This is a genomic window from Stenotrophomonas maltophilia (assembly GCF_047497515.2).
Lineage (GTDB): Bacteria > Pseudomonadota > Gammaproteobacteria > Xanthomonadales > Xanthomonadaceae > Stenotrophomonas.
Genome location: NZ_JAXAXL020000006.1, coordinates 1 through 56732, shown reverse-complemented (window position 1 = coordinate 56732; position 56732 = coordinate 1). Strand labels below are relative to the sequence as shown.

Annotated in this window: 47 protein-coding genes; 38 read left to right on the top strand and 9 right to left on the bottom strand. The window is 67.3% G+C overall.

The annotated features are described in order from the left end of the window. Window positions 1-70 precede the first annotated feature (70 nt). The 4 genes from ubiE (at window position 71) to ACMZPQ_RS10860 (ending at window position 4563) form a co-directional block, all read left to right on the top strand. Complete coding sequence (gene ubiE, locus ACMZPQ_RS10875; RefSeq protein WP_197583893.1) at window positions 71-832, top strand: bifunctional demethylmenaquinone methyltransferase/2-methoxy-6-polyprenyl-1,4-benzoquinol methylase UbiE; 762 nt, start codon at window positions 71-73, stop codon at window positions 830-832. 320 nt (window positions 833-1152) lie between these two features. Next, window positions 1153-3081, top strand: a complete 1929-nt coding sequence (locus ACMZPQ_RS10870) for a leukotriene A4 hydrolase C-terminal domain-containing protein (protein ID WP_197583892.1) — start codon at window positions 1153-1155, stop codon at window positions 3079-3081. Between the two features lie 127 nt (window positions 3082-3208). Next, window positions 3209-3940 carry a hypothetical protein gene (locus tag ACMZPQ_RS10865; protein ID WP_197583891.1) on the top strand — a complete coding sequence of 244 codons (732 nt, stop codon included), beginning with the start codon at window positions 3209-3211 and terminating at the stop codon, window positions 3938-3940. After that, window positions 3940-4563, top strand: coding sequence for an HAD family hydrolase (locus ACMZPQ_RS10860; protein ID WP_197583896.1), 624 nt, complete (start codon window positions 3940-3942; stop codon window positions 4561-4563). Before ACMZPQ_RS10865 ends, ACMZPQ_RS10860 begins: the two co-directional genes overlap by 1 nt. 103 nt (window positions 4564-4666) lie before the next feature. Here the strand turns inward: ACMZPQ_RS10860 and ACMZPQ_RS10855 are convergent, their stop codons facing one another. Further along, window positions 4667-5605, bottom strand: coding sequence for a PfkB family carbohydrate kinase (locus ACMZPQ_RS10855; RefSeq protein ID WP_197583890.1), 939 nt, complete (start codon window positions 5603-5605; stop codon window positions 4667-4669). Between the two features lie 283 nt (window positions 5606-5888). On the opposite strand from ACMZPQ_RS10855, the gene ACMZPQ_RS10850 reads away from it, so the two are divergent. From ACMZPQ_RS10850 to ACMZPQ_RS10810, 9 genes are all read left to right on the top strand, one after another. Beyond that, the gene (locus ACMZPQ_RS10850) at window positions 5889-6935 is read left to right on the top strand and encodes a rod shape-determining protein (protein ID WP_005419402.1); all 1047 of its coding nucleotides are present in this window, start codon (window positions 5889-5891) and stop codon (window positions 6933-6935) included. A 121-nt stretch (window positions 6936-7056) separates the two neighbouring features. Then, window positions 7057-8154 (top strand): rod shape-determining protein MreC, encoded by a 1098-nt coding sequence (gene mreC / locus ACMZPQ_RS10845; protein WP_197583687.1) that lies wholly within the window; start codon window positions 7057-7059, stop codon window positions 8152-8154. Beyond that, window positions 8151-8636: a rod shape-determining protein MreD gene (gene mreD / locus ACMZPQ_RS10840; RefSeq protein WP_197583688.1), complete on the top strand. Its 486-nt coding sequence runs from the start codon at window positions 8151-8153 to the stop codon at window positions 8634-8636. Before mreC ends, mreD begins: the two co-directional genes overlap by 4 nt. Before the next feature lie 3 nt (window positions 8637-8639). Next, complete coding sequence (gene mrdA / locus ACMZPQ_RS10835; RefSeq protein ID WP_197583689.1) at window positions 8640-10715, top strand: penicillin-binding protein 2; 2076 nt, start codon at window positions 8640-8642, stop codon at window positions 10713-10715. Next, entirely contained in the window at window positions 10712-11824 is a 1113-nt protein-coding gene (gene rodA, locus ACMZPQ_RS10830) for a rod shape-determining protein RodA (protein WP_197583690.1), read from the top strand. The genes mrdA and rodA (ACMZPQ_RS10830) overlap by 4 nt, the downstream gene beginning before the upstream one ends. Before the next feature lie 88 nt (window positions 11825-11912). Continuing rightward, complete coding sequence (gene rodA, locus ACMZPQ_RS10825; protein ID WP_414485971.1) at window positions 11913-13061, top strand: rod shape-determining protein RodA; 1149 nt, start codon at window positions 11913-11915, stop codon at window positions 13059-13061. A 947-nt stretch (window positions 13062-14008) separates the two neighbouring features. Then, window positions 14009-15154 (top strand): lytic murein transglycosylase B, encoded by a 1146-nt coding sequence (gene mltB / locus ACMZPQ_RS10820; protein WP_197583691.1) that lies wholly within the window; start codon window positions 14009-14011, stop codon window positions 15152-15154. Beyond that, a complete protein-coding gene (locus tag ACMZPQ_RS10815; RefSeq protein ID WP_197583692.1) occupies window positions 15151-16419 on the top strand; it encodes a septal ring lytic transglycosylase RlpA family protein in 1269 nt (422 codons plus the stop codon). The genes mltB and ACMZPQ_RS10815 overlap by 4 nt, the downstream gene beginning before the upstream one ends. A 100-nt stretch (window positions 16420-16519) precedes the next feature. Further along, a complete protein-coding gene (locus tag ACMZPQ_RS10810; RefSeq protein WP_049447834.1) occupies window positions 16520-17740 on the top strand; it encodes a D-alanyl-D-alanine carboxypeptidase family protein in 1221 nt (406 codons plus the stop codon). Window positions 17741-17980: 240 nt separating this feature from the next. Here ACMZPQ_RS10810 and ACMZPQ_RS10805 read toward each other — a convergent pair whose 3' ends face one another. Beyond that, window positions 17981-19054 carry a lipid A deacylase LpxR family protein gene (locus ACMZPQ_RS10805; protein ID WP_197583353.1) on the bottom strand — a complete coding sequence of 358 codons (1074 nt, stop codon included), beginning with the start codon at window positions 19052-19054 and terminating at the stop codon, window positions 17981-17983. Between the two features lie 337 nt (window positions 19055-19391). Here ACMZPQ_RS10805 and ACMZPQ_RS10800 point away from each other — a divergent pair, with 337 nt between their 5' ends. From ACMZPQ_RS10800 to gnd, 8 genes are all read left to right on the top strand, one after another. Next, window positions 19392-20384 carry a CsgG/HfaB family protein gene (locus tag ACMZPQ_RS10800; protein ID WP_197583351.1) on the top strand — a complete coding sequence of 331 codons (993 nt, stop codon included), beginning with the start codon at window positions 19392-19394 and terminating at the stop codon, window positions 20382-20384. 169 nt (window positions 20385-20553) lie between these two features. Further along, complete coding sequence (locus ACMZPQ_RS10795; RefSeq protein WP_197583350.1) at window positions 20554-20832, top strand: YbeD family protein; 279 nt, start codon at window positions 20554-20556, stop codon at window positions 20830-20832. Continuing rightward, entirely contained in the window at window positions 20820-21530 is a 711-nt protein-coding gene (gene lipB, locus ACMZPQ_RS10790; protein WP_197583349.1) for a lipoyl(octanoyl) transferase LipB, read from the top strand. The genes ACMZPQ_RS10795 and lipB overlap by 13 nt, the downstream gene beginning before the upstream one ends. A gap of 18 nt (window positions 21531-21548) precedes the next feature. Then, on the top strand, window positions 21549-22559 hold the full coding sequence (gene lipA / locus ACMZPQ_RS10785) for a lipoyl synthase (protein WP_133935589.1): 1011 nt from the start codon (window positions 21549-21551) through the stop codon (window positions 22557-22559). 255 nt (window positions 22560-22814) lie between these two features. Next, entirely contained in the window at window positions 22815-24992 is a 2178-nt protein-coding gene (locus ACMZPQ_RS10780) for a carboxy terminal-processing peptidase (protein ID WP_197583348.1), read from the top strand. Window positions 24993-25142: 150 nt separating this feature from the next. Further along, window positions 25143-25733 (top strand): DUF2242 domain-containing protein, encoded by a 591-nt coding sequence (locus ACMZPQ_RS10775; RefSeq protein WP_197583347.1) that lies wholly within the window; start codon window positions 25143-25145, stop codon window positions 25731-25733. Beyond that, window positions 25730-26989, top strand: coding sequence for a hypothetical protein (locus ACMZPQ_RS10770; protein ID WP_197583346.1), 1260 nt, complete (start codon window positions 25730-25732; stop codon window positions 26987-26989). Before ACMZPQ_RS10775 ends, ACMZPQ_RS10770 begins: the two co-directional genes overlap by 4 nt. Window positions 26990-26999: 10 nt before the next feature. Beyond that, window positions 27000-27905 carry a phosphogluconate dehydrogenase (NAD(+)-dependent, decarboxylating) gene (gnd, locus tag ACMZPQ_RS10765; RefSeq protein WP_197583344.1) on the top strand — a complete coding sequence of 302 codons (906 nt, stop codon included), beginning with the start codon at window positions 27000-27002 and terminating at the stop codon, window positions 27903-27905. 106 nt (window positions 27906-28011) lie between these two features. Here the strand turns inward: gnd and ACMZPQ_RS10760 are convergent, their stop codons facing one another. Then, a complete protein-coding gene (locus ACMZPQ_RS10760; protein ID WP_414486231.1) occupies window positions 28012-29055 on the bottom strand; it encodes an oxidoreductase in 1044 nt (347 codons plus the stop codon). A gap of 180 nt (window positions 29056-29235) precedes the next feature. Here ACMZPQ_RS10760 and ACMZPQ_RS10755 point away from each other — a divergent pair, with 180 nt between their 5' ends. The 4 genes from ACMZPQ_RS10755 (at window position 29236) to ACMZPQ_RS10740 (ending at window position 33626) form a co-directional block, all read left to right on the top strand. Then, a complete protein-coding gene (locus ACMZPQ_RS10755; RefSeq protein WP_049447825.1) occupies window positions 29236-29619 on the top strand; it encodes a BON domain-containing protein in 384 nt (127 codons plus the stop codon). A 236-nt stretch (window positions 29620-29855) separates the two neighbouring features. Continuing rightward, window positions 29856-31673, top strand: a complete 1818-nt coding sequence (locus tag ACMZPQ_RS10750) for a sensor histidine kinase (protein ID WP_197583341.1) — start codon at window positions 29856-29858, stop codon at window positions 31671-31673. After that, the gene (locus ACMZPQ_RS10745) at window positions 31670-32110 is read left to right on the top strand and encodes a response regulator (protein ID WP_197583340.1); all 441 of its coding nucleotides are present in this window, start codon (window positions 31670-31672) and stop codon (window positions 32108-32110) included. The genes ACMZPQ_RS10750 and ACMZPQ_RS10745 overlap by 4 nt, the downstream gene beginning before the upstream one ends. A gap of 4 nt (window positions 32111-32114) precedes the next feature. Beyond that, the gene (locus ACMZPQ_RS10740; RefSeq protein ID WP_197583338.1) at window positions 32115-33626 is read left to right on the top strand and encodes an ATP-binding protein; all 1512 of its coding nucleotides are present in this window, start codon (window positions 32115-32117) and stop codon (window positions 33624-33626) included. A gap of 74 nt (window positions 33627-33700) precedes the next feature. On the opposite strand, the gene ACMZPQ_RS10735 is transcribed toward ACMZPQ_RS10740, so the two are convergent. Further along, complete coding sequence (locus ACMZPQ_RS10735; RefSeq protein ID WP_312647277.1) at window positions 33701-34444, bottom strand: proteasome-type protease; 744 nt, start codon at window positions 34442-34444, stop codon at window positions 33701-33703. A 90-nt stretch (window positions 34445-34534) separates the two neighbouring features. Here ACMZPQ_RS10735 and folK point away from each other — a divergent pair, with 90 nt between their 5' ends. Beyond that, entirely contained in the window at window positions 34535-35020 is a 486-nt protein-coding gene (gene folK / locus ACMZPQ_RS10730) for a 2-amino-4-hydroxy-6-hydroxymethyldihydropteridine diphosphokinase (RefSeq protein ID WP_197582771.1), read from the top strand. 60 nt (window positions 35021-35080) lie between these two features. On the opposite strand, the gene ACMZPQ_RS10725 is transcribed toward folK, so the two are convergent. Then, a complete protein-coding gene (locus ACMZPQ_RS10725) occupies window positions 35081-35818 on the bottom strand; it encodes a pteridine reductase (RefSeq protein ID WP_197582772.1) in 738 nt (245 codons plus the stop codon). Between the two features lie 58 nt (window positions 35819-35876). Between ACMZPQ_RS10725 and ACMZPQ_RS10720 the strand changes: the two genes are divergently transcribed. Together ACMZPQ_RS10720 and ACMZPQ_RS10715 are read left to right on the top strand one after the other, a co-directional pair. Beyond that, window positions 35877-37061 (top strand): class I SAM-dependent methyltransferase, encoded by a 1185-nt coding sequence (locus ACMZPQ_RS10720; RefSeq protein WP_197582774.1) that lies wholly within the window; start codon window positions 35877-35879, stop codon window positions 37059-37061. After that, window positions 37058-37450 carry a VanZ family protein gene (locus ACMZPQ_RS10715; RefSeq protein ID WP_197582775.1) on the top strand — a complete coding sequence of 131 codons (393 nt, stop codon included), beginning with the start codon at window positions 37058-37060 and terminating at the stop codon, window positions 37448-37450. Before ACMZPQ_RS10720 ends, ACMZPQ_RS10715 begins: the two co-directional genes overlap by 4 nt. Window positions 37451-37555: 105 nt before the next feature. On the opposite strand, the gene ACMZPQ_RS10710 is transcribed toward ACMZPQ_RS10715, so the two are convergent. The 3 genes from ACMZPQ_RS10710 to ACMZPQ_RS10700 all read right to left on the bottom strand — a co-directional run bounded on the left by ACMZPQ_RS10710 (window position 37556) and on the right by ACMZPQ_RS10700 (window position 43884). After that, window positions 37556-39913 carry a beta-N-acetylhexosaminidase gene (locus tag ACMZPQ_RS10710; protein WP_197582776.1) on the bottom strand — a complete coding sequence of 786 codons (2358 nt, stop codon included), beginning with the start codon at window positions 39911-39913 and terminating at the stop codon, window positions 37556-37558. 111 nt (window positions 39914-40024) lie between these two features. Further along, on the bottom strand, window positions 40025-42724 hold the full coding sequence (locus ACMZPQ_RS10705; RefSeq protein ID WP_197582777.1) for a TonB-dependent receptor: 2700 nt from the start codon (window positions 42722-42724) through the stop codon (window positions 40025-40027). 143 nt (window positions 42725-42867) lie between these two features. Then, window positions 42868-43884 (bottom strand): glucokinase family protein, encoded by a 1017-nt coding sequence (locus ACMZPQ_RS10700; RefSeq protein ID WP_049458852.1) that lies wholly within the window; start codon window positions 43882-43884, stop codon window positions 42868-42870. 377 nt (window positions 43885-44261) lie between these two features. Here ACMZPQ_RS10700 and ACMZPQ_RS10695 point away from each other — a divergent pair, with 377 nt between their 5' ends. From ACMZPQ_RS10695 to ACMZPQ_RS10670, 6 genes are all read left to right on the top strand, one after another. Further along, window positions 44262-45551: a sugar MFS transporter gene (locus ACMZPQ_RS10695; protein WP_197582778.1), complete on the top strand. Its 1290-nt coding sequence runs from the start codon at window positions 44262-44264 to the stop codon at window positions 45549-45551. A gap of 39 nt (window positions 45552-45590) precedes the next feature. Further along, complete coding sequence (locus ACMZPQ_RS10690) at window positions 45591-46658, top strand: LacI family DNA-binding transcriptional regulator (RefSeq protein ID WP_006391719.1); 1068 nt, start codon at window positions 45591-45593, stop codon at window positions 46656-46658. A 7-nt stretch (window positions 46659-46665) separates the two neighbouring features. Beyond that, a complete protein-coding gene (locus tag ACMZPQ_RS10685) occupies window positions 46666-47694 on the top strand; it encodes an SIS domain-containing protein (protein ID WP_197582779.1) in 1029 nt (342 codons plus the stop codon). Beyond that, window positions 47694-48842 (top strand): N-acetylglucosamine-6-phosphate deacetylase, encoded by a 1149-nt coding sequence (gene nagA, locus ACMZPQ_RS10680; protein WP_197582780.1) that lies wholly within the window; start codon window positions 47694-47696, stop codon window positions 48840-48842. Before ACMZPQ_RS10685 ends, nagA begins: the two co-directional genes overlap by 1 nt. Before the next feature lie 23 nt (window positions 48843-48865). Then, the gene (locus ACMZPQ_RS10675; protein WP_197582781.1) at window positions 48866-49924 is read left to right on the top strand and encodes an acyltransferase family protein; all 1059 of its coding nucleotides are present in this window, start codon (window positions 48866-48868) and stop codon (window positions 49922-49924) included. A 374-nt stretch (window positions 49925-50298) separates the two neighbouring features. Then, window positions 50299-53325 (top strand): autotransporter family protein, encoded by a 3027-nt coding sequence (locus ACMZPQ_RS10670; RefSeq protein ID WP_197582782.1) that lies wholly within the window; start codon window positions 50299-50301, stop codon window positions 53323-53325. A gap of 135 nt (window positions 53326-53460) precedes the next feature. On the opposite strand, the gene ACMZPQ_RS10665 is transcribed toward ACMZPQ_RS10670, so the two are convergent. After that, on the bottom strand, window positions 53461-53892 hold the full coding sequence (locus tag ACMZPQ_RS10665) for a hypothetical protein (RefSeq protein WP_197582783.1): 432 nt from the start codon (window positions 53890-53892) through the stop codon (window positions 53461-53463). Window positions 53893-54266: 374 nt separating this feature from the next. Between ACMZPQ_RS10665 and ACMZPQ_RS10660 the strand changes: the two genes are divergently transcribed. The 4 genes from ACMZPQ_RS10660 to ACMZPQ_RS10645 all read left to right on the top strand — a co-directional run. Next, window positions 54267-55301, top strand: coding sequence for a S41 family peptidase (locus ACMZPQ_RS10660; RefSeq protein ID WP_197582784.1), 1035 nt, complete (start codon window positions 54267-54269; stop codon window positions 55299-55301). Between the two features lie 3 nt (window positions 55302-55304). Continuing rightward, on the top strand, window positions 55305-55640 hold the full coding sequence (locus ACMZPQ_RS10655; RefSeq protein WP_197582786.1) for a hypothetical protein: 336 nt from the start codon (window positions 55305-55307) through the stop codon (window positions 55638-55640). A gap of 49 nt (window positions 55641-55689) precedes the next feature. Next, window positions 55690-56124: an SseB family protein gene (locus ACMZPQ_RS10650; protein WP_197582787.1), complete on the top strand. Its 435-nt coding sequence runs from the start codon at window positions 55690-55692 to the stop codon at window positions 56122-56124. A gap of 307 nt (window positions 56125-56431) precedes the next feature. Further along, window positions 56432-56732: contractile injection system protein, VgrG/Pvc8 family (locus ACMZPQ_RS10645; RefSeq protein WP_495495833.1), on the top strand; the 301-nt coding region annotated here is incomplete at its 3' end.

Sequence of the window (56732 nt, the reverse complement as noted above, 5' to 3'; positions counted from 1 at the left end):
GGTAAGTCGTGGCCCGCCATGATACGGGCAGGGGGTGCCGCTGGCCGCCGGCGGTGCGATAATCGGGGCCATGAGCGAATCCCCCTACAAAGCCGGTACCACCCATTTCGGGTTCCGCGACGTCGCCGCCAAGGACAAGCAGAAGCTGGTCGGCCAGGTGTTCACCTCGGTCGCGCGCAACTACGACCTGATGAACGACCTCATGAGCCTGGGTGTGCACCGGGCGTGGAAGCGCTACTACGTGGCGACCGCGCAGGTGAAGCCGGGCGACCGCGTACTCGACCTGGCCGGCGGCACCGGCGATATCGCCGCCCTGCTGAAGGAGCGCGTTGGCGCCGAGGGTTCGGTGGTGCTGGGCGACATCAACGCCGGCATGCTGTCGGTCGGTCGTGACCGCCTGACCAACCGCGGCCTCGTGCTCGGCCTGGACTACGTGCAGTGCAACGCCGAAGCCCTGCCGTTCCCGGACAACAGCTTCGATCTGGTCACCATCGCCTTCGGCCTGCGCAACGTGACCGACAAGGACGCCGGCCTGCGTGAGATGTACCGCGTGCTGAAGGTGGGCGGCCAGGCCCGCGTGCTGGAGTTCTCCGAAGTCACCGCGGACTGGTTCAAGCCGATCTACGATTTCCACTCGTTCCGGATCCTGCCGAAGCTGGGCAAGCTGTTCGCCAACGATTCGGACAGCTACCAGTACCTGGCCGAGAGCATCCGCAAGCACCCGCCGCAGGAAGAACTGAAGGCGATGATGGGGGAGGCCGGTTTCGAGCGCTGCCACTACAAGAACCTGACCGGCGGCATCGTCTCGATCCATTCCGGCTACAAGCTGTAAGCCCTGCCTTGGTAGATGCCAACCTTGGTTGGCACGCCCAGGCCGCGGTCATCCGCTCTGGTGGGTGCCGACCTTGGTCGTCACCGGCCTGCCGCGAGCGATGAAAGATCCGTGCCAACCAAGGTTGGCACCCACCTGTAGATGCCAACCAGAGTGGGCACCTACCTGTAGGTGCCAATCAGAGTGGTAGATGCCAACCTTGGTTGGCATGCGCCGGAGGCACAGGATCGGCCTTGGTCGCCATTACCCCGCACCGCGCAACGCCTGCGGGGCCGGAGGGAGGTACCATTGGGGTTTGATCCCCGTAACGGTCCCGATTCATGCGCAATCCGCTGATGCTCCTTCCGCTGGCCGTGGCCCTGGCCGCCGGCTGCTCCCAGGAGGCGGCCGCGCCCGCCGCCGCCCCGACTGCCGCAAAGGCCCCTGCCGCCCCCGTGAACGCCGAGAACCGCAGCCACGACGAAAGCTCGTATGCCGAGCCGGACAAGGTCGTCATCAAGGACATCGCGCTGGATCTGAAGCTGGACTTCGACCAGAAGCAGATCGGCGGCACCGCCACCTACACCCTGGAATGGAAGCAGAAGGACGCCAAGCAGCTGGTGCTCGACACCCGCGAGCTGACCGTGTCCAAGGTCGAGGCCGTCGCCGCCGATGGCGCGCGCAGCCCGCTGAAGTTCGAGCTGGCCGCCGCTGACAAGGTGTTCGGCAGCAAGCTGACCATCGAAGCCCCGGAGCAGCCGGCCAAGGTGGAAGTGACCTACCACACCGCACCGACCGCCTCGGGCCTGCAGTGGCTGGCGCCGTCGATGACCGAGGGCAAGAAGCTGCCCTTCATGTTCAGCCAGTCGCAGGCCATCCACGCCCGTTCCTGGGTGCCGTTGCAGGACACCCCGAGCGTGCGCTTCACCTACAGCGCGCATGTGGTCTCGCGCCCGGACGTGATGGTGCTGATGAGCGCCGACAACGATCCGAAGGCCGCGCGTGATGGTGACTACACCTTCAAGATGCCGCAGCCGATTCCGTCCTACCTGCTGGCCATCGCCGCCGGCGACCTGGTGTTCGAGCCGATTTCGGGCCGCTCGGGTGTCTGGGCCGAACCGACCATGGTCAACAAGGCCGCCAAGGAATTCGAAGACACCGAGAAGATGATCGGTGCCGCCGAGAAGCTGTACGGCGAATACCGCTGGGGCCGATACGACATGCTGGTGCTGCCGCCGTCGTTCCCGTTCGGTGGCATGGAAAACCCGCGCCTGACGTTTGCAACCCCGACCGTGATCGTCGGCGACAAGTCGCTGGTGTCGCTGGTCGCCCACGAACTGGCGCACAGCTGGTCGGGCAACCTGGTGACCAACGCCAGCTGGAAGGACATCTGGCTCAATGAGGGCTTCACCACCTACGTCCAGGGCCGCATCACCGAAGCCCTGTACGGCAAGGAGATGGCCGAGATGGAGAAGCAGATCGACCAGACCGACCTGCTGGCCGAAGTGAAGGACATGAGCCCGGCCGACCAGGCGCTGGCGCTGCCGCCGCTGAACGAGCGTGACCCCGACGAAGCCCTCAGCCAGGTCGCCTACGTCAAGGGTTCGTGGTTCCTGGAGTTCCTGGAACAGCGCTTCGGCCGCGAGACCTTCGACCCGTTCCTGCGTGGCTGGTTCGATGACCATGCCTTCCAGAGCGCGAACACCGACCAGTTCGTCGAGTACCTGAAGAAGAACCTGCTGCCGAAGAACCCGTCGGCGGTGACCGAGGCCGAACTGAAGGCGTGGCTGGACGAGCCGGGCATCCCGGCGTTCGCGGTCAAGGCGCAGTCGCGCAACTTCAGCAGCGTCGATACCGCGCGCATCGCCTTTGCCAGCGCCGGCACCGTGCCGAGCAGCCAGGTCATCGCCGACTGGAGCACGCAGGAATGGGTGCGCTTCATCGACGGCCTGGGCACGACCCAGCCGCTGGACAAGCTGGCCACGCTGGACAAGGCGTTCCACTTCACCGGCACCCCCAATGGCGAGATCGCCATGCGCTGGTATCCGCTGGCGATCCGCAGCGGCTACGAGCAGGCCAACGAAGCGGCGGCGGCATTCATCGAGCGCGTCGGTCGCCGCAAGCTGATCATGCCGATCTACGCCGAACTGGTGAAGACGCCGAAGGGGCTGGAGCTGGCCAAGCAGGCCTTCGAGAAGGCCAAGCCGGGCTACCACCCGATCACCACCGCCTCGGTGCAGGACATGCTGGCCAAGGCCGAAGCCAAGTAAGCGGTAGTGCCGGCCGCTGGCCGGCAACCGGTCACTGCTTCACCACCAACGGCGGGGAAACCCGCCGTTGGTGTATCCGCTTTTCGCTGCCGATAGAATCGGGATGCACTCGCATAGGACCTCTGCCATGAAACGACTGATCCTGCTCACCGCCTGCACCCTGGCCCTGGCTGCCTGCAGCAACCCGGAGGAAGAGCGCAAGGCGCAGGAAGCCGCCGCGGCCGCCGTGCAGGCGCAGAAGGAAGCCAAGGCCGAGGACGTCGCCAAGCAGTACGACATGGCCGTGGCCGCGCAGGACTGGGAGCGCGCACGCCTGCATGGCGCTTCGCTGCTGGACCAGTACAAGGACACCACCGCCGCCGAGCGCATCGCCGCCGGCTTCGATGAGGTCAAGGCCAAGGGCGACGCCGCGCGCGACCTGCGCCGCATGCAGGCGCTGTGGCAGTACAACCAGATTCCGGTGGGCAGCAAGGGCAACCAGGTCTCCGCACAGATCTACAGCAAGGAACGGGTGGACGTAGATGGCAGCGGTGCCAAGCCGGTGCAGCTGGTGTTCCGCGATCATCCGGAGTGGAAGCGCCACGCTTACCTGGTGCTGCAGGCCGGCGATTTCCGCTGCCCGCAGTGCACGGTGAAGGTGACCGTGGACGACGGCAAGCCGGTGTCGATGGCCGCCTGGCGCCCGAAGACCGATGAAGCCATTGCGATGTTCATCACCGATCAGAAGGCGCTGTGGAAGCTGGCGCGCAAGGGCAAGTCGATCAGCATCGAGTTCCCGGTCAAGGCCGGTGGTACGCGTACCGCCGTGTTCGAGACCGGCGGTGTCGACGCCAGCCGCATGCCGCAGTGGTGGCAGTGATGGTTGCGACGGGCAGCGCAGTGCACGCGTTGTCCGCGATCCGGCACTGGGTGTTCGACATGGACGGCACGCTGACGGTGGCCGTGCATGATTTCGCCGCGATCCGCCGTGCACTGCAGATCGCGGCCGAGGAAGACATCCTCGACCATATCGCGGCGCTGCCGGACGCACCGGCGCAGGCCAAGCGTGAGTGGCTGCTGGATCACGAACGCGCGCTGGCCGAGGACGCGCTGCCGGCGCCGGGTGCCGTGAAACTGCTGCGTGCGTTGGCCGGCGACGGTTGCCGGCTGGGCATCCTGACCCGCAACGACCACGCGCTGGCGAAGCTGACGCTGGAGGCGATCGGGGCCGGGGAACTGTTCGACGATGCCGACATCGTCGGCCGCGATGAAGCGGTGCCCAAGCCTTCACCGGATGGCCTGCAGCAGCACCTGCGGCGCTGGGGCATTCCCGCCGGGGAGGCGGTGATGGTCGGTGACCACGCCTACGATCTGGAATGCGGTCGCGCGGCGGGCACCCACACCGTGCTGGTCAACCTGCCGGAGAACCCGTGGCCGGGCCGCGCCGATTGGCATTTCGCCGATTGCCGCGACCTGTTGGCCGCCTGGCAGCAGAAGGGGTAGTCCCGGCCGCTGGCCGGCAGTGTCGACCGAGGTCGACACCTACCAGGGCATAGCGTGTCGACCGAGGTTGACACCCACCGAACAGATGCGCGGGCAGTTCGGTTTACGCGCTCAGCGCGTAACCGAACTGCTGCTTGAACTGCTCGTTGAACTCATCGAAGGTGAAGCGCTGGTTCTGCGTGCCGGGGTGTTCGACCTTCAGCGCGCCCATCAGGTTGCCCATGCGGCCGATGGTCAGCCAGTCATAGCCCTTCTGGATGCCGTAGATCAGGCCGGCGCGGAAGGCGTCGCCACAACCGGTCGGGTCGACCACGCGGCGCTCGTGCGCCGGCGGGATGTCGTAGCTCTTTTCCGGGGTGTGGATGACCGCGCCCTTCGGGCCACGGGTGGTGATGTAGGCCTTGACCCGGCTGACGATCTCTTTCTCATCCCAGCCGGTGCGCTCCTGCAGCAGGTTCGACTCGTAGTCGTTGACCACCACGTAGTCGGCCTGCTCGATGAACGCGCGCAGCTCCGGGCCGTTGAACAGCGGCATCGCCTGGCCCGGGTCGAAGATGAACGGGATGCCGTCTTCGTGGAATTCCAGCGCGTTCTGGATCATGCCCTCGCGGCCGTCCGGACCGACCAGGCCCAGGGTCACGCCCGGCACGCCACGCACATGGTTCTCGTAGGAACGCATCATCGCGCCCGGGTGGAAGGCGGTGATCTGGTTGTTGTCGTGATCGGTGGTGATGAACGCCTGCGGGGTGAACAGCTCATCGATCACGCGCACGCGGGTCAGGTCGATGCCCAGGCCTTCGAAGTATTCGCGGTACGGGCCGAAGTCCGAGCCGACGGTGCCCATCGGGATCGGCTGGCCGCCCAGCAGGTGCAGGTTGTAGGCGATGTTGCCGGCGCAGCCGCCGAACTCGCGGCGCATGCGCGGGACCAGGAAGGACACGTTCAGGATGTGCACCTTGTCCGGCAGGATGTGATTCTTGAACTGGTCCGGAAACACCATGATGGTGTCGAAGGCAAGAGAACCACAGATCAGAGCGGACATCGATGTAAGCCTATGCGGTGAATTTTGGGGTGGGCCAGCCCGGCTCGGCGGGCAAGCAAACGGCGCCCTTGGGCGCCCGACGGCGCAAAGGTTACCCGCTGGTGCCGCTCAGGGCCAGAACCGGGTAATGCCCGATCAGGCCGAAAGCCTGTGAAGACGCGGGTTCAGCTAGTTTTTTCCTTGCTCGGCGGCAGGCGGGTTGCTAGGCTTGTCGGCCTCGATTTCTGCCCATTTTTTCGCCATCCCGCGTTGGGCGCGACACCCCTCAGGACTCCTTCCTCAGATGTTCAAGAAACTCCGCGGCATGTTCTCCAACGACCTGTCCATCGACCTGGGCACGGCCAACACCCTCATCTACGTGCGCGGGCAGGGGATCGTGCTGAACGAGCCGTCGGTCGTGGCCGTGCGCCAGGACCGTGCCATCGGTGGCACCCGCTCGGTGGCAGCCGTAGGCGCCGAAGCCAAGCAGATGCTCGGCCGTACCCCGGGCCACATCACCACCATCCGCCCGATGAAGGACGGCGTCATCGCCGACTTCACCTATACCGAGGCGATGCTCAAGCACTTCATCAAGAAGGTGCACAAGTCGCGCGTGCTGCGCCCGAGCCCGCGCGTGCTGGTCTGCGTGCCGGCCGGTTCGACCCAGGTCGAGCGCCGCGCGATCAAGGAATCGGCCGAGGAAGCCGGTGCCCGCGACGTGTTCCTGATTGAAGAGCCGATGGCCGCAGCAATCGGCGCCGGCATGCCGGTCACCGAGGCGCGTGGCTCGATGGTCATCGACATCGGCGGCGGCACCACCGAAGTGGCGGTGATCTCGCTCAACGGCATCGTCTATTCGGCGTCGGTCCGCATCGGCGGCGACCGCTTCGACGAGTCGATCACCAATTACGTTCGCCGCAACCACGGCATGCTGATTGGTGAAGCCACCGCCGAGCGCATCAAGGTCGAGCTGGGCTGTGCCTACCCGCAGGCAGAAGTGATCGAGATGGAGATCTCCGGCCGCAACCTCGCCGAGGGCGTGCCGAAGATGATCAAGATCAGCTCCAACGAGGTGCTCGAAGCCCTGCATGAACCGCTGTCGGGCATCGTCAGCGCGGTCAAGCTGGCGCTGGAGCAGACCCCGCCGGAACTGTGCGCCGACGTCGCCGAGCGCGGCATCGTGCTGACCGGTGGTGGTGCCCTGCTGCGCGACCTGGACCGCCTGATCTCCGAGGAAACCGGCCTGCACGTGCAGGTGGCCGACGATCCGCTGACCTGCGTGGCCCGCGGTGGCGGTCGTGCGCTGGAGCTGGTGGACATGCACGGCAACGAGTTCTTTGCGCCGGAATAAGCCGTCCCGGCCGTTCCTGCCCGCCGCGCCCTTCCGGGGTGCGGCCCGCCGCAATGGCGGGCCGACACCGGCAGGGCGTCTGCGTGTTTCCCCTCCGCCTTCTGCCAGTTGAATCGTTGCCGTGCCGCCCTACGCCGGTCCTCCCGTCGCCTCCCGATCCGGTGATGCCGCCAGCCCCCTGCGGTTGCTGGCCTACCTCGCGCTGGCCATCACCCTGATCGTGCTCGACGACCAGGCCGGTTGGCTTGCGCGTCTGCGTGAGCAGGCCAACAGCCTGGTGCAGCCGGTCTGGGCGCTGGCCGGCCTGCCCGGCAAGCTGGGCAACCAGGTCAAGGATTCGGCCGCCAGCCACGGCCAGCTGGTCACCGAGAACCGCGAACTGCGCAACCAGCTGCTGCTGGCCAACGCGCGCCTGACCCGCCTGCAGACCGCCGCGCTGGACAACGCCCAGCTGCGCGAACTGCTGAACGTGGCCGAGCGCAGTGGCCTGGACGTGCAGCTGGCCCCGATCCTGGACATCGACCTGGACCCGGTGAAGCAGCGCCTGGTGCTCGACGCCGGCAGCCGCGAAGGCGTGCACGTCGGCCAGGCGGTGATCGATGCCGGTGGCCTGATGGGGCAGGTGATCAGCGTCACCGGCGGCACTTCCACCGTGCTGCTGCTGACCGATCCCGATCACGCGGTACCAGTGACCGTCGCCCGCAACGGCGTGCGCCTGATTGTCTACGGCCGCGGCGACACGCTGGAACTGCGCGACATCCCACTCAGCGCCGGCGTGGAAGTCGGCGATGAGATCGTGACCTCGGGTCTCGGGGGGCGCTTCCCGGCCGGCTTCCCGGTCGGCACCATCACCGGCCTGCGTCCGGACGATACCCATGCCTTCCTGGTCGGCGAACTGAAGCCGGCGGCCCAGCTCGACCGCGGCCGCGACGTACTGCTGCTGCGCCCGGGCGCGGCGATCCGGATTCCGGCGGAGCTGCGCCTGCAGCTGGACGCGTCCGCGCCAGGCGGCCCGGCCAGCGCCGCTGCCGCGCCGACGGGAGCCGTGCCTGCTGCAACCACGCCGGCGCCGGCCAGTGCTCCGGTAGTGCCGGCCGCTGGCCGGCAACAGCCCTCGTCGCAAACGAGGACTGTTGCCCCCGCATCCTCCCTTGATCCTGCTGCTCCGGTAGTGCCGGCCGCTGGCCGGCAACCGACCACGCCGGAGGCGCAGCGATGAGCCGCCTGCGCGACAACCCGTGGGTGCTGCCGGCCAGCCTGGTGGTGGCGCTGCTGCTGGGCTTGCTGCCGCTGCCGGCGCTGCTGCAGCCGCTGCGCCCGTACTGGCTGGCGCTGGTGGTGGCCTACTGGGTGATCGAAGCGCCCGAGCGCGTCGGCCTGGGCATCGCGTTCGCCAGTGGTGTGATTGCCGACCTGTTGTACGGCGGGGTGCTCGGCGAACAGGCGCTGCGGCTGGTGATGCTGGCCTTCATCCTGCAGCGCTTCCGTGCCCGCATCCGCTTCTTCCCGATGTCGCAGCAGATGCTGGCCATCGGTGGCCTGCTGTTCAACGATCGCATCGTCAGCGCGCTGGTCCATATCCTGGTGGGTGAACCGACGCTGCCGTGGTCGTACTGGTGGGCGCCGCTGCTGGGCATGGGCCTGTGGCCGCTGGTGTTCGTGCTGCTGGACGCGGTGCGCTTCGGCAAGCGCGGGCGCTGAGCCATGATCCCGCGCCGCCAGGTCAAGAACCCGCACGCCGAAGCCGAACAGTTCCGCCGCCGCGCGGCGCTGGGTTTCCTCGGCGTGCTGGTCTGCCTGCTGGGCCTGGGCGGCTGGTACTTCAAGCTGCAGGTGCTGGACCACGACGTCTACGCCACGCGCTCGGAGGCCAACCGCATCAAGCCGCGGCCGGTGGTGCCCGGGCGCGGCATGATCTACGACCGCAACGGCCGCCTGTTGGCCGAGAACGTGCCAGCGTTCCGCCTGGACGTGACCCCGGACAAGGTCAAGGACATGGATGCCACCCTGGAAGGGTTGGCGAAGATCATCAGCATCAGCCCGGAAGAGCTGGAAGCGTTCAACAAGTCGCGCAAGGCCCGCCGCAAGTTCCTGCCGGTCACGCTGAAGCTGCGCATGAACGACGAGGAGATGGCGCGTTTTGCGGTCGACCGCTGGCGCTTTCCCGGCGTCGAGCTGGAGCCCTACCTGACCCGGCGTTACCCGTACGGCGACCTGTTCGCCCACATCATCGGCTACGTCGGCCGCGTCGATGACAAGGACCTGGAGATCCTCGGTGAAGGCAATGCGGCGCTGACCCACATCGGCAAGTCCGGCCTGGAGCGTTATTACGAGCAGCAGTTGCGTGGCAAGGTCGGCTACGAGCAGGTCGAGACCAACGTGCAGGGCCGTGCGATCCGTACCATCGGCCGCGTCGCCGCGCAGTCCGGTGCCGACCTGCGCCTGTCGATCGACGCCGACCTGCAGCGCGCGATGGTCGCCGCCTTCGGCGACCAGGAAGGCTCGGCGGTGGCAATGGACCCGCGCACCGGCGAGGTGCTGGCGATGGTCAGCCTGCCGTCCTACGACCCCAACCTGTTCGTCAACGGCATCTCCCATGCCGACTTCAAGGCGTTGAACGAAAACCCGTCGCGGCCGCAGTTCAACCGCTTGGTGCTCGGCGGTGTTGCCCCGGGCTCCACGCTGAAACCGCTGATCGGCCTGGCCGGCCTGGACTCGGGCGTGCGCCGTCCGGAAGACAAGATATTGTCCACCGGCATGTTCTACCTGCCCGGCACCAGCCGTGGCTGGGGTGATGCACATCGCGGCGGCCACGGCTGGACCGACCTGCGCAAGTCCATCGCCGAATCGGTCAACACCTACTACTACCGGCTGGCGCTGGACCTGGGCATCGAGCGCTTCGACCACTACATGGAGTACTACGGCTTCGGCCAGCCGACCGGCATCGACCTGACCGGCGAGATCGGCGGCATCCTGCCGTCGCCGGCCTACAAGCGCAAGAGTCGCAAGGAAGCCTGGTACCCCGGCGATACGGTCAACATCAGCATCGGCCAGGGCGACTGGAAGGTCACCCCGCTGCAGCTGGCGCGCGGCGTCAGCGGCCTGGCCGACGGCCAGCTGCGCACCCCGCACCTGGTGATCCAGCAGCGCGACGGGTTCGACAGCGACTGGACGGCGACGCCGCCCGGCGAAAGCAAGCCGGTCAGCCCCAACGCGAACAACGTGCAGGCCGTGCGCGAGGGCATGATGGCGACCATGCGGCCCGGCGGCAGCGGCTGGCGGGTGGCGGTCGGTGCGCCGTACGTGATGGCCGGCAAGACCGGTACCGCGCAGGTCATCAGCCGCAAGGGCACCGCCGCGGTGAACCCCAAGAGCCTGCCGATGCACCTGCGCCACCGCGCGCTGTTCGTCGGCTTCGCCCCGGTCGAAAACCCGGTGATCGCCATCGCGGTGGCAGTGGAGGGCGGTGGCTACGGCGGTTCGGCCGCCGCGCCGATCGCGCGCAAGGTGTTCGATGCCTACCTGCTGGGCAAGATGCCCGAAGGCATGCAGCCGCTGGACAGCGAGCGCGGCACCACTGCCATCGGCGCCACCGCGTTCGACAACGAAGACGCCGGCGCGCGCCAGGCCGGTGATCTGGCTGCCGCGCAGCTGGCCGAACACCCGGTGCTGGTCGGCGTGCCCGCGCCGGAGCCGGCTCCGGCACCGCCGCCGGGCACACCGGCCGCCGCCGCGCTGCCGGCTACGCCGCGCCCGACCTCTGCGGAGGCCGCACGATGAAGGTGTTCCTGCGCTGGGCCGGCGACATGCTGCGCCGCTTCTTCAGTACGCTCGACTGGGTGTTGTGCCTGGCGCTGGGCGCGTTGATGGTGATCGGTCTGGCCACCTTGAAGAGCGCCGGTGGCGACGGCCTGGTGATGGCCCAGGGGGCGCGTTTCGCAGTGGGCATGGCGGCGCTGTGGGGCATCTCGCGGGCGCCGATCCTGCGTATCCGCTCGGCGACCCCGCTCATCTATGCGATCTCGATGATCCCGCTGCTGGCGGTGTTCGTGCTCGGCACCGGCAAATACGGACGGCAGTGGCTGGACCTGAAGTTCTTCTACCTGCAGCCGGCCGAACTGCTGAAGGTCAGCCTGCCGATGATGGTGGCCTGGTACCTGCACCGGATGCCGCTGCCGCCACGCTTCAACACCGTGCTTGTGGCGCTGGTCATCATCGGCGTACCGACCGGGCTGGTGATGCTGCAGCCGGACTTCGGCACCGGCGTGCTGATCGCCGCCAGTGGTGTGTTCGTGCTGCTGCTGGCGGGCCTGCCGTGGTGGTGGGTGGGCCTGGGCGTGGGGGGCGTGGCTGCGGTCGCGCCGGTGGCCTGGTTCTGGCTGCTGCGGCCGTACCAGAAGGACCGCATCATGATGTTCCTGGACCCGGAGATGGATGCGCTGGGCGCGGGCTGGAACATCATCCAGTCGAAGATCGCGATCGGTTCCGGCGGCTTCGACGGCAAGGGCTGGGGTGAGGGCTCGCAGTCGCACCTGAACTTCATTCCCGAGCAGACCACCGACTTTGCGTTCTCGGTGCTGAGCGAGGAATTCGGCTGGATCGGCGTGGCCACCGTGCTGGCGCTGTACCTGGTGGTGATCGGGCGATGCCTGTGGATCGCCAGCCAGTCGCGCGACTCGTATTCGCGCCTGCTGGCCGGCGCCACCGGCCTGGCGTTCTTCGTCTACGTGCTGGTCAATGGCGGCATGATTTCCGGCCTGCTGCCGGTGGTGGGCGTGCCGATGCCGCTGATCAGCTACGGCGGTACTTCGGCGGTGTCATTGCTGGCCGGCTTCGGTCTGGTGATGGCGGTGCGCAGCCACAACCCGGTACACGGCGGCTACGGATAACACCGGCCGCGCTCTTCTGTAGCGTCGAGCTTGCTCGACTGCTTCTGTTGCTGCATGAAAGGCAGTCGAGCACGGCTCGACTCTACAAATGCAGCTGCCGCATGACAGCTTCACGCAAGCGCCCGTTGCTACCGTGGCCAGCGTGGAATGGAAACGACTGCTTGGCGGCTGCCGTGAGGCGGTGCGCACGATCGACCTGCCGTTGCTGGCCGCCTTGCTGATTCTGATGGGCGCCGGCCTGGCGGTACTGCACAGCGTGTCCGGACCGGTGGGTGGCCAGGCCGCGCGTTTTGCCGGTGGGCTGCTGGCCATGTGGCTGCTGTCGCGTGTGTCGCTGCTGCGCCTGCGCGCGTGGACACCAGCGCTCTACGCGCTGTCGATGTTGCCACTGATGGCGGTGTACGTAATCGGCACCGGCAAGTACGGGCAGCGCTGGCTCAACCTGGGCGTGTTCTACCTGCAGCCGTCCGAACTGCTCAAGCTCAGCCTGCCGCTGATGATGGCCTGGTACCTGCACCGGCAGCCGCTGCCGCCGTCGCCGCGCACGGTGCTGACCGCTGCGGTGCTGATTGGCGTGCCGGCGGTGCTGATCCTGATGCAGCCCAACCTGGGCACGGCCACGCTGGTCACGGCCAGCGGCGTCTTCGCGCTGTTGCTGGCCGGGTTGCACTGGGGCTGGGTGGCGACCGGCGCGACCGGCCTGGCGGTCGCCGCACCGTTGGCGTGGTTCGGCCTGCTGCGGCAGTACCAGAAGGATCGCGTGCTGACCTTCCTCGACCCGGCGGCGGACCCCCTCGGTACCGGCTGGAACATCCTGCAGTCGCGCATCGCGATCGGTTCCGGTGGCTGGGACGGGCGCGGTTGGGGGCAGGGCACGCAGGCCACCCTGGACTTCCTGCCCGAGTACACCACGGACTTCGCGTTCTCGGTGTTGGCTGAAGAGTTCGGCTGGATCGGCGTGGCCACGGTGCTGGCGCTGTACCTGTTCGTGGTCGGGCGCTGCCTGTGGATCGCGGTGCACGCGCGCGACACGCACGCACGGTTGCTTGCCGGCAGCCTGGGGCTGGCGTTCTTCGTCTATGTGCTGGTGAACGGTGGAATGATTTCCGGCCTGCTGCCGGTGGTGGGCATTCCGATGCCGTTGATCAGCTATGGCGGGACATCGGCGGTTTCGCTGCTGGCCGGTATCGGGTTGGTGATGGCGGTGCGTGGGCACCGGCCCGTGCACGGGGGATAGGGTTTCCAGCCAACGGCGCAGCCCCTCGTGGGTGGTTGCGTAACGCGGGTCATGTAATTGGGGCGGGCGCGTCCACCCACGAAAAAGAAAAAGAAGATCAAAAGCAAAAGCGGCCTGGCGGATCGCTTCATTGCCTTGTGTAGAGCCGAAGGCAGCGGCAGGAGCCGCTGCCAACGTCGCCCACGGCGACGGCCCGAAGGGTGCCGGTCAGGACGACCGGCATAGCCATGCTCGGCTCACGAGCAAGCGCAGCGCGCGACCCGCTTTTGATCTTCTTTTTCTTTTCCGTGGGTGGCAGGCCACCGACATCTGTCAGAGGGCGGTCGGGTTGGGTACGCGGGGGTGTCAGCCGCATGGATGCGGCTGCCAAGCCCCCATGGATGGGTTCACGGCGTCCCCCGCGTACCCGACCCGACCGACCCACTCGCAGCTTTTGCTTTCAGCGACAACCCCACCCACGAGGGGCTGCGCCGTTGGCTGGAAAGTTCCTGACTCTGCGCAACGCCCGTTGTGGAAGCGTTCTCACAGCAGCCCGCAGCTGCAGTGCCACTGACCGAAGTCCATAAAAAATGTTAGACGGGTCACACTTTTACGTCGCGTTGATCTTGATCAATGGACTTGTCGTAATCGGCCTGCACAATGGCGGCCCGTTCGGCACGGCGCGCCGTCAATCGTTGCAGCGCGAGGGGGCGTCGGGCGGGAAGCAGTACTGATCCAACGGGTACAGGGAGCGCGGGGTACTGCCACTGGGGAGCGGCAGCCGCGCAGGTACCGACCGGATCCGGTTGCCGGTTGCGTCTGCGGGGATGGGGACGCAACCGGCCACCTCTGTCTGAATGGGGTAGGCTGCTCACGACGTCTTCACATTTCCCGCTGAACGCGGGCAAATCGTTGTGATTCATGGTGTTAGGGGTTTTAATTCATCCATGACCTGCTAACCTGCGACGATGATTCGACGCACTCTGGCCTGCATGCTCACCCTCGGCCTGGTCGCCTGCGCGACCCAGCCGAAGTCCCCACCGTCTTCGCCCCAGGCCAGCAGTACGCCACGCCAGCCCGCCAGCAAGGCCCATGGCCCGGCCGAGGCCACGCCCGAAGCCACCGCTGCCACCGCGCCGCCGGTCGATCTCACCCCGGTGCCGTTCGAGGTCGCGCGGGCCCGATTCATTGCCGATACCGCCAAGCGCTATGGTCTGAAGCCGGAGCAGATCAGCAGCGTGCTCGACCAGGCGCAGGTGCGCCAGCCGATCATCGCCGCGATGTCGCGCCCGGCCGAACGGGTCAAGCCGTGGAACGAGTACCGGCCGATGTTCATCAGCAAGGCACGCATCGATGGCGGCCGCGCGTTCCTGGCTGAACACCGTGCCGAACTGGATCGCGTGCAGCAGCGCACCGGCGTGCCGGCCGAAGTGATCGTGGCGATCATCGGCGTGGAAACCAGTTACGGCAAGAATGCCGGCAGCCATCGCGTGCTGGATGCGCTGTACACGCTGGCGTTCTATTACCCGCGCAGCGGCGATCCGGCCAAGCTGGAACGCGAAGTGCGCCGCGAGCTGTTCTTCCGCGACGAACTGGCCAAGCTGTTCGAACTGGGCCGCGAAGAAAAGCTGGACATCACTACGCTCAAGGGCAGCTATGCCGGTGCGATGGGCATGGGCCAGTTCATGCCGTCCAGCTATCTCGATTATGCGGTGGACGGCAACGGCGATGGCCGCCGCGACCTGTTCAACAGCTACGACGACGTGTTCTCGTCCATCGCCAACTACTTCGTGAAGAAGGGCGGCTGGGTGCGGGGCGGGCAGGTCGCCGTGCCGGCCACGCTGGCGCCGGGTCGCGAGGAGTTCAACCCGACCGAGTGGATGCCCACCTGGTCGCTGGCCGACTTGGCGCAGCGTGGCTACCAGCCCAGTGCGGCGGTGCAGCCGGGTGCCACCGCCACCCCGATCACGCTTGAAGGCAGCACCGGCAAGCAGTACTGGCTGGGCTTCCAGAACTACTACGCGATCACCCGCTACAACCTCTCGAAGATGTACGCGATGGCCGTGTTCCAGTTGTCCCAGGCCATTGCCGGACAGGAGCTGCCCCCGGCATGAACATCAGATGGCTGGTCCCGAGCTTGATCGTCCTCGCGCTGGCGGCCTGCAGCAGCGCGCCGAAGAAGCCGGCCACGGCCGGCCATGGTGGCAAGTCCAGCGGCACGCTGGTGCAGGGCCGCGGCTCACGCCCGGCGCATTGCCCGGAAGGTTCGCCGTATGCGGCGGCCAAGGAAGACCTCAATACCCGTGGCAATTACACCGCCGGTGGCCTGTACAAGCCCGGGGTGAAGGACAGCACGCCGACCTACATTCCGAACGTGGCCTGCATTCCCGAGCCGGAAGTGACCGCCGAGGAACGCTCGGCGATCGGCAACAAGACGCCGTATGTGGTGCTGGGCAAGTCGTACAACGTGCTTGACGACACCCGCAATTACGTCGAGCGCGGCACCGCGTCGTACTACGGCGCCAAGTTCCATGGCCGCCTGACCTCCAACCGAGAGGTCTACGACATGTACCAGTTCACCGCCGCGCACAAGACGCTGCCGCTGCCCAGCTTCGCCCGCGTGACCAACCTGGACAACGGCGAATCGGTGATCGTGCGCGTCAACGATCGTGGCCCGTTCCACGATGGCCGCGTCGTCGATCTGAGCTATGCGGCCGCTGTGCGCCTGGGCATCACCCAGCGCGGCACCGGCAATGTCGAGGTGCGTGCGCTGCAGCCGGGCGAGAGCAACCTGCTGGCGCAGAAGCCGTCGCGCCGCGAGCGCCGCGCCGCCGAAGCGGCCGCCGCTACCGCCGTGGCCAGCGCGCGTCCAACCCCGGCCGCGCGTGCCTCCGCAGACAGTGACATCGATCGCCTGGTCAATCGCCTGCCCACCGAAGGCGCCCCGGCACGCGGCCAGCCGGCCACCACCCAGGGCGTAGCCAGCACCGCGCCGGACGTGGCGGTCAGCAGCCTGCCGCCGAGTGCGCCGCCGATGCGCAGTACGGTGCCTGCGCCGGCCGTGGTAGCCAGCGCGACCCCGCGTGCGGTGGCTCCGGCGCCAGTGCGTACCGCCCCGTCGCCGCCCAGCCTCTCGCAACAGGTCGTGGGCGCGGTGATGGTGCAGGTCGCCAGCTTCTCCAACCGCGACAATGCCAACCGTGCGATGGGCCAGCTCAACGCCGCCGGCATCGTCGGCGCCACCATCAGCGATATTGCTGCCGGTGGCCGCACCTTGTTCCGCCTGCGCGTTCCCGCCAGCGACCATGCCAGCGCCGCGGAACTTGTCGGCCGCATCGCCGGTCTGGGCCTGGGTTCGCCGCAGATCGTCAAGGATTGATCCGCCCGGGCCGGTGCTGCCGGCCCGTGCTCCCCCGGCCTTACAATGGCCGTTACGTTCCACCCTCCATTCCCGGCCGTCCCCTGGAGCCTGCTGTCCAATGAATTTCCGTTCCGCCGCCACCGCCCTGGCCGCCACCTTGGTGGTGGGCCTGGCTTCCGCCCAGACGCCGCTGCCGACGCCGGCCACGCCGGCACCTGCCGCCGCCGCTGCTGCCCCGGCCACCGTCGCCACTCCGCCGGCCCCGGCGCCGAGCGTGTCCAAGGCCTGGGTGCTGATGGATTACGCGACCGGCCAGGTGCTGGCTGGCGAAAACGTCCACGAGCAGCTGGCCCCGGCCAGCATCACCAAGGTGATGACCTCCTACGTGATCGCCGCCGAGGTCAAGAACGGCAAGGTCCGTGCGGATGACCAGGTGATGATGAGCGAGCGCGCCTGGCGCGAAGGTGGCGCCGGTACCGATGGCAGCTACAGCGGCTTCCCGGTCAACCAGACCGCGCGCCTGGAAGACATGGAAAAGGGCATGGCGATCCAGTCCGGCAACGACGCCGCGATCGCCCTGGCCGAGCACGTCGCCGGCAGCGAAGAAGCCTTTGCGTCGCTTATGAACAGCTACGCCGCCAAGATCGGCATGAAGGACTCGCACTTCGTCAACGCCCACGGCCTGACCGCACAGGGCCACCACAGCACCGCCTACGACCTGGCGCTGCTGGGCCGCGCGATGGTGCGCGATTACCCGGAAACCTACGCGTACAACAAGATCAAGGAATTCCAGGTCGGCAACATCAAGCAGCCGAACCGCAACCTGCTGCTGTGGCGCGATGGCAGCGTCGATGGCATCAAGACCGGCCACACCTCCGAGGCCGGCTATTGCCTGATGAGCTCGGCGCAGCGTGGCGACCAGCGCCTGATTGCAGTGGTGCTGGGCGGTGCGTCGGAGAAACAGCGTGCCGATGACAGCCTGGCCCTGCTGAACTGGGGCTTCCGCTTCTTCGAGACCCACCGCCTGTACGAGCCGGGCAAGGCCGTGGCCGAACACAAGGTCTGGAAGGGCACCACCGACAAGGTGCAGCTGGGCGTGGCGCAGCCGATGCTGGTGAGCGTGCCGCGCGGCCGCTACAACGATCTGAAGCCGAGCATCGACGTGCCCAAGACCCTGGAAGCACCGTTCACCGCCGGCCAGCAGATCGGCACCGTGAAGGTCACCCTGGATGGCAAGGTCATCGCCGAGGCACCGCTGGTGGCCGTGGCTGCCGTCGAACAGGCCGGCTTCTTCAAGCGCCTGTGGGACAGCTTCTGGATGTGGTGGGAATCGGAATGATCCACGCCCAGGCGTGGTGAACGAAAAAGGCCGGCGAATGCTGGCCTTTTTCGTTTCGGGATGGCGGTTGCGGATGCGGGTAGTGCCGGCCGCTGGCCGGCTCCTCATGAACCCATCCGGGCTGTGCCCGCAGCCGGCCAGCGGCCGGCACTACCATCAATTCCTCGCTTATAGCGAGCGAAGCAAACCGGTGTGCCGACCAACGGTCGGCACCTACCCGCTTCACCCTCAGCCCCTCGCTTACAGCGAGCGGCTGATGGTGAAGCTGCCGAACACGGGCGACTGGCGTTGGCCGTAGAACTCGCGGGTGCTGTGGTAGCGCGCGACCGCGAACTTCCAACGTCCGCGCATCACCGCGATGCCATAACCGCCCTGGGCCACCACGTGGCGCTTGTCCACGCTGTGGCTGCTGCGGAAGGTGTTGCCATCCAGGGTGATGTCGCGGATCACCCACGCTGCGTCGGTGGTGGCGAACAGGTGCCACGACCAGCCGCTGGGGCGGCCGCCTCGCGTCGGCGCGGTGTTTTCACCGGCCGGGCGCAGCGGCGTGCTGCCGAAGTCGTCGGGCAGCTTCCAGCCGAAGCGCACTTCGGCACCGGCGTTGGCCTTGGTTTCCAGGTTGCCGATCGCACCGCCGTAGTGGCTGATCGCATCCCAGCCCCAGCCGCCGGCATTGACGCTGGCATCGGCCGGCCAACGGCGCATGCGCTCATGGGTCAGCATGAACACCGGTTCGTTGTGCAGCTGGTTGTCCCAGCCTTCGAACTTCTTGTCGCCCAGGATGCTGTGCACCGCATCCTGCACCTGCTTGCCCTGCGCCCACGGGCCGACCACGCCCACCGCCAGCTGGGTGGTCTGCAGGCGGTCGCCGCTGCGTGCGTTGAAGCCGAAGCTGGCCAGCAGCACGCCGGCATACGGCCGGTCGTCCTCGATCAGGTCGCGGCGGGCCGGGTCGGTCGGGGTGAAGATGCCCTGGCCGATGCTGAAGATCATGTTCTGCTGTTCGAACCGGCCCGGGTGCAGGCCTTCCAGGTACTGGTTCACCCAGCGCGCCATGCGCGGCAGGCACGGGTCGTCGGTGTAGTCGACCAGGTTCGGCGAAACCAGGGTCAGCTGCGCGCCGTTGGTATAGCCCTGGTCCTGGTGGCGGCCACCGAACAGGTCGTTGTCGACGCGGAAATTGATCTGCGGCGGGTGGTCGCGCATCGCGTCCGGGCCACATTGTTCGGCCGCCTGGGCGGCAAGGGGAAGGGATGCAGCCAGCAGGCCGGACAGCCCGAGGGCGGCAAGGCAGCGCGTGGAAGGGGGGCTCATGGGGGGCGGATTCGTTTCGTCGTCTTCGGCCGCGACACGGTACCCCTGCGAGGGCGCTGGAACGACCACGCGGCCATCACTTGTCTGTTCCGAAAACAACATTGTCCAACTGACACAATGTGATACGCGGCAGTGACCCACGCCACCCGGCGACGCGGCCCGGCATGCCGATCGAGTCGTCTTGGGCGTTTGCAGTCAGCTGCGGTTGTGGTTGGGTGGGGGCATGCCCTATCCTCTGCGCCGGCGCCTGGGGAGGCGTCACAAAGGATTCAGGTCCCAGACCCTTTCTCAACCCATGGATTGCGCTTCGCCGTCGGCAAAGTGCTGGATGACTCAAATGAACAAATCGAATTCGCTCGCCCATGCGTTGGCCTGCGCGCTGCTGGGCGTTGGTCTGGTGGCCATCAGTGCCCCGGCATCGGCCGGTCTGCGCGACAGCTTCGCCAACAGCCGCACTTCGGCCCAGGAACAGAGCAAGAAGGGCCAGGCCGAGATCCCGGTCTGCACCAAGCCGCTGGGCTCCATTTCGGTGATCGAGCCGGAAGACGTGGTGAACTGGTGGACCGGCCAGCAGTTGCCGGCGCCGTCGAAGCTGATCAAGGTCTTCGTCAACAAGTCCAAGTGCTTCACGCTGGTCGACCGTGGCGTCGGCATGGCCGCCGCACAGGCCGAGCGTGCGCTGGCCAGCGAAGGCCAGCTGCGCGGCCGTTCCAACATCGGCAAGGGCCAGATCCGTGCCGCCGACTACGTGCTGGTGCCGGACCTGATCTCGCAGAACAGCAATGCCGGCGGCAACGCGATCGGTGGTTTGCTGGGCGGCCTGATCGGCGGCAAGGCCGGTGCCGTGGTCGGCGGCCTGAACTTCCGCAGCAAGACCGCGGACGTGACCCTCACCCTGACCGACGTGCGTTCCTCCGAGCAGGTGGCCATCGTCGAGGGCAACTCGAAGAAGACCGACCTGGGCTGGGGCGCCGGTGGCGGTCTGTTCGGCGGCGGCGGCATCGGCGCGATGGGTGTGGGTGGCTATGCCAACACCGAAGTCGGTCAGGTGATCACCCTGGCCTACCTGCAGGCTTACACCAACATGGTGGCCGAGCTGGGTGGCCTGCCGGCCAACGCCTCGGCGGCCAACTCGGGCCAGGCCGTGACCATGCTCAAGGCCGGCCGCCTGCTGGCCAATGCCAAGGGCACCGGCGCGCCGGTGCGCTCGCTGGAGCCGGGCATGCTGCTGTACCCCACCGGCGTCAAGGAAGGCACCATGTGGGAAGTGGAAGACGAAATGGGCAACAAGGGCTGGGTCAACTCCACCCTGATGGAAACGGCCAAGTAAGCCGCCTGCGTGCCGGCCCCGCGCCGGCACGCGCCGCCTGCCGGGGCCGGCCTTCGTGGACGGCCCTGCCAGGGGCGCGGCCCCGCTGCAACGCAGCGGCTCGCCGGTGCCGCCTTTGACTTTGATGAATACTCTTGGGTTTGTTGCCCTGCGGCCCGATAATGGGTCCATGGAAATCAAGTCCGACAACCCCGAACACGGCTTCCAGTTCCCCGGTCAGTTCGAGCTCAGCGCGATGGGCCCGGCCAACCGCGGCCTGGAACACGAGCTTCCCCGCCTGCTGCTGGCCGCCGGCATCGATGTGGTCAATGAACGCATCAGCTGGAAGCACTCGTCCAACGGCAAGTACGTCTCCATCCGCATGGTGTTCAAGGCCGAGAGCCGCGAGCAGTACGACCTGGCCCACCAGGCGCTGCGCGATCATCCGGAAGTGAAGTGGACGCTGTAGCCGACAGCTGCCCGGCCGACGCTGCCCCGGAAGAACGCCCGCCACGCCCGGCAGTGGTCCGCGACCTGGGGCGCCAGCCCTACGAGCCGGTGTGGCGTGCCATGCAGCGCTTCACCGACCAGCGCAGCGACGCCGACCCCGACGAGCTGTGGGTGGTCGAGCACGACCCGGTGTTCACCCTGGGCCAGGCTGGCAAGGACGAGCACGTGCTGGCGCCGGGTGAGATCCCGGTGCTGCATGTGGACCGTGGCGGCCAGGTGACCTATCACGGCCCCGGCCAGATCGTGGTCTATCCGCTGCTGCGGCTGCCACGGCTGGGTATTGGCGTGCGCGACTACGTGTGCCGCATCGAGCAGGCCATCATCGACACCCTGGCCGAGTGGAACATCGGTGCTGAACGCCGTGACGGCGCCCCGGGCGTCTACGTCGGGGGCGCCAAGATCGCCGCCCTCGGCATCCGCGTGCGCCGCGGCTGCACCTTCCATGGCCTGGCCTTCAACGTGGCCATGGACCTGGAACCCTTCCATCGCATCAATCCCTGTGGCTATCAGGGGTTGCAGGTGACCTCGGTGGTAGACTTGGGCGGCCCCTCCGGGATGGATGCCGTCAAGCCGGTGCTGCTGGACCACCTGGCCCGCCAGTTCGGCCTGCTGCTGCAGCACACGCCCGAACTGCCTGATCTTTCTGCGGCCGCCTGACCGCCCCCCGGAACTGCCATGACTGAAACCACCGCCCGTTCCATTCCCCTGCAGATCGTGCAGGGCGACTCTCCGTCCGCCGCGCCGTTGCAGGCAGGGGTCAAGCAGCTGGGCGGTGACAAGATCAACCGCTCGCCGGTGCAGTTCGCCGATGCGCCGGTGCTGCGCAAGCCGTCGTGGATCCGCGTGCGCATTCCTTCGGGCAATGCCGTGCAGAACCTGAAGGCCAAGCTGCGCGAGAACCGCCTGGTGACCGTGTGCGAGGAAGCCAGCTGCCCGAACATCCATGAGTGCTTCGGCCACGGCACCGCCACCTTCATGATCCTCGGCGAGGTCTGCACCCGCCGCTGCTCGTTCTGCGACGTGGCCCACGGCCGCCCGAAGCCGCCCGATGCCAACGAGCCGGCCAGCCTCGGCCAGACCGTGGCCGACATGGGCCTGAAGTACGTGGTGGTGACCAGCGTCGACCGCGATGACCTGCGCGACGGTGGTGCCCAGCACTTCGTCGACTGCATCAGCGCCATCCGCGCGAAGTCGCCGGGTACCCGCATCGAAGTGCTGACCCCGGACTTCCGCGGCAAGGGCCGCATGGAGCGCGCGCTGGAGATCCTGGCGCAGAACCCTCCGGACGTGTTCAACCACAACATCGAAACCGTGCCCGACCTGTACCGCAACGTGCGCCCGGGTGCCGATTACCAGTGGTCGCTGAACCTGCTGAAGAACTTCAAGGCGCAGCACCCCGAGGTGCCGACCAAGAGCGGCATCATGCTGGGCCTGGGCGAGGAGTTCGAGCAGATCAAGGCCACCATGCGCGACCTGCGCGCGCACGACGTGGACATGATCACCATCGGCCAGTACCTGCAGCCGACCGCGCACCACCATCCGGTGCTGAAGTACTGGACCCCCGAGGACTACAAGGCGCTGGAAGACTACGGCTACGAGCTGGGCTTCAGCCACGTGGCCTCCGGCCCGATGGTGCGCTCGTCGTACCACGCCGACGTGCAGGCCAAGGGCGCCGGCGTCTCCTGAGGTGGGTGCGGACCGTTGGTCCGCACGCCTTTGCCAGGCATGGCCCGGCGCTAACGGGTGGGAGCGAACCACCCTGGTGGGTGCGGACCGTTGGTCCGCACGCCTTCGCCTGCATTCACAATTTGCTACACCGGCCCCGCTAGGCTGGTTTTCCACCGAGCGCGGCCGGGTGACAAACCCGGCAACTTTCGGCACTGTCGTGGTGTCTGAACACCCCGCAGTCTCCCCCTTGGCAAGGCGCCTTCGAGCACGTCAATGAAATTCAAAGCCCCCGCATTCCTGATGGCCCTGGCGCTGGTCGCGCCGCTGGCGTTGGCGGCCAAGGCCGACTCGCCTGCATTGCCCGCGGCGGCCACCGCCGATCAGGTGACCACCTCCAAGCTGGTGTACGGCCTGTTGTCCGACAGCCGTTATGCCTACCGCCCACGCGCGCTGGACGAGGCCACCTCCAAGGACGTGTTCAAGCGCTACCTGGAGACGCTGGACGGCGGCAAGCAGTACTTCACCCAGGCCGACGTGGCGCGCTTCGCGCCGTTCGAAGCCAACATCTCCTCGGCCATCCGCGGCGGCGAGCTGGAGCCGGCGTTCCAGGTGTTCGCCGTCTACAAGCAGCGCGTCGGCGAGCGCGTGGCCTACGCGCGCAAGCTGCTCAAGCAGGAGCCGGACTTCACCACCGACGAGCGCTTCGAATACGACCGCAAGAAGGTGCCGTGGGCGGCCAGCAGCGCCGAGCTGGACGAGCTGTGGCGCAAGTCGGTCAAGAACGATTGGCTGCGCCTGAAACTGGCCGGCAAGAAGCCGGACGACATCCGCAAGACGCTGGACAAGCGCTACGCGACGCTGGAAAAGTCGGTCAATGAACTGAAGGGCGAAGACGTCTTCCAGTTCTTCATGAACGCCTATACCAGCGCGGTCGATCCGCACACCGATTACTTCACCCCGCGCACCGCCGAGAACTTCAACCAGGCGATGTCGTTGTCGCTGGAAGGCATCGGCGCGCAGCTGCAGCGCCAGGACGACGTGGTGGTGATCCGCGAGATCATCGCCGGTGGTCCGGCCGCGGTGGACGGCACGCTGAAGCCGGGTGACCGCATCGTCGGCGTCGGCCAGGGCAAGTCCGGCCTGGTCGAGGATGTGATCGGCTGGCGCATCGATGATGTCGTGGCCAAGATCCGCGGCGCCAAGGACACCCAGGTCAAGCTGGAATTCATTCCGGCCGCCGAAGGTGCCGACGGCAAGCACCACACCCTGGTGCTGACCCGGCAGAAGGTGCGCCTGGCCGAACAGGCCGCCAAGGGCGAGACCATGACCATTCCGGCCGCCAACGGTGAGCCGGCGCGCAAGATCGGCGTGATCAAGCTGCCGACCTTCTACCAGGACTTCGAAGGCCGCCGCCGCAACGCCGCCGACTACGCTTCGGCCACCCGCGACGTGGCCAAGCTGCTGGCCGGCTTCAAAAACGACAAGCTGGATGGCGTGGTGCTGGACCTGCGCAACAACGGCGGTGGTTCGCTGGATGAAGCGATCGAACTGACCGGCCTGTTCATCGAGCAGGGCCCGGTGGTGCAGGTGCGCGAGTCCGGTGGCCGCGTCACCGTCAACAGCGACCGCAACCAGGGCGTGGCGTGGGATGGCCCGCTGGCGGTGCTGATCAACCGCGGTTCGGCCTCGGCCTCGGAAATCTTTGCCGGCGCCATCCAGGACTACGGTCGTGGCCTGGTGATCGGTGAAACCAGCTTCGGCAAGGGCACCGTGCAGAACATCGTCGACCTCGACCGTTGGCCGAGCGGCGAAACGCAGCGCTTCGGCCAGGTCAAGCTGACCATCGCCCAGTTCTTCCGCATCAGCGGCAGCAGCACCCAGCACAAGGGTGTGGTGCCGGACCTGGCCTTCCCGGCCAGCGTCGATGCCACTGAGTTCGGCGAAAGCACCTACGACAACGCGTTGCCGTGGACCCGCATCGCGGCCGTGCCGCACACCCAGTACGGCAACTTCGCACCGCTGCTGCCGAAGCTGGAAACCCGTCACGATGCCCGCATCGCCACCGACAAGGAATTCCAGTGGTGGAACGAGGACGTGCAGCAGTTCCGCACCGAAGCGGCGAAGAAGTACATCTCGTTGAACGAGGCGACCCGCCGCGCCGAACGCGAGCGCCAGGATGCCCAGCGCAAGGAGCGCCAGGTGCAGCGCAAGGAACTGGGCCTGGCCCTGGACCCGCTGGCCGATGACAGCAGCGACGACGGCCTGACCGGCAACGAGCGCGACATCGTCAAGGATGCCGCACGCGAGAAGGCCGCCGAGAAGCGTCCGGACCCGCTGCTGCGTGAGTCGGCTTCGATCCTGGCCGATGCGGTGAACCTGCTGGCCAATGACCGCCCGCTGTCGGCGCAGGTGCTGCCGCAGTCCACCGGCGCCGGCCGCTGGGCCGACTGAGCCGCCAAGCGCGCGTATACCCGAGGGGCCGGCATTGCCGGCCCCTTTGCTTTTCCGTGCATGAACCGGGAACAACGCGGGCTGCCATGTCGACCTGCCACACACGGCCTCAGGACTACGCTTGGCTTTAACGTCCTTGCAGGAGTACCCATGCGGGCCTCCCGTCTTTCCAGCGCTGCCGTCGCCCTCGCCAGCGCCCTGATCCTGTCGGCCTGTGGTGGCCGCGCCGCCGACAGCACCCTGCTGCGTGAGTCCTTTGATTCCGGCGACACCTTCTCGCGCACCGTCGAGGGTGGCCCGGGGGAAGCCTGCGAGGCAGCGCGGCGCACCCTGCTGAGCCAGGGCTACGCCATTGCGCGCTCGGATGCGTCGCAGGTGGAAGGCAACAAGAACTTCCAGCCCCGCGACGACGATCACGAGCAACTGGTTCTGCGCATCTCCTGCGCGCCCCGTGGCAGCCAGACCCTGGTGTTCGTCAGCGCGGTGCAGGATCGCTATGCACTGAAGAAGAGCCCGACCTCGGCCAGCGTCGGTGTCGGCGCGTTGGGTTCGGTATCGTTGCCGTTCGGCAGCAACGACGACTCGCTGGTGAAAGTGGCCAGCAGCACGGTGACCGATGCCGAATTCTATCGCCGCTTCTTCCAGCGCCTGCAGCAGTATCTGCCTGCCGATGCCACTGCGCCTGCGGCGCCGGCGGCCACAACGCCTGAACCTGCACCGGCCACCACGGACCAGGGATGAGCGTGCGCGGCAGGTTGATCGGCATGGCCCTGCTGCTGGTGCCCGTGCTGGGGACGGCGGCCACGCCTGTCGACTGCACACAGGGCCTGCTGCAGCGGCTGGGCTGGCGCTTCGAAGAGGCGGCGGTGGCCACGCCGCAGGTGCACGGCGGTGTCGTGTGCACGCGCGCCACGTTGGCCGAGGCGCAGGCGGCGGGCGATCTGCACGTGCAGTGGCCGGCCGCAATGCCCGCTGCGGCCCGACAGGCACAACTGCGGCAACTGCTGGATGACCCGGCCACGGTCTGCGCCTATGCGTTCGAACTGGGCGCCGCCACGCAACGTGCGGCGACCGCATTGCAGGACAATCCCACGTTCCGTTTTTCCGGCCCGCAGCTGGGCTGGATCGGCTTCGGCCTGCGCGGTGCACCATCGCAAGGGTGGCAGCGCACACGCAGTTTCGGCCGTGGTTACGTGCCCAGCGCCGGCAACAGCCGTGCATTGCAGACGTTCTACAGCGGCAGCGTGCGTGCCGAATGTGGCGTCGGCCGCCAGGTCGCGCAGCTGGCCACGCAGCGCGAGCTGTATGGTGATGCTGCGTTCGATGCCGAGTTCAAACCCGCGGAGCTGTCGATTGGCACGTTCCTGGCGCTGCATGACACCGACAGCATCCTGCTGGGTGCAAACGCAGGTGATTTCTTCGCCGATGGCAAGGCCGTGCGCACGTCGATGATGGGGCGGCAGGCGTTCGTCGGTGTGCCGGGTTTCATCGAACATGTGTACGACAAGGGCACGCTGGACGATCTGAGCAACCAGGCCGAGAACTTCGTGGTGGTCGAGGTGGGCGAGGGCGCTGCGCAGGCGCTGGCCCTGCACGGCGGGCTGGCCTGGTACGACCAGCGCAATGTCGAGCTATGGAAACTCGCGCAGGACATCCCGCGCGTCGGGCAACGCTACTTCGAGCGCCTGCTGTTCGAGCGCGACCCGGACCTGCGCGCACGGCTGGCACCGCGCTACCACGACACGCTGGCACGCATGGACCAGCTGCTGGACGATCCGTTCTACCAGCAGTTCGTGATCTATGTGCACCCGCGCGGTATACGTCCCATCGGCTACCACGTTGCCCGCCTGCTTGATCGCAACCCACGAACGCCGTTTTCGATCGACCTGGCGGTGCACAATCTGCATACCACGCTCTACCGGCGTTGGCGCGAGGCGCAGCTGCGCCACTGCGCGGCCACCGGCAGGCCAGGCAGCCTGACCCTAGACCCTAACTGAAGGTGAAACAATGGATATTGCAATGATCGGCCTCGGCCGCATGGGTGCCAACATGGCCCAGCGCCTGCATCGCGGCGGCCACCGCGTGGTCGGCTACGACCCGGGCGAGGGTGCGCGCCAGCGTGCCGCCGAAGCCGGCCTGGAAGTGGTGGATTCGCTGGCCGCTGCCGTCGCTGCGCTGCCAGTGCCGCGCGTGGTGTGGCTGATGGTGCCGGCCGGCGAGACCGTCGACCAGACCCTGGGCCAGCTGACCCCGCATCTTGCCGAGGGCGACATCGTCATCGACGGTGGCAACTCCAACTACCAGGATTCGATCCGCCGCGCCAAGGCATTGGCCGAAGACGACCTGGGCTACGTCGACTGCGGCACCAGCGGTGGCGTGTGGGGCCTGCAGGAAGGCTACAGCCTGATGGTGGGTGGCGAGGCTTCGGTGGTGGAACAGATCGCACCGCTGCTGCGCACGCTGGCGCCGGCCGAGGATCGCGGCTGGGCACGTGTGGGTCCGTCCGGCGCCGGCCACTTCACCAAGATGGTCCACAACGGCATCGAGTACGGAATGATGCAGGCCTACGCCGAGGGCTTCGCGCTGATGAAGCGCAAGCAGGAGATGGAGCTGGACCTGGCCCAGGTGGCCGAAGTGTGGCGCCACGGCAGCGTGGTGCGTTCGTGGCTGCTGGACCTGAGCACCGAAGCGCTCAAGCGCAATCCCTCGCTGGATGGCATCGCACCCTATGTGGAAGATTCCGGCGAAGGCCGCTGGACCGTGGCCGAAGCGATTGCCCTGGATGTGCCGGCACCGGTGATCACGCTGTCGCTGCTGGAACGCCTGCGCTCGCGCGAATCCAATTCGTTCACCGACCGCCTGCTGTCGGCGATGCGCAACGAATTCGGTGGCCACGCCATCAAGAAGTCGTAAGAAGCACCGGGGTCGGATCCCTTTCCGCAGGAAAGGGCTCTGACCCCATCAGGAAAGCTGTCTCCGATCGCCTCCACGTCCTCCACGCATGGCGTGGATCTACTGGTCAGTCCAACGCGATTCGCCGCCCTTCGCGCGCACTGTCCATGCCGGCCTGCAGCAACCGCATCAGCTGCAGCGCCTGCACCGCACTGACCGTCGCTTCGCCATCGCCGTGCATCGCCGCCGCGAACTGTGCATACAGCCGCCGGTAATCGCCGGGCAGGTTGTCGACGGTGCTGCGCTGCACGTTGTCCTCGGCATCACAACGCACCAACTCGCCATGCCGCGGATCGATGCCCCAGCCGGGTGCGCCCGGCGCCACACCGCGGCGCAGCTGCGCCTCCTGTACATCCAGGCCGTGCTTGATCCAGCTGCCCGTGCTGCCATGCACACTGAAGTGCGGCGTAGGGGCTGCCACCAGTGAACCGGCATGCACGATCGCGCGGTGCCGCGGGTAATGCAGAACGGCATGGAAGTAATCGATGCCGCTGCCAACTTCGCGCTGCACGGCCAGGTCGGCGTCGATCGCCTGCGGCCAGCCGAACAGCACCAGCATCTGGTCCAGCAGGTGCGGGCCCAGGTCGTACCACAGGCCGCTGCCGGGTCCTTCCTGTTCGCGCCAGCGCTCGCGCACCTGCGGCCGGTAGCGGTCGAAATGCGCATGGCACTCGGCCACCTCGCCAAGCGTGCCTTGGGCGAGCAGCGACTGCAGGGTGAGGAAGTCGGCATCGAAACGCCGGTTCTGGAACACGGTCGCGATGCGGCCGGCATCGCGCGCGGCAGCCAGTATCGCTTCGGCTTCGGCAACATCCAGAGCGAATGGCTTGTCGACCAGCACGTGCTTGCCGGCGGCCAACGCGGCCATGGCCAGGGGCGCGTGCTGGGCATTCGGCGTGGCGATCACCACCGCATCCGCCGCCGGATCATCGAAAACCTCCTGCGGCGTGGCACGCACGTGCACGTCGCTGAACGTGCGCAGCAGGGTGTCGCGCTGGGAGCTGACGATGCTGTGCAGTGCCAGGCCCGGCGTGTGCTGGATCAGCGGCGCATGGAAGACACGGCCGGCGAGGCCGTAACCGATCAGGGCCAGTTGCAGGTCGGGGCGCATGGCAGGGCTCCGGCTGTGGGGGCTGTGGAATACACAGGGTAATCGACAGGTTGGCGACGCTCCAAAACTGAACCGTTGCCCTCGCGCGGGGCCCGATTCACGGCGGCGTGACCGCAACGCCACGCCTGCTCCACGCCTGCTTGTCCAGACTGGCAGCACATCCCGAAGGAGTACGACACGATGAGCAATACCACCCGCACGCTGATTGCTTCTGCCCTGACGCTGGGCCTGGCGCTGTCCTCCTCCGCTGCATTCGCCAAGGATCCGGCCGCGAAGAGCCCGCCGACCAGCACGCATCCGGCGACCCATGCCGATCGCCACGACTCCAACGAGCCGGTGACCGATACCTGGATCACCACCAAGGTGAAGGCCGACCTGCTCGCCAGCAGCAACGTTCCGGGCACTGAGATCAAGGTGGAAACGGTCAATGGCGTGGTCAGCCTCAGCGGCGCCGTCGCCAGCCAGGCCGAGAAGGACAAGGCGGTCACCACCGCCAAGGGCATCAAGGGCGTGACCCGCGTTGATGCTGCTGCGCTGAAGGTCAGTGCCGCCGCCAAGCGCTGAACCTGAACCCGGTGGGTGCCCCCGCGTGGGGCGCCCGCTGATCTGTAGAGCCGGGCCATGCCCGGCTGGACTCCAAGGCAGCCGAGCATGGGCTCGGCTCTACAGGTCCGATTGCCAACCCGTCCAGCCAGCCGGGCCGGAACGCCCGCCAGTGTGATCGCCTGCGCTATATTGCCGGTTCCGCCGCAGCCGGGCTGAGCCCGGCGGACGCTTCGCGGCCGTGCTGACGAGGAACTATGGCGCTGGTTTTCAGTGACGACATCTGGGACCGCTGGCGGTTGCCGGCCCTGGCGCTGGCGGCCGTGGCGATCATCGTGGTGCCGTGGTTGACCCTGCGCAAGCTGCAGCAGGACAACGATCAAGCAATGGCCTGGGTCAACCATACCCAGGCCGTGGGCGTGGCCCTGCAGCAATTGCAGGCGGACGTCCGTGATGTCGAATCGGCGGCATTGACCCTGTCCAAGGGCATTGATGCGCCGGGCCTGCGCGAACGCATGGCCAAGGCCAACGAGATTCCCGGACGGCTCGCCGAACTGGGGCGGATGACCCGCGACAATCCCGATCAGCTGATCCGCATCGGCCGCATCGAATCCATGCTGGAAGGCCGGATGGCGGTGGCCCGCGAACTGGCCAAGTCCGAGCCGAACAGTGACCAGCGCGCCCTGGTGCAGGACCTGAGCACGCGCTATCCGATCCGCGGCCTGGTGGAGGAGTTGCAGACCAGCGAATACAAGCTGCTGACGTTGCGCGCCGAACAGGCCGCGCGCCAGCGCAAGCAGACCGAGCTGGTGTCATGGAGCTCGCTGGTGGTGCAGCTGGCGCTGCTCGGCCTGGTGCTGTGGCTGCTGCAACGGCAGATCGGCCGCCGCCTGCAGGCGGAACGGCAATCGCTGCGGTCGGCGGCCCGTGCGGCCTCGGTGCTGCAGACCGTACGCGAACCGATCGTGCTGCTTGACCGCGACCTGCGCGTGCAGCTGCACAATCCCGCCTTTGCTGAACTGTACGGCCTGCAGGACGAACGCGCCGATGGCCTGCTGCTGGAAACCGTCGGTGACGGCGGATGGAAGGATGCCGTGGTGCGCCAGCGCCTGTCCGACGTGTTGCTGCGTGGCCGCGAACTGTGGGACTTCGAACATGAGCAGCGCACCGCCGACGGCATGGTGCGTTACATGCTGCTCAACGCACGACGCATGCCACTGCCGGATACCGATGACGAAGTGGTGTTGCTGACCATCAGCGATGTCACCATGCAGCGCGCCGTGCAGCTGCGCGTGGAAGAGCTGAATCGGCAGCTGGAAGGCAAGGTCGCCCAGGTGTCGGAGGTCAACCGCGAACTGGAAGCGTTCAGTTATTCGGTCTCGCACGACCTGCGCGCACCGCTGCGCCACGTGGCCGGCTTCTCCGACAAGCTGTCGCGCCACTTGGGCGAGGCCGCCGACGACAAGAGCCGCCACTATCTGGAGGTGATCTCCGGCTCCGCGCGGCGCATGGCGGCGCTGATCGACGATCTGCTGGTGTACTCGCGCCTGGGCCGGGTTGCCATGCGCCAGCAGGCGGTGGACATGCAGTCGCTGGTGGCCGATACCCGTGCCATGCTCGATTCGAACCTGCAGGCCGAGGCCGAGAACAGCGGCCACCCGCACCAGGTGGAGTGGAGCATCGCGCCGCTGCCGATCGTGGTGGCCGATGAGAACATGATCCGCCAGGTCTGGCTGAACCTGCTCGGCAATGCGGTGAAGTACTCGGGCAACCGCGAGCCGGCGAAGATCCGCGTGGACTACCAGCAGCAGCCCGATGGCGGTCATCAGTTCACGGTCAGCGACAATGGTGCAGGCTTTGACATGGCCTATGCCGGCAAGCTGTTCGGCGTGTTCCAGCGCCTGCACAAGGCCAGCGACTACCCGGGCACCGGCATCGGCCTGGCCAGCGTGCGCCGCGTGCTGACCCGCCATGGCGGCCGTATCTGGGCCGAGGCCGAACCGGACGTCGGCGCCACTTTCCACTTCTACCTGCCTCCCGCGATCGACGCGGACAAACAAGGTCCCTCTGCATGACGACTCTGCGCACCATTCTTCTTGCCGAAGACAGCCCGGCCGATGCCGAGATGGCGATCGATGCCCTGGAAGAGGCGCGGCTGGCCAATCCCATCGTGCACGTCGAGGATGGCGTGGAAGTGATGGACTACCTGCTGCGCCGCGGTGCATACGCCGGCCGCGAGGAAGGCCTGCCCGCCGTGCTGCTGCTGGACATCAAGATGCCGCGCATGGACGGCCTGGAAGTGCTGCGGCAGATCCGTGAACACGAAGAACTCAAGCGCCTTCCGGTGGTGATCCTGTCGTCCTCGCGCGAGGAAAGCGATCTGGCCCGCAGCTGGGACATGGGCGTGAACGCCTACGTGGTCAAGCCGGTGGACGTGGACCAGTTCTTCGGCGCAGTACAGACCCTGGGCAAGTTCTGGGCGTTGATCAACCAGGCACCGGAACTCGAGTGAGCCCATGCCCTTGACCGGTCCCGCCCTGGGGGCGCTGCGCATCCTGCTGGTGGAGGATTCACCGGAAGATGCCGAGCTGATGTCCGAACAGATGCTTGAGGCGGGGCTGGACGCCCGCTTCGAGCGGGTCGAGAGCGAGGCTGAACTTCGCCAGGCACTGGCGGCGTTCCAGCCGGACATCGTGCTGTCGGACCTGAGCATGCCCGGCTTTTCCGGCGACGACGCGCTGCGCATCGTGCGCGAGACTGCGCCGGAAGTACCCTTCATCTTCGTCTCCGGCACCATGGGTGAGGAGAACGCGGTGGAGGCGCTGCAGAAGGGCGCCAACGACTACATCATCAAGCACCTGCCGGCACGCCTGCCGTCGGCGGTGGCGCGCGCGATCCGCGATGCGCGCAGTGCGGTGGAGCGTGCGCGGGTGGAGACCGAGCTGATGCGTGCGCAGCGTCTGGAAAGCCTGTCGCTGCTGGCCGCCGGCCTCAGCCACGACCTGCGCAACATCCTGCAGCCGCTGCTGATCATGCCGGACCTGTTGAAGGCGCGTACCGAAGACCCGCAGCTGCACCACCTGGCCGATGTCATCGCCGAGTGCGGCCGCCGCGGCCACGAGATGGCCGAGTCGATGCTGTCGTTCGTGCGCGGTTCGCGCAAACCGAGCGAGCGCATCGAGATCAAGGGCCTGTTCGATGCCGTGGCGCTGTTGTTGCGCAGCAACGTGCCCGATGCGGTGCGGCTGGAACTGCAGGTGCAGGATGACGGCCTGGTGGTCGATGCCAACTACACCGAGCTGCAGCAGGTGATGTTGAACCTGGCGCTGAACGCAATCCAGGCGATGCCCAACGGCGGCCGCCTGAGCCTGACCGCCGGCCATGCCGGCCAGCGCGACGGCGTGGACTGGATGCATATCCGGGTGGTCGATGAAGGCATAGGCATGGATGCGGACACGTTGTCGCACCTGTTCAACCCGTTCTTCACCACCAAGGCCGATGGCACCGGGCTGGGCCTGATGTCCTGCAAGCGCATCGTCGAAGGTGCCGGCGGCAGCATTCACGTCAGCAGCCAGCCAGGCCAAGGCACCTGCTTTGAACTGCGGCTGCCGATGCATGACGCCATCGATGGCAGTGAGCCGGTCGAGCAGCTGGTGGCGCTGGGCAGCGGTCAGTCGATCCTGGTGGTCGATGGCGAGGCTACGCGCCTGTCGCTGCTGGGCAATGCGCTGTCGAGCCAGGGGTACCAGCTGCAGCTGGCCTCCGATGGCGCAGCTGCACTGCGCTGGATGCAGCAGGAGGCGATGCCGGCGTTGGTGATCGCCGATGCCGGTTCCAAGCTGCTGCCGGCCAGCCAGCTGCTGGGCGAAATGGCCGCGCTGGGGTATGGCGGCCCGGCTCTGGTGCTGGAAGATCCTGCAATGGCGGTGCCGGCCGAGGCCTTCCCGGCCGGCGTGGAGGTGCACGTGCTGCACAAGCCGCTGCAGATGCAGAAGGTGTTCCGCGCGGTGGCCGAAGCGCTGGGCTGATGCCCTGGTGGTGCCGGCCGCTGGCCGGCATCCACCGCGACGGGATCAATGCAGTTGCCGGCCAGCGGCCGGCACTACCGTTCGGTGGTTTCCCACGGAAACCGCGGCAGCGCGTCCACCGCCTGTTCCAGGCGCCGCGACCAGTTCTGGTGGATGTCGGCATACAACGCCGAATCCGCCCCCAGCCGCAGCTGCTGGCCGATGCGCAGTTCGCCATTGCGCAGCAACGCCAGGTCGATCGGCAGGCCCACCGACAGATTGGAGCGGATGGTCGAATCGAGCGACACGATGGCAGTGCGCGCGGCATCCTCCAGGTGGGTGGCCGGGGTAAGGATGCGGTCGAGGATCGGCTTGCCGTACTTGGATTCGCCGATCTGCAGGTAGGGCGTCTCCGGCGAGGCGGCGATCGCATTGCCCAGCGGGTAGATCATGTACAGCCCCGGCCGCTCGCCGGTGACCTGGCCGCCGAAGATCAGCGTGGCCTGGGTGTTGACCCCGTCATGGCCGTGCTCGCTGTGCGTGCTGTGCACCTGGCTGTCCACCAGCAGCCGGCCGACGTACTCGGCCGCTTCGAACAGGTGGGCCATGTCGCGCAGGTTGGGCGTGCGCCGTTCTTCGGCATCGCGCACCAGGCGCGACACCAGCAACTGGGTGGTGGCCAGGTTGCCGGCCGCCATCAGTACATAAGCCGCCTGGCCGGGGTACTCGAACACGTGCAGCTTCCGGTGCACGCGCACATCGTCCAGCGAGGCATTGGTCCGGGTGTCGGCGGCGAAGACCAGGCCTTCGTCCACCTCGATTCCAACGCAATAGGTCATGTCGGTGCCCTATCATGTGCGTCCCGGATTGTAGGCAGGCCGCCGTGACGACGGCATGTCCACGCCCCCCAGCACTGTCACCTGAACCGCATGACCATCGTGCTCCTGAGCCTGGGCAGCAACGTCCAGCCCCGCCGCTACCTCCACGCCGCGGTGGCGGCCCTGCGCGAGCGCTTCGGCACGCTGCAGGTGTCCCCCGCCTACCGTACCGCCGCAGTCGGCTTTGATGGCCCGGCCTTCCTCAACAACGCGGTGGCGATCGAGACCGACCTGCCGCTGCAGGCGCTGGACGACTGGCTGCATGCGCTGGAAGACGCGCACGGCCGTGACCGCAGCGGGCCGCGCTTCTCCGACCGGACCCTGGATATCGACGTGGTGTTCTACGGCGACCTGGTGGTGGAAGGCCCTGGCCATCTGCGCATCCCTCGCCCGGAACTGAAGCATGCCTTCGTGCTGAAGCCGCTGGCCGACATCGCGCCCGGCTTCATCGACCCGGTCAGCGGCCAGGACCTGGCCACGCTGTGGCGCGCGCACCCGCAGTGCGGCGAGGCATTCGAGGTGGTTGACCTCGGATGACCGAGGTTGCCGGCCAGTGGCCCGTACTACCGGTAGTGCCGGCCGCTGGCCGGCAACCTTTCAGCTGACCGTACGCCCGCCGTCCACGCGCAGGGTATGGCCGGTGACGAAGCTGGCTTCGGTCACCAGCCAGTACACCGCCTCGGCAATTTCCTCGACCGTGCCGATCCGCGCCAGCGGCGTGCGTGCCAGCAGTGCCTCACGCGCGAAATCATCCTTGCCCTGTTCGGGCCACAGGATCGCGCCGGGCGCCACCGCATTGACCCGCACCTTCGGCGCCAGTTCCAGCGCCAGCGAGCGGGTGGCCATCTCCAGCGCGGCCTTGGCCATCGTGTAGGCGATGTGGTCGCGCATCGGGTCGGTGCCGTGCAGGTCGGTCAGGTTGACGATGCAGCCGTGCTGGCGGCGCAGGTAGGGCGCGGCAGCCTGTGACAGCAGCAGCGGCGCACGCGCGTTGACCGCGTACAGTTCGTCCACCGCCTCGGCGGTGACCTGGCCAAGCGGGGTGGCGAAGAAATTGGAGGCGTTGTTGACCAGCGCGTCCAGGCGCCCGAAATGGGTGACCGCCTGTTCCACCAGATCGGACAGGGCATCGGCGTCACGCAGGTCGGCCTGCAGGGCCAGCACGCTGCCCGGGCGCACATTGTCGAAATCGAACGCGGTCTGCTGCAGCTCCGCGCTGGAGGTGTTGGCGTGCAGCACCACCGACCAGCCACAGGCATGGAACTGGCGGGCGATGGCCGCGCCAATCCGGCGTGCGCTGCCGGTGATCAGGGCCACGGGGGCGGTGTCGCTCATGAGGGTCCTCCAAGGCTCGGCTATCCTGTGCACCATTGTCACCGCATTCGAAGACGCCATGCAGCCCACGTTCCCCCTGCCCGAAGCCGATGCCCTGGCCCACAGCGACCAGCTGGCCGCCGCCCTGCGCGCCGAGATCCTTACGCAGGGCGGGGCGATCCCGTTCTCGCGCTTCATGGAGCTGTGCCTGTACACCCCCGGGTGGGGCTATTACAGCGCTGGCGCCAGCAAATTCGGTGGCAGCGGCGACTTCACCACCGCGCCCGAGCTCGGCAGCCTGTTCGCCGGCAGCGTGGCCAACGCGCTGGCGCCGGTGTTCGCCCAGCTGGGCGCGCAGGCGCGGATGCTGGAACTGGGCGGCGGTACCGGTGCCTTCGCCGAGGCGGTGCTGCTGCGCCTGGCCGAGCTGGACGCGCTGCCGACGCGCTATGCCATCCTCGAACCCAGTGCCGACCTGCGCGAACGCCAGCAGCAGCGCCGGCAGCAGAACCTGCCGGCCGAGCTGGCCGCGCGCGTGGAGTGGATCGATCGCCCGTTCGAAGAGGACTGGGAGGGCGTGGTGTTCGCCAACGAGGTGATCGACGCGCTGCCGACCCCGCGCTTCCTGATCAAGGACGGCGAGGTCTACGAGGAAACCGTCGAGCTGGATGGCGATGGCAACTTCATCCGCGGCGCGCAGCCGGCTGACATCCTGCTCAACGGGGCGGTGCGCCACATCGAGCGCTACCTGGAGAAGCCCTTCGCCGAGGGCTACCGTTCCGAAGTGCTGCCGCAGCTGCCGTACTGGTTGCAGGCGGTGGCCGGTGGCCTGCAGCGCGGTGCGATGCTGTTCGTCGACTATGGCTACAACCGCGGCGAGTTCTACCAGCACGATCGCGACGATGGCACCGTGCGCGCCTTCTACCGCCACCACGTGCACAACGACGTGCATCGCTGGCCCGGCCTGCAGGACATCACCGCGTCGGTGGACTTCACGGCGATGGCCGAGGCCGGCCTGCATGGCGGTTTCGAACTGGCTGGCTACTGCAGCCAGGCCAGCTTCCTGCTCGGCAACGGCCTGGACCAGGTGCTGCTGCTGGCCGAGGAGCGTACTGATGAAGTCGGCCGCATCCAGCTGCGTGACCAGGTGAAGAAGCTGACCCTGCCCACCGAGATGGGCGAGCGCTTCCAGGCCATCGGCCTGCAGCGTGGCGTCGACTTCGAGCCGGCCTTCGAGCTGGGTGACCTGAGCTGGCGCCTGTGAGCGGCGCTTTGCCGGTGATCAAGCCGCTGCGGCGGCCGCGGCTGTGGACCATGCTGTGGGCGCTGGCGGTGCTGCTGGTGATCGTGGTCTGCCTGATCCCGCCGCCGCCGATTCCGCTGCCGGAAAACAGCGACAAGGGCGAGCACTTCCTCGCCTATTTCATCCTGGCCGGCAGCGCGGTGCAGCTGTTCCGCCGGGGCAGGCCACTGCTGTGGGTGGGCGTGGGCCTGGTGCTGATGGGGATCGGCATCGAGTTCGCGCAGGGCGCGTTGACCGATGACCGCATGGCCGACCCGATGGATGCGCTCGCCAACACGATCGGCGTGCTGGCCGGCATGGCCACGGCACTGACCCCGCTGCGCGACCTGCTGCTGCGCTGGCGGGGGTAACAGCGTGCCAACCAAGGTTGGCACCCACCCGTAGATCCACGCCATGCGTGGATGAACTGCCCGGGGTGCCGACCAAGGTCGGCACCCACCAGGATGGACCTGCCGTTACTTCTGCAGCGTCACCTCATCCAGCACCCACATCGCCGGGCGCGTGTCGCCGGTGAAGTTGATGCACAGGTCACCGGTACCCTCGGTGCCCTTCGGCAGTGCGGCGCGCAGGGTCACGAAGCCATCCGCATCCGGCTTGGCCGGCAACGCAACTTCAGCCAGCACCTTGCCACTGCAATCGCCACGGCGCACCTGCATCTCGCCATGCGCGCGCTTGGCCTTTTCAAAGCGGCGCTTGGGTTCGTCATGGGCCAGCTGGAAGTAGTACGGAATGCGGCCGGCACGCACTTCCACGCTGCCGACGCCATCCAGCTGTGCCTGCGGCCAACGCCAGCACGGCTGGAAGATATCGACGTTGAACACCGCACGGGTTCCTTCGCGCGGGCCGTCGTCTTCCAGGCGCAACACCAGGCCCTTCTGGCCCACGCAGCTGAGCAGCTCATCGCTGCGGCGGCTGAGCAGCGACTGCGCGGTGAACGCTGCGACCGTCGGCTTGGCGGCCAACATCTGGCCCTGATAGAACGCGGCGGCCTGCACGGTGGCCGGCAGCGTTGCGGTCAGCGGCTGCTGGTACAGCGGCGACTGCGCGCTGACCGGCTGGCCATCGACGCTGTAGCGCACTTCATAGCCCAGCGGGTTGGCCAGGGACACGGTCACGGTGTTGGCAGCGCGGTTGTCGGTGTAGTCCACGCCCACTTCGAACGGCGTCTGCGCGTACGCCAGGCCCCAGGCACGGTAACGCTGCAGCTGGGAGGGCAGGCGCGCGAGGAAGTCGCGGAAGTCGCGGTGTTCCGGCGTGCTCCAACCGATCTCGGCCACCGCGGCCAAGCGCGGGAACAGGTTGTGCTGCAGGCGTGCATAGCTGCGCGTGTGCTCGGTGAACATGTTGGCCTGCAGGCCCAGGATGTGCCCGCGCTTGTCGGCGGCCAGTTCGGCCGGCACCGGCTCGAAGTTGTACAGCTTGCCGAGATTGACCTGGGCCGGACGGCCCGGCGGCTCGTTCGGCGAGGCGGTCTGCAGGTAGTCCAGGTACAGGTAGCCGACCGGCGACATGATCACGTCATGGCCGGCACTGGCTGCAGCCAGGCCGCCTTCGGTGCCCTGCCACGACATCACCGTGGCCTGCGGCGGCAACCCGCCTTCGAGGATCTCGTCCCAGCCGATCAGGCGCCGGTCGTGTTCCTCAAGGAACGTCTCCAGGCGCTTGATGATGTGGCTCTGCATGGCCATTTCATTGTTGATGCCCAGCGCACGCATGCGCTGCTGCACCTGCTTGGAGGCTTGCCACTGGTCCTTGACCGCCTCGTCGCCACCGACGTGCACGTACTTGGCCGGGAACAGGTCGATCACTTCTTCCAGCACGTTCTCCAGGAAGGTGACCGTGCTGTCCTCCACGTTGAACAGGTTGGGGAACACGCCCCATTCGCTGATCGGCTTCAGCGGGGTGTTGATCGAACCCAGTTCCGGGTACGCGGCAATCGCGGCGGTGGCATGGCCGGGCACATCGATTTCCGGAATCACCTGGATATGCAGCTTGGCGGCATAGGCGATCACGTCGCGGATCTGCTCCTGCGTGTAGAAGCCGCAGTACGGATGTTCCTGGCCACTGACCGGGTCGATGCCACCGTCGCCGGCCGGCAGGCGGCAGCTGCCCACCTCGGTCAGCTTCGGGTAGCGCTTGATCTCCATGCGCCAGCCCTGGTCATCGGTCAGGTGCCAGTGGAAGGTGTTGAGCTTGTGCGCGGCCATCGCGTCGAGCACGCGCTTGATCTCGTCCAGGCTCTGGAAATGCCGCGCCGAGTCGAGCATGAAACCGCGCCAGCTGAAACGCGGCGCGTCCTGGATCTGCACCGCCGGCAGCACGCCGCCGCTGCCACCGGTGGCGAGCTGGGCGAGGGTGGTTGCGCCATAGAACAGGCCCGTCTCGTTGCCGGCCTGGATCACCACGCCCTGCGCGGTGCTGTCCAGCGTGTAGCTTTCGCCGCTGTCGCGGAAGGTGGGCACGATCTGGAAACGGATGCTGCCGGCGTTGCCTGCCGCCTTGCCCTTGGCCAGCGCCAGGCGTGGGCCGCCGCTGCGCGCCAGCAGGTCGGCAAACTGGTTGGCGACGCGTTGCGCGGCTTCGCCCTCGGCCTGCAGCACGGTGTCGGCGCGAACAGTGATGCCGCTGCCCTGGCCGCGCTGCACCTTGGCCGGGGCTGGAATCAGCATCAGGCTGCCGGCACGCAGCTGCGGGCCGGGCGCTTCGGCGGCGGGCGTGGGATCGGCGGCGAGTGCCGGCGTGGCCGGCAGGAGGGCGAGCAGGCTGCCCAGCAGCACTGCGCTGCGCATCCGGGCGCGGGAAGGCTTGACCATCGGTACGACTCCTTGGAACGGTGCGATGAACGCTATACATGAAAAACGCCGGGCCCGGAATGACCCAGGCCCGGCGTGCGTGCACGACTCGGCGATGTTGCCGCCGCTGGATCAGTACTTGAAGCGGAAGTTGAGGTAGTACTGGCGACCGTTTTCATAGAACGCGCTCGGGATCGAGGCGCTCTGGTAGTACTTCAGGGTCGGGTTGTTGAGGTTCAGTGCATCGAAGCTCACGCTCATCCAGTCGGTGGCCTTGTAGCTCAGCGACAGCGACAGGGTGCCGAAATCATCCTGGTAGTACGGGCTCGCGCCCTTCAGGCCGATCAGGAACGAGGAACGGTAGGTGTAGCTGACGCGCGCACCGAAGGTGTCGTTCTCGAAGTAGGCGCCCACGTTGTAGGTGTTCTTCGAGGTGCCCAGCAGGTTGTTGCTGCCGTCTTCCCAGGTGTGCGAGGTGCTGCCATCGGCGTAGGTGTAGTTGGCATTCAGGCCGAAGTTCTCGCCCAGCGGCTGTTCGTAGGCGACCTCCATGCCGTAGACCTTGCCGTCGGCGTTGACCGGCACGGCGACCTGGTAGGCCTCCAGCTGGTTGCTCAGCTCGCTGTACAGCATCTGGGTCTGGGTACCGAAGGCCACGTAGTCCTTCAGGTTCATCGAGTACGCGCCCAGCGACACCAGGCCGCGCGGCATGAAGTACCACTCCAGGTTGGCATCGAAGTTGGTCGACAGCACCGGCTTCAGCTTCGGGTTGCCGCCACCGCCGACCTTGGTCAGGTCCGAACCCCAGGACGAGGCGCCCAGTGCCGAGAAGTCCGGCAGGGTCTGGGTCTGCGACGCGGCGAAGCGGAACACCAGGTCATCGGCCAGATCGAACTTCAGGTTCGCGCTGGGCAGGATGCGGTCGTGCTTGTTCTCGAACGACAGCGACTTCCACTTGCCGAACAGGCTGCTGACGTCGGCGTTGGCGAGGTCGCTGACCGCCTGGTAGGTGTCGATGTCCTGCTTGATGTTGACGTAGCGCAGGCCGACGTTGCCGCTCCAGCGATCGCCGCTGAAGTTGGCCTGCACATAGCCGGCGAAGTTCTTCTCGGCCACCTTCCACTCGGCGCCGTAGTTGTGGCGACCGGTCGGGCCATCATTGCCGGCCAGCCAGGTGGAGTTGTTGAGCACGGCGTCCTTCAGCGCACCCGGGGTGTAGTACCAGATGTTGCGCGGGAAGTTGCCGCCGATGCCACCGGCGAAGCCGCCCGGGAAGCTGCCGGTCGGGGCGCCCTTCAGTGCGTCCCAGATCGCGCCCGGCGTTGCGCCTTCCGGCGACAGCGCCTCGCGCTTGTGGTCGGCATAGCGCACACCGAAGTCGAGCGAGTTCAGCGCGCCGCCATCGTTGAAGTACTGGTTGAAGTCGGCGGTGAACCACTTTTCCTTGTCTTCGGCGGTCACTTCCTGGTTGCCCCAGGTGCCGAAGCTGGTCACGCCGTTCGGGCTGATGTCGCCGCCCACGTTCCAGTCCACCGGCGAGCCGTTGCCGTGCGTGGTCCAGTTGGCGCCACCGCCGTCGGCCACGGTCACTTCCGCGATGAACTGGCGCGGGGTGGTGCCGGTGCCCTTGGTGCTGCCGGCCTGGAACTTGGCGTTGAGGCTGTCGTTGATCTGCCAGTCGGCGTCGAGGGTGATGTAGTTGCTCTTGGCGGTGGCCTCGCGGTAGATCATGTCGTACACCGCGTACGGCGTGCCGGCGACACCTGCGAAGTTGGCGTTGGTCAGCACGCCATCCTTGACCACATAACCCGGCAGCGGCGCCTGGCCCGGACGGGTGATCACGCCGGCGTCGTTCTTGTCATCGCCCATGATCTTGCTACCCCACAACATGAAGTTGCGGTTGTAGTTGTTGGCTTCCATCTTCGAACTGAAGCCTTCCAGGCCCAGGGTCAGATTGTCGGCCGGCTTGAACTGCAGCGAGATCAGGCCACCCTTGCGCTCGCGGGTCTGTTCGAACAGGGTCGAGCCCAGCAGCGCAGGCGCATAGACGCCGGCCAGGTCCGGGTTGGACTTGGCGACAGAGCCGTTCGGATCGATCTTGAAGAAGCCCGAGGGGATTTCCTGCGCTTCACGACGCAGCTCGCGCTTCTGGCTGAAGCCCTGCACCATAACGCCGAAGGTGCCGTCATCGTTCTTGTAGTTGAACAGGCCCGACAGCTGCGGGTCATTCGACTTGGCCTGGTCCGAACGTACTGCGCCGATCGAAGCTTCAGCGGTGATCTGCTTGGAGAACTCCAGCGGCTTGCGGGTCAGGATGTTGACGGTACCGGTGGTGCCGCCGTCCTGCAGCTTGGCCTGCGAGGACTTGTTCACTTCCACCGAGCGCACCAGTTCCGACGGCAGCAGGGTGTAGCTGACGCTGCGGCCGACGTTGCTGCCCTGGCTGAGCACGAACCAGTCGGCCGAGCCGACGCTGTGGCCGTTGATCAGGGTCTGGGTCAGGCTCGGGCTGGTGCCGCGCAGGCTGACACGGTCGGCTTCGTCGAAGCCGCCTTCGTCGGCGCTGGACGAGCTGATGTTGACGCCCGGCAGGCGCTGCAGGGTGTCGGCGACGTTGTGCGCCGGCAGCTTGCCGACGTCTTCGGCGGTGACCACTTCCACGCGCGCGTTGGCTTCGCGCTTGGTGTCCAGCGACTTTTCCATCGAACCACGGATGCCGGTGACCTGCACGGTATCCAGGTCGGTGGCGGTCTGGGCGGCCTGCTGCGCATGCGCACTGAAGGCGATGCAGCTGACGATGGCGGCCGAAAGCAGGGTCTTGCGGGTGTTCATGATGTCTCTCCTCATCACTCGATTGGATGCCGGCGGCGGTGTTCGATTACGGTTGCGAAGACATGCGCGGGGTGGCGGCGAAGTCCCGTGCGTTGGCGTGCCACGTACTGCGTGCTGCGATTGCGTTGAAGCCTGTTGCGGTGTCAGGCGGCCGACTGCTGCAGGTACCAGCTGGCAGCGCCGACCACGCCCAGCTGGCCATGCTCGACGACCTTCACCGGGATGCGTGCCAGCGCTTCGCCCATCGGCCCCTTCTGCAGGTAGCGTTCGACGAACGTGCTGGCATGCAGGTATTCGCGGATCTGCGGCAGGATGCCGCCGGCCAGGTAGACGCCACCGTGGGCGCCATAGAACAGGGCCATATCGCCGATGGTGCTGCCGAGCAGCCCGCAGAACACATCCAGTGCCTGGCGCGCATGCGCATCGGTATCGGCCATGGCGGCGGCGGTCACCGCGTCGGGGCTGGCCAGCGTCGGTGCCTGTCCCTGCAGTGCACACACTGCGCGGTACAGGTTCATCAGGCCCGGGCCGGAGATTGCATGTTCGATCGACACGTGGGCGCGGTCACGCTGCATGTGGCGGACGATGGCCATTTCCAGTTCGGTGCTGGCGGCCAGGGTCGGCTGGCCGGCTTCGGTCGGCAGCACCACCGGGCCGTGCGCGGTGGGAATCCACAGCGCGGCACCGAGGCCGGTACCCGGGCCGACCACCAGGGTCGGGCCGCGCGCGGCGGTCTCCGGTCCGCACAGATGCAGCACGCCGCTGGCGTCCACCTGCGCGGCGGCGTAGGCCACGGCTTCGAAGTCGTTGACGATGTAGACCCGCTGTAGGCCGACGTCGGCCTCCACCTGGCGGGCCGACAGCGGCCACGGCAGGTTGGCGGTGATCACCGTGCCGTCCTCGCGGGCATAGCCGGCGCTGGCGACCACGCAATGCGAGGGCCGCGGGCCTTCGCCAAGGAAGTCGGACAGGATCGCGCTGAGGCCGGCATGGTCGGCATTGCGGTACTTGCGGTACTCCAGCACCTGCACCGGGTGGGCGGCATCACCGCTGGCCTGGACCCGGGCCACGCGCACATGGGTGCCACCGACGTCGGCGGCCAGGAACGAAGGCGCGACTCGGGACAGGACATGGGCCGGGGCGGGGTGGCTGGCGGTCACGCGGGCTCCTGCTGCAGGTGGGGCCGGACCCGGGAACGGGGCCGGCGATTGGGGCGGAGTCTGTAACCCCGCTGACAACGATGTCAACGAGTTCGTGACACTTTCGTTGCTGCGTCGCAACGAATGTGCCGTGCAGTAAACGTTTACATGGCGTGAGCATGGGTTTCACGCGGGAACCATTGCTGCATGGGGCCCAAGGCCTCCAGCGCATTCAGCACGATGCGCCGTGATCGGGTTGCGCAGTGCAGCACGGGGTCTGCGAAGGCGTGCAGGGAAGTTGACAAACCGCGGCTGTCCATCGAAAGAATGTGACAACGTTGTTCCCAGCCACTCTCCGACGCCGCGTTCTGCGGCCGTCGCCGCAGGAGCCCTTCCCGATGTCCGCCGTCTCCGCTGCAAGCGTGCGCCCGAACGTGGCCACCTCCATCGCCATCGTCGGTGTGCTGTTCTTCCTGATCGGCTTCTTCACCTGGCTCAACGGCCCGCTGATCACCTTCGTCAAGCTGGCATTTGAACTCAGCGAGGTCGGTGCCTTCCTGGTGCTGATGGTGTTCTACCTGTCCTACTTCTTCCTGGCGCTGCCGTCGTCGTGGATCCTGCGCCGCACCGGCATGAAGCGGGGCTTGAGCCTGAGCCTGGTGGTGATGGCCGGTGGCGCTGCGTTGTTCGGCGAATTCGCCACCCAGCGCTGGTACCCGGGGGCGCTCGGTGGCCTGTTCGTGATCGGCAGCGGCCTGGCCCTGCTGCAGACCGCGATCAACCCCTACATCTCGATCCTTGGCCCGATCGAAACAGCGGCACGCCGCATCGCGCTGATGGGCATCTGCAACAAGATCGCCGGCATGCTCGCCCCGGTGCTGATCGGCACGCTGGTGCTGCATGGCATCGGCGACCTGTCGGCCACCGTGGCCACCGCCGATGACGCCACCAAGGCGCAGCTGCTCAACGAGTTCGCCGCCAAGATCCACGCGCCCTACCTGGCCATGGCCGGGGTGCTGGTGGTGCTGGCGGTAGCGGTGTTGTTCTCGCCGCTGCCGGAGATCAAGCCATCCGAAGCCAACGCCACGCCGGCGGCGCCGGGTGCTGCCGAACGCCGCAGCATCTTCCAGTTCCCGCACCTGTGGCTGGGCGTGCTGTGCCTGTTCGTCTACGTGGGCGTGGAGGTGATGGCAGGTGATGCCATTGGTACCTACGGCCACGGCTTCGACCTGCCGCTGGACCAGACCAAGATGTTCACCTCGCTGACCCTGTTTGCCATGCTCATCGGCTACGTGATCGGCCTGCTGCTGATTCCGCGCGTTGTTTCGCAGTCGCGCTACCTGACCATTTCCGCCGTGCTGGGCGTGGTGTTCTGCCTCGGCGCCTGGGCCACCCACGGCTACGTATCGGTGGCCTTCGTGGCCCTGCTGGGCTTCGCCAACGCGATGATGTGGCCGGCGATCTTCCCGCTGGCGATCCGCGGCCTGGGCCGCTTCACCGAAACCGGTTCGGCGCTGCTGGTGATGGGTATTGCCGGCGGCGCGATCATTCCGCAGCTGTTCGCCCTGCTCAAGCAGCACATCGACTTCCAGCTGGTGTTCGTGCTGCTGATGGTGCCGTGCTACCTGTACATCCTGTTCTACTCGGTGATCGGCCATCGCGCCGGCCTGCCGCAGGACAAGGCCTGATCGGCGATGATGGACGGCAGCCAACCCCAGGGAAAACCCATGCGCAGAGCGACCATCAAGGACGTTGCGGAGAAGGCCAAGGTCTCGCTGAAGACGGTCTCGCGGGTGATCAACAACGAGCCGTCGGTGATGCAGGCCACCCGTGCGCGGGTACTGCGTGCCATTGCCGAACTCGACTACGAGCCCGATCCGTCGGCGCGCAACCTGCGCAGCGGCACCACCTTCGTGATCGGGCTGGTCTACGACAACCCGAATCCGTACCACATCATCGGCGTGCAGAACGGCGTGCTTGCTGCCTGCCGCGAGACCGGGTTCGGGCTGCAGATCCATCCGTGCGATTCCAGCTCGCCGCTGCTGGCCGATGAACTGGCTGATTGGGTACAGCGTTCGCGCCTGGCCGGGCTGGTACTGACCGCGCCGATGTCCGAGCGCCGCGACCTGATCCAGGCGCTGACCGCGCGCGGCATCAAGCTGGTGCGCATCATCGCCGCCACCGAAGACCCGGCCGACGGTGCCTGCGTGTTCGTTGACGACCGTGAGGCCGCCTACGAAATCACCGAGCACCTGATCCAGCTCGGCCACCAGCGCATCGGCTTCCTCTGGGGCGGCATTTCGCACCGCTCCTCCGGTGAGCGCTACGCCGGTTACGAGGCTGCGTTGAAGGACTACGGCATGACCGTGGACAAGCATCTGGTGGTGCAGGGCGATTACACCTTCGACGACGGTTTCCGTGGCGCGCGCCGCCTGCTGGCGCTGCGCGAGCCGCCTACCGCCATCTTCGGTTCCAACGATGAAATCGCTGCCGGCGTGCTGGCCGCCGCCAAGTCGGCCGGCATGAACGTGCCCTATGACCTGTCCATCGCCGGTTTCGAGGACAGCCCGTTCTCGCGCCAGTCGTGGCCGCCGCTGACCACCGCCAAGCAGGCCACCGAGGACATCGCCCGCCACGCCGCGCGCCTGCTGATCGCGCAGCTGCGCAGCGATGCCTACGACGACGCGCCGGCACCGCTGCACAACCAGGGCTTCGTGCCGCAGCTGGTGGTGCGCGGTTCGACCGCGCCGATGCGCCCGGCCGGCGCACGCCCCCTTCCTTCCGATCCTGCCTGAGCCCGCCATGTCGCTGTCAGACCCCACTGCCACCCTGATGTTCGCCGAGGCCGCTGAAGCGGCCGACGTGGTTGCCCGCCAGTTCTCGCGCAACCACGCCACCATGGAAACCCTGGCCGCCAGCCTGCGCGCGGCGCCGCCGCCGTTCGTGGTCACCTGCGCGCGAGGCAGTTCCGACCATGCCGCCACCTACGGCAAGTACCTGCTGGAGACCCAGCTGGGCCTGGTGGTGGCCTCCGCCTCGCCGTCGGTGGGCTCGGTGTATGCCGCACCGCTGCAACTGCGTGGCGCGTTGTTCATCGTCATCTCGCAGTCGGGCAAGAGCCCCGACCTGTTGCGCAATGCGGAGGCCGCCAAGGCGGCCGGTGCGCGCGTGATCGCGCTGGTCAACGTCGAGGATTCGCCCCTGGCGCAGCTGGCCGACACGGTCATTCCGCTGCATGCCGGCGCCGAGAAGAGCGTGGCGGCCACCAAGAGCTACCTGGCTTCGCTGGCTGCGCTGCTGCAGCTGGCCGCGTACTGGAAGCAGGACAGCAACCTGCGTGCCGCACTGGACCTGTTGCCGGATGCGATGCGTGCGGCCTGGCAGTGCGACTGGAGCGCGGTGACCGAGGGCCTGGTCGAGGCCACCAACCTGTTCGTGCTGGGCCGCGGCCTGGGCCTGGGGGCGGCGCAGGAAGCGGCGCTGAAGTTCAAGGAGACCTGCAGCCTGCATGCCGAGGCCTACAGCTCGGCCGAGGTCAAGCATGGCCCGATGGCGCTGGTCGACCGTGACTTCCCGGTACTGGCCTTCGCCCAGCCCGACGAGACCGGTGCCGGCACCCGCGCCGTGGTCGATGAGTTCACCGCGCGCGGCGCGCAGGTATGGCTGGCCGGCGCGGGCGGCAATCTGCCGGTGGCTGCGGCGCCGCATCCGCTGTGTGCACCGCTGCTGGCTGTACAGAGCTTCTACCGCGCGATCAACGCGCTGGCGCTGCGCCGTGGCTTCAACCCGGATCTGCCGCCGCACCTGAACAAGGTCACGGAGACGGTCTGATGGCCACGGTCCTGCGCAACGCCCGCATCCTTGCAGGCGATGAATTCCGCGACGATCTGGCGGTGGTGATCGAGGATGGCCGCATCAGCGCGCTGTTGCCCGATGCCGCGCCGCAGCTCGGCCAGGCGGCCGAGCAGGTGGATCTGGGCGGCGGCTGGCTGCTGCCCGGTTTCATCGATGTGCAGGTCAACGGCGGGGGCGGCGCGCTGTTCAACAACACGCCGGACGTGGCGGCACTGCGCACCATCGCGCAGGCGCACCGCCGTTTCGGCACCACCGCGATGCTGCCCACCCTGATCAGCGATGACGTGGCGGTCATGCGTGACGCCATCGCTGCGCTGCGCGAGGCCATTGAACAGGGCGTGCCCGGCGTGATCGGCATCCACCTGGAAGGGCCGTACATCGCGCCGGCGCGCAAAGGTACGCACGACGCCAGCAAGTTCCGCGTGCCGGATGAAGAAGAGATCGCGCTGGCCGCGTCGCTGGACAACGGCGTGACGCTGCTGACGTTGGCACCGGAACGCGTGCCGCTGGAGACCATCCGTGCGCTGGTCGAGCGTGGCGTGATCGTGGCGGCCGGCCATACCGCAGGCACCTACGAAGAGATCCGCGCAGGCCTGGATGCGGGCGTGCGCGGCTTCACCCATCTGTACAACGCGATGTCGCCGCTGCAGGGCCGCGAGCCGGGCGCGGTGGGCGCTGCGCTGGAAGACCGCGACAGCTGGATCGGCATCATCGTCGATGGCGTGCATGTGCACCCGGCCAGCCTGCGCGTGGCGTTGGCGGCCAAGCCGCGCGGTCGCCTGCTGCTGGTCACCGACGCGATGCCACCGGTCGGTGCCGATGATCCCAGCTACGTGCTGTACGGCGAAACCATCACCGCCGTCGACGGCGTGGTGCGCAATGCCGCCGGTGCATTGGCCGGCTCGGCGCTGGACATGGCCACCGCGGTGCGCAACACCGTGCAGCTGCTCGGCCAGCCACTGGCCGAAGCGGCGCGCATGGCCTCGACCTATCCGGCCCAGTTCCTCAATGTCGATGACCGCCTGGGCCACATCGCCGAGGGCTACCAGGCCGACCTGGTGCTGCTGGATGACGCCCTGCAGGTGCGTGGCACCTGGATCGCCGGACAGTACGAGGCCGCCTGATGGCCGAGCCCTTGAAGGGAAGCATGCCGCCACGCCGCCTCGGCTCGATCGATGCCCTGCGCGGCATCACCGTGGCGGCGATGCTGCTGGTCAACAATCCGGGTGACTGGAGCGCGGTGTTTGCACCGCTGCGCCATTCGGATTGGCACGGCTGCACGCCCACCGATCTGGTGTTTCCGTTCTTCCTGTTCCTGGTCGGCGTATCCATGGCCTTCAGCGTGGCACCGCGCGCGCTGGATGCCGCTGCACGTCCCGCGCTGGCGCGTGGCGTGCTGGAGCGCGCGCTGCGCATCCTGGTGGCCGGCGCGCTGTTGCATCTGCTGATCTGGTGGGCGCTGGATACACACCATTTCCGCATCTGGGGCGTCCTGCAACGCATCGCCGTGTGTGCGGCGCTGGTGGGCGTGCTGGCGGTGTATGCGCGGCCCCGCGTGCAGGCAGGCGTGCTGGTTGCGCTGCTGCTGGGGTACAGCGTGCTGCTGTTGGGCATCGGTGACCTGGCGCCGTGGACCAATCCGGCCAGCCGTCTGGATACCACGCTGTTCGCCCCGTGGATCTACCAGTGGCACGCCGATACTGGGCTTGGCCATGACCCGGAAGGACTGCTGAGCACCCTGGGTGCCCTGGCCAGCACCGTGCTCGGCCTGTTGGCCGGCGGCCTGCTGCGCAACGGTCGTTCGGCGGCTTTGGCCGGGCTGGGCGTAGCGACCGCCGTGCTCGGGCTGCTGCTGGCCTTCGTGCTGCCGCTGAACAAGCAGTTGTGGACGCCCAGCTACGTGTTGTGGACAGGCGGTCTTGCAGCGCTGGCGCTGTGGCTGGGCCATGTGCTGATCGACCGCAAGGGTTGGACGGCGCTGGGCCGGCGCTTCGGTGTCAACGCAATTACCGCGTATCTGGGCGCCTCGGTGATGTCGGTGGTGCTGATGGCGACCGGCGCCTGGGGCTGGGTCTGGCAGCAGCTGGCCCATGCGATGCCGCAGGCGCTGGAGCTGGCGTCGATGCTGCAGGCGCTGGCGTTCGTCACGCTGTGGTGGGGCGTGGCCTGGTGGTTGGATCATCGGAAGATCTACCTGAAGATCTGATGGCACCTCATCCACGCATGGCGTGGATCTACCAGGCGCTGGCGTTCGTCACGCTGTGGTGGGGTGTGGCCTGGTGGTTGGATCATCGGAAGATCTACCTGAAGATCTGATGGCACCTCATCCACGCATGGCGTGGATCTACCAAGTGGGCCAGTAGATCCACGCCATGCGTGGATGCGCCGCGCGTGGCGTGTGGCCACCGCAACGCTGAATGATTTCAGTCACGTAGATGCGGGGTGATGATCGCCCGGCTTCACATCAGGCTTGGGCGGGCTGAGGCATAAATTCGCCTGTCGAGATCTTTCACCGCACGCCACACTGCAAGTGCAATGCCGCATATCCGCAGTTCCTGATTCTCTGTCCAGGAGTGCTGTATGTCCCGTGCCGTCCCGCACGCGTTTCGCCGGCGCCGTCTCTCCGTTTCCGTGCTGCAGGCCCTGGCCGTGCCCTCTGTCCTGCTGCTGGCCACCAGCGCGGCCTGGGCCGGTTGCGATACCGTCGCGCCGGTCGCCGGCCAGACCGTCACCTGCGATGCCAGCCCGCCGAACCCGCAGACGGTTCCGATCACCGCCACCGGGGCGCCTGGCATCACCGTCAATGTGGCCAGCGGCGCGCAGCTGCAGCAGGGCGGCGGTGCGAGTGCCATCGCGCTAGTGGGTGCTGGCGGTCATGCGCTGTCCAACCTGGGAACCATCAGTTCGGTCGGCGGCGTGGCCGTGCAGCTCGGTGGCGGCAGCCGCGTCGACAACCTCGGCAGCATCAGTACCGGCAACAACACGGCCCTGCAGTTCGTGGGTGCCGGTGACAGCATACTGGTCAACCGTGGCACGATCAGCGGCCGCACCGGCGTGCAGTTCGATGCGGGCAATGATCGCCTGGAGATGCTGGGCGGCAGCATCAGCGGGGGCGTAGTGCAGGGCGATGGCAACGACGTGCTGCTGCTCGGCAATGGCACGATCGACAGCATCGACCAGGGCGCAGGCGACGACCAGGTGACGGTCAGCGGCGGTACCGTTACCGGCGTGGTGGCACAGGGCAGCGGCCGCGATGATTTCGTCATGACCGGTGGCACCGTGGGCGCCCTGCAGCAGGGCGACAACATCGATACGTTCCGCATGAGCGGCGGCCGCATCATCGGTGCGTTCGAAGACGGCGACCAGGCGTGGATGACCGGCGGCCGCATCGGCCGCGTCAACATGAAGCTGGACAAGAACCTGTGGGACCAGTCGGGTGGCACGGTGGACGGCAACGTGGTGACCGGCTTCGACACCGATACCATCATCATTTCCGGCACCGCGTATATCGGCGGCAACATCAGCGTCAGCGGCGGTGCCGACAGCGTGACCATCACCGATGGCACCGTGCGCGGGCAGGTGCTGCTCAGCACCGGCAACGACACGTTCAACTGGAATGGCGGTGGCATCGTCTACGGCGCGATCGATATGGGGCCGGACAACGACGTGGCCAACCTCAGCAATCTCAACCAGGGCAACCTGGGCGCGGTGCCGCTGTTCGACGGCGGCAGCGGCGTGGACCAGCTCAATTTCAGCAACGTCAAAACCGCGGGCGTCGGTCGCTTCCAGAACTGGGAGGTGATCCGCCTGGCCAACAGCACCGAGCTGACCTTCGACGGCGACCTGGTGCTGGGTGACAGCACCACCGGCACCGGCACGCTCAGCGTGGATGACACCAGTACCGTCTACGCGGGCAGTGGTGGCCATGCCATCCGTCCGTTCAACGGCGCCGCGCTGGTGGACATGGTCAACGCCGGGCGCATCGACCTGACCGGCACCGGTGCCGGCGATGTGTTCACCGTGCGAGGCAACTACCGAGGCGATGGGGGGGGGCTGTACCTGCGCACCGTGCTGGGCGCGGACAATTCCACCAGCGACCGGCTGGTGATCGATGGCGGCGCCGCAACCGGGACGACCGGCATCGGCATTCTCAACGCCGGCGGCGGCGGTGCGGCCACGCTCGCAGACGGCATCCTGGTGGTGCAGGCCTTGAACGGTGCGAGCACCGCCCCCGGCGCGTTTTCGCTGTTCGCCCCGGTGGCGGCCGGTGCCTACGAGTACTTCCTGTTCAAGGGCGGTGTCAGCGCCGGCACCGGCGAAAACTGGTACCTGCGCTCGACCCTGGTGGCTGGGCCGACGCCAGCACCCAACGGCGGCGGCAGCGCCACGCCACCGCCACTGACGCCGCCGGTGGCACCACCACCGCCGATTACGCCGGCACCGCCACCGCCGCCGGAAGGCGCCACCGATCCGGACCTGACTGCGGGAGAGACCGCACCGCCACCGCCACCGCCGGAACCCGCCCCGGTGGCGCCGCCGAATGATCCGGCCGTGCCGGACGTACCCGTTGCCGGTGGGGCGTTGCCCGGTACCGGCACACCGCCCACACCCGGTGCGCGTCCGGCCGAAGGTGCGGTGGTACCGCTGTACCGCGTGGAGACCGCCGCCTACGCGGTGGTGCCACCGCTGCTGCGTGAGACCTCGCTGGCCAGCCTCGGCACGTTCCACGAGCGCCAGGGCGAGCAGCGCCTGCTGTACAACCAGGGCAGCCTGCGCACCGCCTGGGGCCGGCTGGTCGGGCAGAGCAGCGAGATCCATTGGAAGGGCGATGCACAGCCCGGGTTCGACGGCGACGTGATGGGCCTGCAGGCCGGCCTGGACGTGTGGGCCGCGGCCAGCGACAGCCATCGCAACCAGATCGGCGTGTTTGTCGGCCGCACCCGTGCGCAGGGCAAGACCACCGGCCTTGCGTTGGGCTGGGAGAACGTGCAGGTGGGCCAGAACCGCCTCGATGACAAGCACGTAGGCGTGTACTGGACACTTACCGGCGGCAACGGTGGCTATATCGATGCGGTGGCGATGCAGAGCCGTTACGACGGCCGCGTACGTTCCTCGCGCGGGCTGGGCTTCGGCATCAAGGGCGATGGCACCAGCGTGTCGGTGGAGGCCGGCAAGCCGCTGCTGCAGTTCGGCCAGTCGGCCTGGTGGCTGGAGCCGCAGGTACAGGTGATCTGGCAGCGCACCGCGCTGGATGACCGTCGCGATGCGGTATCGAGCGTGCGCTTCGACAACGACAACGCCTGGACCGGCCGCATCGGCCTGCGCCTGGCCGGTGATTATCAGTTGGCCGACAACGGCTGGCAGCCGTACTTCAAGCTCAACTACTGGCATGGCCGTTCCGGCGAAGATCGCATCCGCTTCGACGACGACGTGATCGTCACTTCGCAGCGCTCGCGTGCGCTGGAAGCCGGCGTGGGCGTGGTCGGGCGCTTCAACCGCACCATCAGCGCGTATGCGGTGGCCGACTACACCCGCGAACTGGGCGGTGACCGCAACGAGAAGCGCCGCATCATCGAAGGCAACATCGGCCTGCGCGCGGACTGGTGACGGCCGCGAGCCTGGGTCGGCACTCACCCCATTGCTGCCATCGTGCGCTCTGGATTCCAATCCGCTCTGGATTCCAACCGGCGCCATAATCTGCTCTGGTGGGTGTCGACCTTGGTCGACACGAATCCATCGGCGTCACGATCCCGCGAGTGCACCGGGTGCCACCAACCCGCCCGCGTGATCGGCCAGCACCACCACCGCATGCAGCAGGCCTTCCTCCACCTGCGGCGGGCACTGCGCGGCCACATCATCCATCTCGCGCGCCGACTGCGCCGCCAGCAACACACCCCCACAGGCGGATACCGCCGCAAGGCACCGGGTGGCCTCGGCCAGTTCCCGGCCACGCGCCTCGCTGAGGTGCCGTTCGCGCCAGGCGTGGCCATCGGCAGCGTGGCTCTGCGCGATACCACGCAACCTGGCGAAGAAGGCCGAAGGCGCGGCATCGCCGTCGGCCTCGCACAAGGCGTCTTCCAGCGCCTCAGCCACGGGAGTGGACAGCGCCAGGCCGGGCAGGGCGTCGCCCAGCAGGGCATGCAGGCGTGGATAGTTGGGGTAGGGCGTGTTCATGGCAGCAACCTCACAAGGCAAGGCCACCTGCGGGATGCAAGGTGGCGGGCGGTGCGGGTTGGCGTGCCGGTCAAAATCGAAGCGAAAAAAGCCGACGGATCACGAGGACCCCCACGCACCGCCCGCCATGGGCGAGCAGGTGCATTGTCGCGATTGCCGTTGAGGCGGCAACTCGATCGCTTCGATGTTTGATTCAGGACGCCAATCCCGGCCAGCGCAAAGCGCGCCGGCAGAGTTACTTTCGCGCTTTTGCCGAAGTGACAACATGGGCAAAGTTGTAAATGCTGTTGTGCGCGGCGCGTGCCAAAGCCGACATACAACGACAGCGGCAAGCGCGTATGCTGCGCTACTCATCCACGACGAAGGAACGTCGAATGCCGCTTGATTTCCGCGTGATGGCCGCTCTACTGGGCGCCCTGTTCTGCAGCAGCGCACAAGCTGCCGCCCCGGACGCCATCGACCTGCCGACAGCACAGGCGCAGGCCCAGTTGCTGGACATGCTGGAGAAGGAGTCGCTGTACCGCGACCGCGTGGACTGGCCGACCATCCGTACGCGCCTGAAGGCGGCGCAGAACGATCCAGTGCAGGCCCGCGCGGTGCTGCAGGAGGCCACCGGCCGCAGTTCCGGCGGGCATGGCACGTGGATCAGCGCCAAGCAGCTGCAGGCGAAGGCAGAACGCCTGGCACGCGCCAATGGCGCAGCGACGCCGGTGCCGAGTGCAGCGATTGCTTCGGTCGAAGCGCTGGACCCGCGCATCGGTCGAGTGGAAATCGGGGGCTACAGCGTCATGCAGGGCCCCACCGCGCACCAGCAGATGAAGGAACGTGCGCAGCGCTGGCAGGCGATCATCCGGGACCAGGACGGCCGCCATCGTTGCGGCTGGATCGTTGATCTGCGTGGCAATACCGGCGGCAACATGTGGCCGATGCTGCTGGGCGCAGCGCCACTGCTGCGCACCACGCCCAGCGCCGACGAGGACGTGGGGTCCTTCGCCGCCGCGGACGGTCCCACGCGCTGGCAGCTGACGCCGTCCAGCGTGCGGCTTGGCGGGCGCCTGCAGGTTGATCTTGGCGGGCCCGGTTATCTGCTGAAACACCCAGGCGCGCCTGTGGCGGTGCTGACCGGGCCGCGCACCGCCAGTTCCGGCGAGGCGACCGTGCTTGCCTTCCGCGGTCGCCCTCAGACGCGCAGTTTCGGCCAACCGACCTCGGGGCTGTCCACTGCCAACGTGATGCGACCGCTGGTCGATGGCAGCGCACTGCTGCTGACCACCAGCGTGATGCAGGACCGCAATGGCCGGGGCGATGGGCTGAAGATCGAACCGGACCAGCGCACCGACAGCGATGCCGCGACGCTGGCTGCGGCGCAGCAGTGGTTGCTGCAGCAGCCCGCCTGCCAGGCGCGCTGATCCATGATCCTGATCGGCCAGCAGGAACGGGTGGTGATCGTCGGTCCTACGGAAGCCCATCACTGCCTGCGCTGCCAGACAGAAACCGAGTTCGCCCCGCAGCTGCGCTACAAGATGGCGCGCATCGACCTGCTGTTCGGCTTCGCCTACCAACGCCGCTACGAGCTGGCCTGCACCCGGTGCGAGCACGGCTGGCTACTGGACACCGAAACCATGGACCAGCAGCTGGGTGGGGTGCCGATCCCGTGGCGGCACCGCTTTGGCCTGCCGCTGATGCTGGTGGTCGTGGCCGGGTTGGCCCTGCTGGGTTGGCTGTGGCGGCACGGATACATCGGTTGAGGGCCGGGCCTGTTAAAGTCTGCCCAGCAATCACGTACCGGAACCGACCATGGACCACGAAACTCCGTTCGAACCCCTCAACGACCTCGAGGTGCGCCTGCTGCAGGCCCAGGACGGCACGCTGACCGCATCGCAGTTCCTCGACGGCCTGCTGACCTCGACGGCGTTCGTGCTGCTGGACAAGGCCATTGGTGAAGACGGCGCCTGGGACGAGAGCATCTCGCCGCTGGTGCTGACCAGTGAGAGCGGCGAGCCGATGTTCGCGGTGTTCACGGCCCCCGAGCGCGCCGGCCTGTGGCATGAGCAGCTGCCGCAGTTTGCGCACGCCATGCCGATCGCGGTGCACGCGCTGCTGGCCGGTATCGGCGACGGCGTCGGCCTGGTGCTGAACCCGGGCCTGGATGTAGGCATGGAAATGATTCCCGATGCCGTGGCCCAGCTGAAGCAGCGTGCGGCGGCGATCACGCGTGGCATGGCGCACTGAATCGAGCGATATCGGGGTGCCGGCCAGCGGCCGGCACTACCGTGGCTCGCTGCCGTTTTCAGGCGGGCACGCTGGCGGTTGCAGCCGCCTTGCCGCGCCGCTGACAGGTATTTCGTACTTTTCCTAGCGCGCCCGGCGCCCACGTGGCGCCTGCGTTTCACGGTGGCCCTGTCTGCCGTGTCGTGTTTGCCTCTTCATCGGTCCCAATTCACGCAACACGATCACAGCCCCTCGGCCCTGTGCGCGTTGCCCCATGGATGGCTCCTTACCTTCTTCGCAATGGATTGCCCTGCGCTCGGCGTTGGCGATGCCCCGCGATGCGCATCGCTTCCTGAGACTGCATACGCCGTGTGGTTCCGACGTGCTGGTCGCCGAAACCCTCGATGGCGTGGAGCAGATCGATGGCATCGGTTTCCAGTGGACGATCACCGCCCTGTCGTTGGACGCCGGCCTGCAGCTGGCGCCGTTGATCGGACAGGGCGCGCTGCTGCAACTGCAACAGGCCGATGGCAGCGTGCGCCCGCTGCATGGCCGCATCACCGCCGCCGAGCGGCTGGGCAGCAATGGTGGCCTGGCGCGCTACCGGCTGCGCCTGCAGCCGTGGCTGG

What these genes read in the sequence shown, in the direction of transcription:
- ACMZPQ_RS10800 (WP_197583351.1), top strand. Translation starts at nt 19,392, where the DNA reads ATGAACAAATCGAATTCGCTCGCCCATGCGTTGGCCTGCGCGCTGCTG.
- rodA (WP_414485971.1), top strand. Translation starts at nt 11,913, where the DNA reads ATGCAGCTGCCGCATGACAGCTTCACGCAAGCGCCCGTTGCTACCGTG.
- ACMZPQ_RS10650 (WP_197582787.1), top strand. Translation starts at nt 55,690, where the DNA reads ATGGACCACGAAACTCCGTTCGAACCCCTCAACGACCTCGAGGTGCGC.
- ACMZPQ_RS10665 (WP_197582783.1), bottom strand. Translation starts at nt 53,892, where the DNA reads ATGAACACGCCCTACCCCAACTATCCACGCCTGCATGCCCTGCTGGGC.
- rodA (WP_197583690.1), top strand. Translation starts at nt 10,712, where the DNA reads ATGAAGGTGTTCCTGCGCTGGGCCGGCGACATGCTGCGCCGCTTCTTC.
- ACMZPQ_RS10690 (WP_006391719.1), top strand. Translation starts at nt 45,591, where the DNA reads ATGCGCAGAGCGACCATCAAGGACGTTGCGGAGAAGGCCAAGGTCTCG.
- ACMZPQ_RS10770 (WP_197583346.1), top strand. Translation starts at nt 25,730, where the DNA reads ATGAGCGTGCGCGGCAGGTTGATCGGCATGGCCCTGCTGCTGGTGCCC.
- mltB (WP_197583691.1), top strand. Translation starts at nt 14,009, where the DNA reads ATGATTCGACGCACTCTGGCCTGCATGCTCACCCTCGGCCTGGTCGCC.
- ACMZPQ_RS10780 (WP_197583348.1), top strand. Translation starts at nt 22,815, where the DNA reads ATGAAATTCAAAGCCCCCGCATTCCTGATGGCCCTGGCGCTGGTCGCG.
- mreD (WP_197583688.1), top strand. Translation starts at nt 8,151, where the DNA reads ATGAGCCGCCTGCGCGACAACCCGTGGGTGCTGCCGGCCAGCCTGGTG.
- ACMZPQ_RS10710 (WP_197582776.1), bottom strand. Translation starts at nt 39,913, where the DNA reads ATGGTCAAGCCTTCCCGCGCCCGGATGCGCAGCGCAGTGCTGCTGGGC.
- ACMZPQ_RS10725 (WP_197582772.1), bottom strand. Translation starts at nt 35,818, where the DNA reads ATGAGCGACACCGCCCCCGTGGCCCTGATCACCGGCAGCGCACGCCGG.
- ACMZPQ_RS10705 (WP_197582777.1), bottom strand. Translation starts at nt 42,724, where the DNA reads ATGAACACCCGCAAGACCCTGCTTTCGGCCGCCATCGTCAGCTGCATC.
- ACMZPQ_RS10815 (WP_197583692.1), top strand. Translation starts at nt 15,151, where the DNA reads ATGAACATCAGATGGCTGGTCCCGAGCTTGATCGTCCTCGCGCTGGCG.
- ACMZPQ_RS10660 (WP_197582784.1), top strand. Translation starts at nt 54,267, where the DNA reads ATGCCGCTTGATTTCCGCGTGATGGCCGCTCTACTGGGCGCCCTGTTC.
- ACMZPQ_RS10870 (WP_197583892.1), top strand. Translation starts at nt 1,153, where the DNA reads ATGCGCAATCCGCTGATGCTCCTTCCGCTGGCCGTGGCCCTGGCCGCC.
- folK (WP_197582771.1), top strand. Translation starts at nt 34,535, where the DNA reads ATGACCATCGTGCTCCTGAGCCTGGGCAGCAACGTCCAGCCCCGCCGC.
- ACMZPQ_RS10720 (WP_197582774.1), top strand. Translation starts at nt 35,877, where the DNA reads ATGCAGCCCACGTTCCCCCTGCCCGAAGCCGATGCCCTGGCCCACAGC.
- ACMZPQ_RS10865 (WP_197583891.1), top strand. Translation starts at nt 3,209, where the DNA reads ATGAAACGACTGATCCTGCTCACCGCCTGCACCCTGGCCCTGGCTGCC.
- nagA (WP_197582780.1), top strand. Translation starts at nt 47,694, where the DNA reads ATGGCCACGGTCCTGCGCAACGCCCGCATCCTTGCAGGCGATGAATTC.
- ACMZPQ_RS10655 (WP_197582786.1), top strand. Translation starts at nt 55,305, where the DNA reads ATGATCCTGATCGGCCAGCAGGAACGGGTGGTGATCGTCGGTCCTACG.
- ACMZPQ_RS10805 (WP_197583353.1), bottom strand. Translation starts at nt 19,054, where the DNA reads ATGAGCCCCCCTTCCACGCGCTGCCTTGCCGCCCTCGGGCTGTCCGGC.
- ACMZPQ_RS10735 (WP_312647277.1), bottom strand. Translation starts at nt 34,444, where the DNA reads ATGACCTATTGCGTTGGAATCGAGGTGGACGAAGGCCTGGTCTTCGCC.
- ACMZPQ_RS10740 (WP_197583338.1), top strand. Translation starts at nt 32,115, where the DNA reads ATGCCCTTGACCGGTCCCGCCCTGGGGGCGCTGCGCATCCTGCTGGTG.
- ACMZPQ_RS10775 (WP_197583347.1), top strand. Translation starts at nt 25,143, where the DNA reads ATGCGGGCCTCCCGTCTTTCCAGCGCTGCCGTCGCCCTCGCCAGCGCC.
- ACMZPQ_RS10745 (WP_197583340.1), top strand. Translation starts at nt 31,670, where the DNA reads ATGACGACTCTGCGCACCATTCTTCTTGCCGAAGACAGCCCGGCCGAT.
- ACMZPQ_RS10685 (WP_197582779.1), top strand. Translation starts at nt 46,666, where the DNA reads ATGTCGCTGTCAGACCCCACTGCCACCCTGATGTTCGCCGAGGCCGCT.
- ACMZPQ_RS10750 (WP_197583341.1), top strand. Translation starts at nt 29,856, where the DNA reads ATGGCGCTGGTTTTCAGTGACGACATCTGGGACCGCTGGCGGTTGCCG.
- ACMZPQ_RS10850 (WP_005419402.1), top strand. Translation starts at nt 5,889, where the DNA reads ATGTTCAAGAAACTCCGCGGCATGTTCTCCAACGACCTGTCCATCGAC.
- ACMZPQ_RS10695 (WP_197582778.1), top strand. Translation starts at nt 44,262, where the DNA reads ATGTCCGCCGTCTCCGCTGCAAGCGTGCGCCCGAACGTGGCCACCTCC.
- ACMZPQ_RS10860 (WP_197583896.1), top strand. Translation starts at nt 3,940, where the DNA reads ATGGTTGCGACGGGCAGCGCAGTGCACGCGTTGTCCGCGATCCGGCAC.
- ACMZPQ_RS10675 (WP_197582781.1), top strand. Translation starts at nt 48,866, where the DNA reads ATGCCGCCACGCCGCCTCGGCTCGATCGATGCCCTGCGCGGCATCACC.
- ACMZPQ_RS10670 (WP_197582782.1), top strand. Translation starts at nt 50,299, where the DNA reads ATGTCCCGTGCCGTCCCGCACGCGTTTCGCCGGCGCCGTCTCTCCGTT.
- ACMZPQ_RS10855 (WP_197583890.1), bottom strand. Translation starts at nt 5,605, where the DNA reads ATGTCCGCTCTGATCTGTGGTTCTCTTGCCTTCGACACCATCATGGTG.
- ubiE (WP_197583893.1), top strand. Translation starts at nt 71, where the DNA reads ATGAGCGAATCCCCCTACAAAGCCGGTACCACCCATTTCGGGTTCCGC.
- ACMZPQ_RS10755 (WP_049447825.1), top strand. Translation starts at nt 29,236, where the DNA reads ATGAGCAATACCACCCGCACGCTGATTGCTTCTGCCCTGACGCTGGGC.
- ACMZPQ_RS10795 (WP_197583350.1), top strand. Translation starts at nt 20,554, where the DNA reads ATGGAAATCAAGTCCGACAACCCCGAACACGGCTTCCAGTTCCCCGGT.
- ACMZPQ_RS10810 (WP_049447834.1), top strand. Translation starts at nt 16,520, where the DNA reads ATGAATTTCCGTTCCGCCGCCACCGCCCTGGCCGCCACCTTGGTGGTG.
- ACMZPQ_RS10760 (WP_414486231.1), bottom strand. Translation starts at nt 29,055, where the DNA reads ATGCGCCCCGACCTGCAACTGGCCCTGATCGGTTACGGCCTCGCCGGC.
- mrdA (WP_197583689.1), top strand. Translation starts at nt 8,640, where the DNA reads ATGATCCCGCGCCGCCAGGTCAAGAACCCGCACGCCGAAGCCGAACAG.
- gnd (WP_197583344.1), top strand. Translation starts at nt 27,000, where the DNA reads ATGGATATTGCAATGATCGGCCTCGGCCGCATGGGTGCCAACATGGCC.
- lipA (WP_133935589.1), top strand. Translation starts at nt 21,549, where the DNA reads ATGACTGAAACCACCGCCCGTTCCATTCCCCTGCAGATCGTGCAGGGC.